Below are 52,255 nucleotides of genomic sequence, written 5' to 3'. Positions count from 1 at the left end.
GTCTTAATCGATAGCGATCCGCGACCAGAGCGGCTAATCTAGTAACCAGTCAGTCGGGTCAAACCGCTTGCTGGCATCGGCCACGTTAATCCCAGTTAAGCATGCTGGTTCAATTCCAGCCGTGGTCATTGACGGCTTTAGTGTAATGGAAGCATAGGGTGATCCCGGGATAACAACACGACACCCAGACGCCGGTTCAATTCCGGCACGCCGTCGTTGTGGTATATCCACATCTCATTGATACCAATCACAGAAGCAGGCAGCCAATCGGTTGTCTGTTTTTGTGTAAATAAAAAAGCCGGGCAATTAGCCCAGCTTTGCTTCGAGTGCTTCTGTTAATGTGGCAGAGAAGTTCAGTCCTGCATCTTCAGCACGCTTTGCTAGATCGGTTGGAACCGTGACATTCTTACGAACGAACTTCTGCATGGCACGTTTCTTCTCAGATAAGTTTGCTGTAACAATACCGATGAACTCATCATTAGACACCTTCAAGCTATTAAGTTCAGATGGCTTGGGTAAGTTCTTCTGGTCATAGTTCATTTCCGCCAACACATCACTGGCCATTAGGTAGGCATCTTCCAATCCATAGCCTTCAGTAAATGTATTTGGAAGGTCAGGAAATTTAATTAAGTAGGTGTCTTTGTCATCATGTAATGCACGGAACAGCGCAGGGTATGCAATTACTTTGTCGCTCATAAATGTTACCTCCTATTTTTATTTATAGATTCAGATGAGAGTACAACAAGAAGGGCTTATGTAAGCCCTAATTGCTGTTTGATATCCTTCGCCGTGTACTCGCTGATTTCAACATGGCGTGGGAGCGGCGCGGTGTGGTTGTTCAAAGGGTTAATCAGCTTGGCATGTCGGCCACCATGTTCATCAACTACAATGCCTTGCTTCTTAAGTTCTTTGAGTAAGTCTCTCCGCTTAACGGTTCCCATTCCCTCATCTCCTCTCTACATCTATTATAATACGCTCAATGCGTATTGAAGTCAATACATATAATGCGCATTGAGAAAGAAACTTGGGTGATTGTTTTGACAAATCATGATATTCAATTTGAGATTAATTCAGGCACAAATGTTCCTGAGATTATGATTGACGGTGAAATCGTTCCGGTTGTGACGTGCAACTATCAATACATTACTCGAGGGCACACAGAGCAAGGCACGTGCGTATTCACAGCCACGGTGGTAGTTAAAACTGATAGTGGCATTCATCATGTGGTAACACGCGACATGGTGACTGGTGAGGTGGGCTATCAATGATAGATACAACCAGCCATGCTACTCGAGCAGAGTTCTATGCATCCGCTGAATGGCGGCGACTTCGCGACGCAGTCATCGAACGTGATCATCACGAGTGTCAATGGTGCAAGGCAGAAGGCAAGGTCACAACTGACCGTGACACAGTGCTTGAGGTCGACCATATCAAGACGGTCGAAGAGCACCCAGAGTGCGCATACGACATGACCAACATGAGAACACTGTGTAAAGACTGCCACAACAAGCGTCACCATCGATTCAACTACAAACCGCGCGGGCCACGAAAGCAAAACAAGTGGGCGACTGATGAACGCTGGTGATTTTTATTTTTTTACAAAAGTTTTTTCCGAAAATTTTTTCCAGAGACCCCCGGGGCCAAATTCCAAACGTTTTTTTCGAAATTTGGGAACCGGTGGGTGGGCTCGATTTCCGGACTAAAGGCCTATTTTTTATCGCGAAGGGGGGTGGGGTAATGAGCTTATCTGGTATCAAAAACGAGTTGATGACGAAAATCAACCCAGAATCTGAGATTGAAGTCGAAAAAGTGAACCGGTATATCTCGCTTGTCCGGCTTTATCAGAAGCTGCAGCGGGAAGCCAACAAGAATCCAGTGATTGTGGTTAAGAATGGTGCTCAAGAGTACGTCAAAACGAACCCGGCACTGAATGACATGAACAAAATCAGCACATCGTTAATCGCGTTGGGCAAAGACATGGGTCTGGCTAGTGCTCCGCCGCTTCCTGACGACGATAATTCGGGCGGTGATCTAACTTGAAGATAAATAAGTACGTGACGGAGTACATTGACCAGTATGAATCGGGCAAAGTGCTCTTAAATCAAGAACGCATCGACCTGATTAAATACTTAAGAGAATACGTATTTACGGAGGACCTATATTTTGATAACGAACAGATTGAAAACTTCGTGAAGTTTGCGCAGAAGTGGTTTTTTCCACTCCGGCCATTCCAGAAGTTCTTAATCGCGTTCGTCTTTTTGTATAAGCAGAACGGGAAACGTTACTATCGTGATTTTTGTGGATGATGGGCCGCGGATCTGGGAAGAATGGTTTGATTTCTGCATTAGCGGCATTTCTCATTTCCCCCCTGAATGGGATTCGGGGCTACGACGGGTCAATCATCGCAAACTCTGAAGACCAGGCTAAAACATCAGTTAAAGAAATCGCTGATGCGGTCCACGACCCGAAAAATGCTGCGACTTTGGAACGCCAATTCTACGCGACCCAAACATTAGTCCGATCGAAGTCGACCAACTCAACACTTCGGTTCCGGACGTCAAATGGGAACACAAAAGACGGCTTGCGAGACGGCTTTGTCATATTCGATGAAATTCACGAGTACCAAGACGATTCAAACGTTAAAGTGCACATTTCTGGGCTTGGGAAAAAGCCCAACTCGCGCATTTTTTACATCGGAACTGACGGGTACGTTCGAGACGGTTTTATCGATAAGAAAAAGGCGCTCGCTGCCAATGTCTTATCAGGAAAGGCGAAACCGGATACTATCTTCCCCTGGATTGCGAAACTAGATAATCGTGATGAGATTGATGATCCACACATGTGGGAAAAATCGGTCCCTATGCTGTCCAAACCAATTACAGGATACGCTGAAGACTTGGTTGAAGAAATCGAAAAAGATTATGCCGACCTGGCTGACAACCCAAGCGGTCTTGAAGAGTTCCTAACTAAACGTATGGACATTCCGTCTCAATCGATGGAATCCTCGGTTGCGCCCTGGGATGAAATTGCAGCGACTAATCAGCCAATACCCGATGATTTAGACGGCCGTGAAGCAATCGCGGCTGTCGACTTTGCGACGGTACGAGACTTTGTGGCCGCCGCCGTGACAATCAAAGCAAACGGCAAGCTGGTCACGCTTGAACATCAATGGGCTTTGAAGTCGTTCGTCGACAAGTACTACGGATACTCGCGGAAAAACTACCACGACGCGACACCAAACAAACGGATTGAAATTCCAATTCGCGAGTGGGAAGATGCCGGCCACATTGATATTTTGTCTGAGTCGATGATTGATCCACAACACGCGGTTCAGTGGCTGCTATCAATGCGAGAAAGGTTCAATATCAAAAAAGTAGTTATGGATAACTATAGGGCGACTATTTATCGCAAGTTGCTTGAAGACGCAGGCTTTGAGGTCATGGTTATCAAGAACCCGACAGCAATTGACGGTCTGCTGGCAACGATTATTGACGACGGGTTCCCCCAACAACGATTCATCTGGGGAGATAACCCCCTACTGCGTTGGAACACCAACAATGTGCTGGTGAAGACGGATAAGCGCGGGAACAAACAGTACCTAAAGAAAGAGGAAATTCGCCGTAAGACTGACGGGTTCAAGGCTTTTGAATACACGCTTTATGCCATTGACTACATCTCAGATGTTGACGTCAGTGGATTTCTATCTGCTGTTGTGAACTTGGACTTCTAGAAAGGGGGTGAAATATTGGGATTTCTTGATATTTTTAAACGCCGCCAAGACGCCAGCACAGTATTTGATTTTGATTTATACGAAGACACGGCTAATGGGGCCTACATCAAAGAGATTGCACTCGAGACGGTCATTAACTTTGTGGCGCGCTCAATTGCACAATCTGATTTCCGCGTTTATAAAGGCGACCGGGTGATTCAAGATAATTTATCATATAAGCTCAACGTTCGGCCAAATGCCAACCAGTCCTCGACAACGTTTTGGCGAGATCTGATTTATCGGCTTATCCGAAACAACGAAGTGCTTGTGATTGAGTCGGACACACATGACTTATTGATTGCAGACACTTGGACAGCAAATTCAGTGGCACTTTATCCAACTACCTTCTCAAATGTGGTTGTATCAGGACATGATGGCATCGGCTATCCGTTTTATCGCACATTCTCAATGGATGATGTGTGGTATTTGACGTACACGAACGAAAACTAACCAAATACATTAATGAACTTGGCTCAGAGCTTGGCAATTTGTACGAGCGGATGCTTGAAGTCCAAATGCGCAACGGACAAATTCGTGGCACGGTGTCCATGGCGGCGACTACTGGTACGGACGATAATCGAATGGCAAATCTACAGGCGTTCATCAGCAAAGTCTACGAATCCTTCAAGACTAATTCAGTCGCGATTGTTCCACAGACGGCGGGCTTTGATTACTCGGAGCTTACTAACACTGAAGGTGTTCAGAAACAAACAACGAATGACCTGAAGTCAACGCAAGACCAAATGATTGATACTGTCGCGGCCTTAATTGGTGTGCCGCCCGCGTTGATTCATGGTCAAAACGAAAAGCTGGACTCAAACATTCGCAGCTACTTGGACTTCGCACTCAATCCACTGATCAAGATGATTCAAGACGAATTGAATGCCAAGCTGTTCACGCCGAATGAATTTAGTAATGGGCAGCGAGTCGAGATTGTCGGACTGAACAAGAAGGATATTTACTCAGCTGCTGAGTCAATCGATAAGTTGATCAGTGCCGGTGTCGCTAATCCGAATGAAGTCCGTAAAGACTTCGGGATGGAGCCGCGTTCGGGTGGCGATGATTATGTACTAACCAAAAATTACTTGAAAGGAGGTGATATGGATGAAACTACAAGTCAAGGGAACAATCGTATCGAACAGTGACGTCGATGTTTATCGCTGGTATGGCAAGGAAGCAACGGCACCAAAAGACCTGGTGCTTCCGGAAACAAACGAGCCAATTGATGTGGAAATTAACTCAGGTGGTGGTGATGTTTTTGCAGGCGCAGAAATTTACACCGCGCTACGTAAGTACCAAGGCCAAGTTAATATCAGCATTGTTGGCGTCGCGGCGTCTGCGGCCTCTGTAATCGCAATGGCAGGCGACAATGTCAAAATCAGCCCTATGGGGATGATGATGATTCACGACGCGTCAGACGCAAATGGTGGTAACGCAAAAGCACACAAGCACGCTGCTGAAGTGCTAGATGGTTTGTCAGGTCAAATCGCTGATTCATACGCTGCACGTACTGGGCGCTCTGCGGATGATTTCAAGGCACTGATGGATAAAGAGACCTGGTTTACAGCGAAGGCTGCTGTTGAAGCAGGACTGGCTGATGAAGTGATGTTTGCAGATGAAGATTCACTTTCTATGGTAGCAAGTATGAGTGATCAGCTCTCACCCGAAGCTCTGGCAAAGGGCCGCGTTGTGATGGCAATGGATGAAAACAAAACAGTAGCCGGTGATCATGAAAATACTGTTGGCAACATGGCAGTGACAATCGATGGTGCAGAAATCGCTCAACTGGTTGCTGAAGCTTTGCAGCCCTATCAGGAAGCATTAGACAACTTAAAATCTCAAGAACAGGAACCCGAAGCTAAAAAGCCAACCGGATTCCTTTTTTAATACAAACAAGGAGGGTCAAATATGACCATGAATTTAAACAATCTTGTCAACTTTAAGGACAAGAAAGCTTATTACGCCAAGCTCGTTAAGGACGGTGCCGGCGTGGACGAACAAGCCAATGCCTATGATGACATGATGAACGCGCTCCAAAATGATATGGTGGCCGAAATCAACACCCAAGTTGACACAAAGCTTTCCACGTTTGAGGCTAACCGTCGTGTGGATCCAAAGATTACAAACGAAGAAATCAAATTCTTCAACGACATCAGCACAGATGTCGGCTCAAAGAACGAAATTGTGCTGCCTGAAACAACGGTCAATGAAATTTTCGACGATTTAGTAACTCAACACCCATTGTTTGCTGCCTTGAACCTCAAGACAACCGGATTACGACTGAAGATTCTCAAGTCTGATACAAAGGGTGCAGTCGTCTGGGGTAAGATTTTTGATGAGATTAAGGGTCAATTAGACCAAGCATTCACCGAAGAAAAAGCAGACCAGAACAAGGTGACGGCATTTGTAGTCGTTCCAAATGATGCTCTGGAATACGGTGCAGCTTGGTTAAAGCAATTCGTCGTCACTCAAATCACAGAAGCTTTTGCAGTCGGGTTAGAGCAAGCTTTCTTAACCGGTGATGGCAATCAAAAGCCAATTGGCTTAAACCGTAACGTTGCCAAGGACGCACCGGTTACCGGCGGCGTTTACCAAGAAAAGAAAAGCGCGGGCACCATCACATTGGCTGACTCAAAAACCACCTCGTCTGAAATGGGCGGTATTGTGCGTGCCTTGTCTAAGAAAGAAAATGGGAAGCCTGTCGTTGCTCAAGGTAATACAGTGTTAGTTGTTACCCCAGGGGCAAGCATTGACTTCTCGGCTGCTTCAATGATTCAAAACGTCAACGGCCAGTGGGTATTTTCCTTACCGTTCGGTGTGCAAATTGTGGAATCTGAATTTGTACCTGAAGGCAAAGTCATTGCCTTTGTTAAGGGCCGCTATGATGCATACACCGCTGGTGGTGTATCTATTAAGCAATTCGACCAAACACTGGCAATGGAAGATATGCAACTCTTTACTGCCAAGCAATTTGCGTATGGTAAGGCAAAGGACAACAATGCTGCCCTTGTATTTGATTTCAAGCCAACTAGTCCAGCAAAGGATTTCAAGAACCCAGACGCAACGAGCGCAACTCCAGACCCAAAGCGTAGTGCCCGATAGCCAAGCGGGCTCCAGGCCTACTGATGCAGACACTGTGGCCACCATCAAGGCCTATTTGGATACGAGGGGCATTGAATATCCTTCAAATGCGACAAAGCCCGACTTACTCACGTTAGTGGGGTGATCAGTTGAGTAGTAGTCAAATTGAAAAATTCAAGGCACGTATGCACATTACTCACTCCGGCGAAGATGAATATTTGCAAGATTTACTTGATCAGGCACAAAAGGCCGTGGGCGAAATCACAGGCGACACGGTCGAGGGTGAGACACTCCCACCAGAGTTCCAAGAGTTGATTTTTGAACGCGCACGCTATGCCTACAATGACCAGCTCGAGTTTTTCAACGAAACTTCCGAGACGCCTTGTTAAGTCGAGCCCTGCAAAACTACAAGCCTGGTGGTGATACCGATGAGTAACCGACCAGAATTTGTCTACAAGAAGCCGAAGGTGACTTCAGGCGACCTGCGAATTCCAGTGCAGTTCCTAGAACAAACGCCCAATGACGATGGTGAACCTGGCGACATGCCGACGAAAGTTGTCTACAACTCGTGGGCTCAAGTTTATGCGCCAAGTCAAAAAGATTCACAGCTGCTGAATGTGGCCGATCGCAAAGATGGTGTCACAATTCGTATTCGAGATCCTCGAGGTGAGTTTATTCCAACGCCGGACAAGCATCAGGTTTTCATCGACGATTATCGCTATAAGAACCGAAACTGGGATGTGGTCAATGTCCGCATGGACTTCGAGAATGATGCCTTTTTGGTGATTGTTCTTGGCTATCCGAAGGGAGTTGATGCCGGTGCCAGTTAATATTACGGGCATGGACGAAGTACTAGCCAAGCTGGCTTCTAAACTAAGTCCAGCAAAGCTCAGTCGCGTTGAGGGCGAGGCTTTGAAGGTCGCCGGACGATTAACCGCAGTGCAGTTAAAACGCGCTGTGGCGTCATACAAGGACACTGGCGCGACAGTTCAAGAAATCACTGTTAGTAACCCCAGAACAGTCGGTGGCGTCAAAACCATCAAAATTGGGTGGTCCGGCAGCGGCTCTCGACAGCGTTGGCGCCTTGTCCACTTGAACGAATTTGGCTATACGCGCGGCGGGAAGACCTTTAGCCCAAGAGGGATGGGGAAGATTCAGGCGACTTATGACGCTGTGAAGCAACCCGCCAAGGCAATCGAGGCGAAGGAGTTGAAGAAGCTGCTGTGAAAGACATGATTGATATTGTTTATCAGGCAATCAAGGCCAATCAGCGTATTTCAGAGCTGGCCGGCAAGCGAATTGCCAAATACGAATACCCCGAATCGGCCGACCACACACAACTGTTCATCGTGATTTCGCCAGTTGGCCCGCAACAGGCCGATATCGGTGGCAGTGATCAGTTGTTGTCCTGGCAATACACCTTCCAAGTAAATGTGGAGGGGAAAATCAGAAAAGATGTAAAAGAAGCCCAGCACATTATTCGAGAAATAATGATGGGCTTTTCGTTTGCCCAAATGACGGATGGCATCGATGAGTTCTTCAGCGAGACGAATCGTTTTGCCGACGCCAGACGTTATCGTGGCAACACAAAACTTTATGACACGAACTATTAAAAAGGAGATTAACTATGACATTAGTAGGATTTAAGCGAATCAAGATTCAACCATTCGACGCTGACGATAAGCCAAGCGGCAACTTAATCGTTATTGAAGGTAAGCCAAACCAAGGTGCAACTTCCACGGCGGAAATTTCAGGATTATCAAAGGAAGCTACCAAGGTAGCGGGCTCCGATATTGATTACTGGATTTCTCGTAAGGGTGTCGGCGATGTAAAGGTAGAATTCGGTATTTTGGACTTTCCTGACGGCGCTAGTGATCGCGTGCTTGGCTACCAAGTTAACGAAAACAAGATTACCTATATGGGTAACACCACCGAAGCGCCTTATGTCGGTGTGACGATGGAACAAGAAGACGCTCAAGGCAACAAGGCCGTGCTTGGATTTTTCCGTGGCACAATGGCTCGTGACAAGATCAGCGCGAAGACATTAGACCCAGCTGAAACCTTTAAGCCTGAAGCAGAAACTTACACCCTGTCAGTTATTGCATCTACCGACGACGGCCCACAAAACGGTCAATATGTTGGTAAGTACGTGGGGACTGACGCGGCTGTGTTTGAAGAACTTGAAAAGGAAGTTCTCAAAACTGCGACTACTACAGCACCTGTTACAGACCCAAAAACCAGGGCTAATTAAAACTGCGGACAGAGACGAGAGATATGAGACGATACCGCGACTATGGAGGATTTTTAAATGGCAAAGAAGCTTGAATTGAAATTACGCCAGAAAAATGGACGTTTAAAGACATACACACAAGATTTTATCCCGATCCAAAAATTAATCGAGGCTGCTGATTTAAATGATCACATCCTGGACTATAAGAACCAGGTTGAGTGGATTAAGGCGAAGGTTACATTTGTGGCGAGTGTATTTGACGACCCTGAAGTAACACCGGAGGCTTTATTAGCAGGCGTTGAAGCTCGGGATGCTTTAGAAGTTATTGATGGCACAATTAATGAGGTTATGGGCCTGAATGACCCAAACTCGACACCGGCGGAGAAGGTACAAGCTTCGCCGGATACAAAAAGTCAATCTATCAACTAATCAACACAGTAGTGACTAATTGGCCCGGTTATAGCATTAATGACCTGCTTCAGACTGATCGCGATACATTGATGCAAGTGCTAGATGCAGGCGTCGATAGACAAAAAGAGACTCAACAAAACAAACCAGTAGACCTGGTGGACTTTGTTAAGTCCCTTTAATTTTGAGGAAAGGAGGAAAATAAATGGCAGAAGATGTTTTAGGCCGGATGGTCATCGAGCTTGGGCTAGATCACAGTGATTTTGGTCGGGGCTTACAAGGTGCTCAGCGTGAAGCAAAGTATGCGATGGCGGAGATGAAGTCTTCCTTGTCTGTCGTGGCAGCGAGTGGCCGTGAAGTTGATACTTTACGTGTCAAGCAGGCTGGACTGACTAAAGCAATCGAAGCTCAGGCACGAGTTGTGGCAGAACAGAAGCGGCAATATGAGGGCTCACGGACAGCGACAGGTGCTGCCACTGGCGCAACTGCTAAGTACGCAACCCAACTTCAAAACGCAAATGCAAAGCTGAACAGCCTGCAAAATCAGCTGCAAGCAACAGCCCGCGCGTATGCTGAAATTCAAACACGAACTGAAGGCTTTACAGGCGGCTTGAACCGAATCGGGACCGCAGCAACATCAGCCGGAGCCAAGATGTCTAGCGTCGGTAAAACGATGACGATGGGCGTGACTGTCCCACTTGCCGCAGGCTTTGTGGCGGCAACGAATAAGGCAATGGAATTTGACAACAAAATGTTGGAAACCAAAAACCTTATTCAAACTGGTGGTGAATCAGCGCAAGAAGCTATCTCTGGTGTTTCGACGATGTCCAAGGACGCTATAACTCTGTCTAACCACTATGGTGTGTCAGTCAACAAGATTGCGGACGGATATCAAGACCTGGTCAAGCGTGGTTACACCTCATCGCAAGCTATTGGTGCTATGAAAACCGAACTTCAAGGTGCTTTAGCATCTGGTGATGATTTTAGCGATGTCGTAACAGTTGCGTCTCAAACCCTCGAAGCGTTTGATATGCGGGCAAAACAACATCGGGCATGACCCGCAACACAAAGACAGTGGTTAATGAGCTGGCTTATGCAGCCGACTTAACGGCGACCAACTTTAGCGATTTAGGGCTTGGGATGTCTTACGTTGGCTCAACAGCTCACCAAGCAGGCTTTTCACTCTCCGAAACTGCGTCTGCGATGGGTATTTTATCCAACAATGGTTTGGAAGCCGACAAAGCTGGTACTGGGCTGCGTAAAGCAATTAATTCTCTGGTATCACCAACCAAGAATGGTAAGGAAGCTCTGGAAACTATGGGCCTTACAATGGCCGACTTCGTGGATAATGAGGGCAAGTTGAAATCAATGACCGACATCTTCGGGATTCTGAAGGACCACGTAAAGGGCTTCTCTAAGACTGATCAGTTGGATTTATTCCACGATATTTTCGGCACAACCGGGCAACAGGCAGCCATCATCTTGTCGAACAATGCTAAAGCGTTAGGCGATTTGAATAAGCAAGTTGCTCAGTCATCCAAAAAGGACTACGTTGGGCAATTGTCTGAGAAAAATCTCGCTTCAGCTCAGAATCAATTGAAGATTTTTAAGGAATCATTCTCTAACTTGGGTATGTCTCTTGCACGAGATGTTTTGCCCGAAGTCACGCCATTACTACGTGGCGCAAGTCAATTAGTTCAAAAATTTGGCGACCTGGACGAGGGTACAAAGCGGCTTATCACTAACTCCGTGTTAGCGGCCGCAGCAGCCGGTCCGGTGTTGTTAGGTGTTGGGAAACTGACATCAGGCTTTGGGCGAACGGCCACCGGTGTTGTTGACCTTGTTGCGAAATTCCGAGGCATGCGCGCTGCCAAAACAGCCCTCGATGATACTTCTTTAGCATCCAAGGCGCTAACTTCAGCAATTGGCGGCACAACGGGCATCACTGAAAAGGCTGCTGGTGGTTTCTCACTCTTTGGTAAAGCCTTGACCACCGGCGGAGAATCAGCTGGTATTCTGGGCACTGCCCTTACACCGGTCGGCGCAACAGTTTTAGGTGTTACCGCCGCAGTTGGTGCTGGGGTCGCTGTCTGGGAACTGTGGGGCAAAGGGGTTTATGAATCATCAGAACGAACCAAACGATGGGGCTCTGATATTGGTTCTGACGCTGATCAAGCGGCAAGCAAGTTTTCGTCATTTGAGACAAAAGCATCTGCCGCATTAGATAACACTGCCGAGGGTGCTAGTCAAAACGCAAAGAAAATTAGTGAAGCGTTTGATGATATGGCAAAATCGGCAGAAGATTCTGTCCAGAAGCAGCATGATGCAGCGGAAAAGATTGCTAAAGATGTTGGTGGTGATGCTGGCGCTGCTATCGAAAAACAAGCTAACAAAGAAAAATCAGCGAACGATAAGCGTATTAGTAACATGAAAGACTATGCCCAGCAGGTCGCTAGCATCACTAAGCAATCACGGGATAACAACGTTAAGCTGACAAACGAACAGCGAACTGTTATTGGTAATTTACAAACCAAAATGGCAGAGGAACAAGTCAAAACTCTTGGATTGACTGCAAAGCAACAACGACTAGTATTGGCTGCAGAACTTAATCAAACCAGCAAAATGAGCCAGGACCAGCTGGCAGAAATGGCAAAAGCTTCAGGTGAAGCTGCTTATAAAGAGCAGTCTGAATACGTAGATCGTATTGCTAAAATCAAGAATAATGACAAACTCTCCACAAAAGAACGTAATGCAGGGCTAGAGGCGCTTGAACGTGAACACTCTGCCACGATGACCAAGATTGGCGAAGGCTATATTAATGCTGCGAAAGCACAAGGCAAGTCTCGCTTTGAGATTGAAGCAGAATTGACCGAGCAATACGGCTATACAGCCGCGCAAGCGAAAAAGGCATTTGATGAGTACAACTCTGCTGCAAAGCGGACCCAAGGTATGGCAGCCCAGATCACTTCGACAATGAGTAGCGATACCCGAAAAGCCGGGGAAGCCTGGAACAAACTTGTACTTGACCCGAAGACTGGGAAAGTTAAGACGAACCTGCCTGAAGTGCTCAAAGACGCAGCGGGGGTAAAGGGCGGATGGAAAGCCCTAGATTTTGAGCTGAAGCACGCCAAAATTAGTACCAACGCCAAGCAAATGATTGCTGAAACCATGTCCATGTCAAACGAGTGGAAGTCACTCCCTGACATGGAAAAAACGGCAATTCTGCGTGAAGAAGGCGCGGATAAGATTGCTGGCATCATGGATCAATTTGTTGAGTGGAATTCGCTGTCATTAAAAGACCAGCAAGCAGTCGTTAAGGGTAACTATCAGCCATTAGTCGACGCACTGATCAAAACTAATCAGTGGAATCAGATGAGCCCGAAACAGCAAGAGGCTGTGGTCAAAGATAAGGCAACCTTACCTCTTGTCAATGCACTGATAAAAGCGGGTGAGTGGAATAATCTTAAGCCCGCTCAAAAGGAAGCAATTTTAAAAGCCAAAGGTCAAGCAGATCTGGCCGATTTGGTTGCTAAATACGGGCTTTGGGATAAATTGCCTGAGAAGGAAAAGAAGCTTCTAATTAGTGACAAAGATGCTAGGCAGAAGCTTTTAGATGCCGGTATCAATATTGGTCAATATAATGCAACTCCAATTCCACCGAAGAATTTAGAGGCAAACCACGCTAACTTAATGCAAAAGTTGAGTGAAGCGAAAGTTTCGGTGTCTGAATTAAGTAAAGCACCAGCAATCAAAAAATCATTGGTAACAATGAAGATTTAATCCAGAAATTAAACACTTCTGATGCCGCTATGCAACAATTCAATAGCCTTCCTAGCGCGGTTAAGAAACTGATCGCGGATGCTTATGGATTTAATCTAGGAATAGATCAAGCCACAGGGAAACTGGTTGCGTATAATTCACTGGACCCTAATACAAAAAACCAGGTGTTAACATTACGCCGGTTGTCAATGCTTTCGGTGCTGGGATTAACTCGATTCTTCAGTATAACGGGCAAAATCCGAATGAAAAGTATTTATTGGGCGATGCTTCAGGAATAAATGGGGCGGTGGCTTCTGGAAATAATGCTATTAGTGGATTCAATGCTTTTACACCTGTAAATAAGATACTTTCTGGGAATGCTTCTGGTGTAGTATCTGCGGTAGGTGTAGGTAGTGGGCAAATTGCATATTGGAACAGTAGCGTTAATCCAACAACTAAGTATCCAAGTGCCGCTTACTCGTCCACTGGACAGTATGATGTTCTTAGTGGATTGGCTAGTTTTAACCAATTTTTGAATCAAGGGAAGGACATTCAGCTTACACGAGGAGTTTCTTTTAGTAGTGCCATTTTAAGCAAAAACGCTAAAGGAACCAATGATTTCTCTGGCGGCTTAGCAATGGTTAATGACCAGCCAGGGCCTGTGTTCCGGGAATTGGTTGAAGAACCAGGTAGAGCACCCTACATTCCGATTGGTCGCAGGGTTGTTCTGCCGCTAAAAAGCATGCTAAGGTTGTTCCTGCAACCACGACAGCACGAATGTTTAAAAACCTACCACAGTTTGCAGACGGCTTAAACGTACCAGCAAACGTGGCGCCTGTACGTATGGCTAGAGAGTTAACAACGGAGATTAATGAGACCGCAACGTCTGATAATTCGGGCACTTTGCAGGTTATCATTGGTCTTTTAGCAACGATCGCAAAGCAAAACCCAGCTGATTTAATCACTGCGATGCTGGGTAAAATTGAACTTAGTACTGACGTTACTTTGGACAAACGATCTATGGCTAAATTTGTTAGCCAAGTTGCCAATCAAGATATCGCCAAAGCCATATCACGCGCGAAGGGAGGAAAAGCGATTTGATCAGAGATTACATTGAGTTTAATGGTCATCGAAACACAGATTTCGGGCTATTTTTAGATTATGGCAGCTTCGAGTGGCAGTCTGCTAAGCACACAAGATCATCTATTGCGGTTCCCGGTCTGTCTGGGGACCGTTTTTATTCGGACAATAAGTATGACAACGTGACTGAAACGTTTCCGTTCTTAATGGAAACACGTGACTTCTCTGCGCTTGAGATGCAGGCACAGATTAACTATTGGCTATCAGCAGCGGATAACTATATGCCCTTGTATTTCTCAAGCTTTCCGGACTACGAGCTGCAAGCCATCCTACTGGTGTCTCGTCTCTCAAATGGATGAATACTCGAGTCGCAGTATCTCAGCCGAGTTTTCTTGCAAACCATTCGCTTACCGAATTGGCTCAACGGAATTGCGACAAATCGATGAGTTGAATGGTGTTATTCTGCGGAATAATGAAAACCTCGAATCTTTGCCACTTATCAAGATTTATGGCAGTGGCCACATGGGGCTTACGGTCAACGATGACGTATATGAAATTGATGGTGCAGATGGCGTGACTTATATTGACGTGGAAAACCATATCACGTATTCGCCCACGCAAGGTATTGTTCCCGGACTGGCAAGATTTCCAAACCATCAATATCCCACATTGCCACCTGGTGATAATTATATTGGGATTGATGGCGCGGACGGATTGGAGGTGGCTCCTAAATGGCGCAAGCTGATTTAATGGATGCACCTGTTTTATTTGAGACTACCGGTGATGACCTAACTTCTGAAGGACTCGGGCAGCTTAATGATGCCATTTGGTCGGTTAAGCAGGAAGCATCGAAAGTCCCAACCTTAACCATGACCTACCCGGTTAGTGGCCCATACGCAGATGCAATTAAGCTCGATCGTATTATCTTGGCCGATGGCGGCAATGATTGGCAACGACAAATGTTTCGAATTGACACGCTTGAGCCAGACATCAACGGTAGTGATGAACCGATTCTCTCTATTGAAGCTACGCACGTGGCGGGCGACATCTTGTATGACACAATCACAAAAGACATTGTGATGCAGGGAGTCGGCCCGCAAACACTGTTCGCGACGATTTTAGACAATCTAGCCGAGCCAATGCCACAGGTGACTTTTTATACCAACATCGGGACGACAGCGAATGTTGACTACAAAATTGGCGGTAACGTACAAGACTATTTGTTCGGCCGCAGCAACGGCGGAACAACAATGGAGTCGCTTTATAACGGCGAATGGTCTTTTGATAACTACAACTTTGAGTTTAAAACAAATGCTGGTCGAGATACCGGTATCGAAGTCACTTTTGGTAGCAATCTCTTGTCATACAAAGAGAGCAATTCGTTGAGTGATACCTTTACAGCGGTCATGCCGTTTTCAAAGTACACACCGGGTAAAGACAAAGCACCAGGTGATGAGTCACTCATTCTTGATTATCCAGGTGTCGGCACTGTTCAGTGGGTCGGCAAGGGTGGTGCGCCAATTTATGATTCACCGTTTGATGATCAAAAGCTCACTGGTAAATCACTAAAGAACGGGACTTACTGGAAAGTCTATAAATATGTCGAAACTGGCGGCGCCAAGAGCCACGAATGGTTCAATCTGGGCGGCAATCAGTGGATAGATGGGAATTACATTACCTTCGATAAATCCGGTGGCTTTGTCTCCAACAAAGTCATTGGTATCGGGACCATCAAAAACGGTCAGTCGGATATGCGATCCATCACTAATTTTGACGGTGCCGGCACGATTCAGTACGTTGGGAAAGGCGGAGTTGCGGTTTGGAATTCACCTTTCAATCCGAAATCAAAGACTGGTCAATACCTGATAAATGGTAAGAGCTACAAAATGTTACGGAAAGCCACTACCGAAGATGGTCATGAATGGTATAACTTGGGCAAGAATCAATGGGTCGATTCACAATACATCACGACCGAGAAAAAGGGCGATTTTGTTAGTGATACCGCCTATGGTTACATCACAATCAAAGGCCATAAAGTAACGCAAACTTACTACACCAAGACTAAAAAGGGCAAGGTCAGTCAAAAGAAGAAACGTGTTCTCGTTGGGGCACCCGTTTATACAGCTCCTGGCGCATCAGGTAAAGAAACAAGCCGCGTCTTAAAGGTTGGCACTCGCTGGAAGGTTTTGGCGACTGCAAACGGTGGTGAAGATTACTACAAACTTGGCAACAATCAATGGGTTAAATCGAGCGACTGCTCGTACGAAGCAAAAAGATGTTAAGCCAAAAGCACCAGCTGATAGCAATAAAGAGCAACTTGTGGGCATTATTCCAATCTACAATGGCCCCGGCATTAACAAGAAACAGATTAAGACCGTAAAAACAGGTACTCAATGGCGTATCTACGGCTCAGCCGATACAGGTGACGGAACCTTTTACGACTTGGGTAACGGTCAGTGGGTCGACGGCAAGTATGTGTCATTTGAGGCAGCAACAGACGTGAAACCATATGGCCCAGAAGAAGATGTGTCAGAAGACCTGCCCGAAGTTACCGTCACGCTGCCTGAAGGAATTGTCATGGCCTATGGTGCCGAGCAGTATGAACGCCAACGAATTGTCGTGTTTGATGCGTCTCAATACAATGTCACGACAGAAGAGCAGCTGCGGGATGTCACCGACGCCTATATCAAGGACAATGCAGTTGGAAAGCCTAAGTACAGTATGACAATCGAATATAGTCAGATGACTGGCGACCTAGCTGACCTCACATATATGGGCATGTATGATCTATCCACAGTTTATGTAGAGCAGCTTGATGTGGATACCACAGGCGAGGTTGTGCAGCTAGAATGGGATGGAAATCTCAAGCGCAATGCCAGCGTGACAATAGGTAATCGGCAACCTGACGTGTATCACGAGTTGGATGCCTATGCTCTGGCGGCGGACGAGCAGTCTAAACTTGATGCCCGTAAGGTGGCAAATGATGCTCATCGCGAATTGCATACAATTAAGGACGGATTAGATGTCCGGATTGATGATAAAGTCACCTACGGGCCAAGCGAGCCAGGGGGAGAACACAAAGAAGGCGATACGTGGTTTAAGTCTGCCGGGAAACTTGGTACGGGTTATCCTACTGAATGGGAAATGATGGTCTATCACGACGGCAAGTGGGTACCGGCCTTTCCGGCCGGGTACGATCAAAAACTTCGTGACGATGTTGATAACTACAACAAAACCAACGATGAACTGATACAGATGGCAGGATTTGCAAACGCAAAATCTTTATATCAGTCAGTGTCAGATAATGGCAAGCAAGTCGTATCCATAAAAGCAAGCATGCAAGGTCTGCAAACGACTGTAACAAATAATGCAATCAATACCGCGAGTCAGATATCACAGTTGAGTAACTTAGTTGACATTAAGGTTAGCGGTGTGCAAACTGTGGCAGACAAAGCACTGAAGACGGCAAATGACATTAACACACAACTTGATGCTCGAATCAGCGCGAGCGTGCGCGATGGATTGGCTTCAGTACAGCTCACTGCAGGTAAATCAGGCAACAATGCCTACCTGCAACTGAAAGGCGATGGCGTCAATTCAGAAGTTGCGCTCGGTGGGGATTTAATCCACATCACGGGCCAAACTAGAATTGACAATGCCGTAATCAAGTCAGCCATGATTGAGTCGATTGACGCAGGAAAAATTGTTGGTGGGGACATCCGAGGTGTCAACACAATTTACCTTAATAACGGCGCTGGTAATTCGGTCATGAGCCCCGGTTATATCTCAACAACGGGCAATTTAACATCGTCAGTCAATGTCAACACGCCCTTGCTTACTTTTGGTAGCACGGGCGTAATTTACGCGCAGCAAACGGTTACAAAGGATGGGGATTGTACGTACACTTGGCGAATGGCGATTACCACGTCGTCTTGGATTGAGAATAGGAGCGAATGAAATGAGTATTGAGAACTATTTAGCGAATGATTTAGGTACGGACGTTGCAAATAAAGCTTTGTTGGTCGCGCAGCTTCGTGATGAAAATGAACAATTACGTTCTTCGGTCAAATTATTAACAGACGAGCTAGCAAAATTAAAAGGAGGTGACGGTGATGGCGACAATTCAACTGGACCTTCAGGAAAATCAAGCGCTCGCAAGTAACAATTTCGTCAAGCTAAATGTTGGTGAAGAAAACATCTCATGGCGGTTTCGCCTGTCGCGAGACAATGTTCCTTATGACCTGACTGGTTGCACTGTCAACTTTCGGGTTTCAGGCGTAAACCACAAGCCGATTACTGGTGGTCGATATTCTCCTGTGGATGCTCAAAACGGATTATTTGATTGGGTGTTTCCAATTGAAATGACTCAAATGTCATCTGGAATGTATGGTTTTTCAGATGCACAATTCATGATTCATAATGGGGGATGTGCTGGATAGCTCAGGCAACTTTGTTATTCGTGTAGCACCCACACCCGGTGTGGTCGAGAATTACAAAGGTACGATTGATGAGATTGATCAAATGATTCAGTCATCCTTAAGCACGATTGGCGACATTCAGAGTTCTTACCAGAAAGTTGAAGCTGATATATCCAAAAATTAGCTGATATCGGGCCGGTCATTGATGATTTCCAAAATAAACTTTCGACAATGACCACCGAGTTCAATGACGCGGTTGCAAAATCTACCCAAGCCACCGCCCAAGCAAATACTGCCGCGGCGAACGCTGATACAGCAACGACTGCTGCTAATACTGCGGCCGATAAGGCGACTGCTTCTGCGACTGCGGCCGATATGGCAACTGGTGCAGCTAATGCTGCAACAGACAAGGCAACAGCATCGGCAAAGTCAGCAGATGACGCAGCGGCCAGTGCTAGTACGGCTGCCGCGAATGCTCAGTCAATGGCCGATGACATCAAAGAAAACCCTGATAAATACCGTGGGCCTGAAGGACCAGCGGGACCAACGGGACCAACAGGGTCAAAAGGTGACAAAGGTGATCCGGGAACTATTGAAAACTTGGATGAAATTGTTGCAAAGGCGACCGCACCATTTGGTGATCGGGTGGCGGCCGTTGAAACAAAACAAAATGAGCAACAAGCAACACTTGATGGCATGTCGACAACTATCGCAAACGAGGTGAAGCCAGCAAAGGAGCTAGTAGCATCACTAGCTGGCCGGATGACTGCTGTGGTAGCGTCTGATGCCACCAAGGTAACGGAGACACAAGTCAAGGCGCTCATCGATGAGCAGCCATCTAAGAATGAACCGTGGCATGGAACGCTAAGTGAATATATTGCGCTTGGCACCTATGATGACAATCGAGATTATGAAATTCATGCAGATTTCGAGGTGTTAATATGAGTAATTTAATTGGCATCTATCGTGGCAAATATCCGGTGTTAGAGATTCGACGAGGGAAAATCCCAATTTGGAAGTCACCGGGATGGCAGACGCCTGTAACAAAGCTGGGTCTAGCTTTTACGGTCAATCTGCCAACGGCGGGAGATATTCGCAAATTACCTAACAATGGCGTACTGCAAAAAAGTTCTGCTACCGTGCCCACTCAGTATTCTATTTATGACGATAAATTCAACCCAACGACATTGACGGTAGCAGGTACCACTTATCAGAATTTCGCGATGACGACAATTGACGCGAGCGAAAAGCATGTCATCTTTAGTTCGAATGATGCTACTGATCCTAGAAATAATCCCTATGGAGCCACCGAACTATATAAATATGATGAAGATGGAAATTTGACACCTGATAGACTTAGCACCAGTGGCTACACCTTTTATAATCCTGATCAAATTTTAGTCACAAATGAGGGTAATATTTTCATCAGATCGAATTCGGCGGATATTGTAAACACTGGTCCTAATCGTGCTAACAGTTTATATATGCTCCTAGCAGGGAAAACAACCTTGACAACGGTTGGAGCACTGCAAACAATTTACGCTGTTGGAATTTACGACAACGAAATATATGCAGTTGTAAAAAATGCAAATGTTTGGTCACTATCTAAATATGACTCAACCGGTAACTTGTTAATAAATAGTCCATTAACCGGAGCGGTGTTGCCGACAACAATTAATCAATTTTCTGATTTCCGAATTGCCAATGCCGTGAGCGATGCTGCTGGCAATATGTTCTTCATGTACTACACGAGAGCTGGTAGCGTTAGTATCAGTTGGAACGTCGCAAAAGTTAGTACTGGAGGTTTTGCAACAACAGTAAATATCGGCGATTTTCTTAGCATTGACAGCTCATCACGGCTGGACTGGACTTTGGATATAGATAAATATGGTAATGTTTATGGATCTGGCAATACCGGAACCTCTAAAATTTCGGCATTCAAAATCAGTAACGATATGACGCTACAATGGAAAATGGGAACATATAGTACTAGCCAAATTCCTTCTGTTGACGGTGAACCGTTCAATCATTTTTTACTGATGATGGGTTGTTTTATGTTCAACGAAAATTAACTACAGGCAACTTTGTAATCGATGTCTATCAACAAACAAACATTTAGGAGGAATTGCAATGAAAACAGTTTATACAATTTATCAACAGCCACAGCCCAATGGGGCTTATTTTTATGTCGCGGATTACGCCGACGACTACCCAACAGACTACCCTCAAACCGAAGTAGCAATTCCGGACGAGATCAAGGATGGCTTACCAAAGTTTAGCTGGTCTGACAATGCCTGGCACGACGTGAGTGACGAAGGCCAAGCAAAGCTATTGTCTGACTTGCAGAAGGCCAACACACAGTTGCAAACGCAAAATGTGGCCTTGACTAAGCAACTCGCAGAAGTCACACAGTCCGCGTCAGAAGCGACCGAAAAGGCTGGGAAGTTACAGACTCAAATCGTGGCACTGACACAGCAGGTTGCACAATTAATGGCACCGAATGCACAAGAAACGGAGGGCAAATAAATGATGACATGGGTATTAGATTTATATGGCAAAGGCTTTAGCAAGGATGACTTGCATTTATATGTTGCAATCGGCTGGATCACACCGGAAGAATTTCAAACTACTACGGGCGAGGTTTACCAATAATAGGAGGACTTTATGCACACATTTTTAGGCTTCACGATTGGTGAGTGGGGCGGGATCATTGCAATTGGCACCGCTATTGTTGGGGCAATTTATCGTGTTGCTGTAAAGCCACTTAGTGATAAGCTCTCAGACTTGAGCGGAGCTATTAATAATCTCAGTATTTCCTCCAATCAAACGCACCTTGAGCTTGATCATCGTTTAGATAAACACGATGTCAAAATTGAGCGCCATGATGCCGAGATTCAATTTCTATACGATAAGAACAACTTGAAGCGGCGGGAGGAACATCATGAAGAATAGTCTGTCATTAGACGTGCACAGTAAGCTTTGGTGGACGTCTATTATTTCGCTCTCAATCGTTTTGGCGCAACAAGTTGGGCATTTATTTGGATGGGAAATTACCGGCGATACCGCCAACCAGATTATGGCAATCGTTAATACGATGTTGTCAATCGGCGGTGCATTGGGACTGATTTACGATACGGGAGGAAATAATGAAACTAAAGTTTAAGTTGGTTGTGGCCGCAGTGATTGCGGCTTTTTTGATGCCATTAACGGTCGTCAGTGCGGCGCGCACAGATATGGTTGACGTCTCTAATCACAACGGTCAAATGTACACTAGCGACTTATTGGGTATGCGTAACACATATGGCATTAAAGCCATGGTGACAAAGATCAGCGAAGGCGTTGGGTATGCCGACTGGACAGCGGCTGGTAACATCGCTGCGGCAAAAGCAGCGGGTATCTATGTCAATGGCTATCACTTCGCCCGCTATAATAGCGTGGCGGGTGCGATCAATGAAGCCAACTATGCAGCGACTGTTGCTAAGAACGCTGGTTTGCCTGTTGGCGCTGTATTAGTCGCCGATGTGGAAGCTGAACAGCAGACCTGGGTGTCTAAAGCCACGATTGATGCGGCTAACGCCGCTTGGCGTCGCACAGTTGAATCTTACGGTTACCGAACCGACATCTACACGATGGGGAGTTGGTTAGGCTACCGGATGACAGTGCCATACAGGCAAGGGTGGATTGCAAACTATCCATATAATGCGACTAACCTCAACTTATATAGTAGTAACCACGCATGGCAGTGGGGCTATCAATATAACTTCTCTGGCACAACCGCGAGCGGTGCCTTCGACGTATCACAGCTTTATGACACTTACTATACGGCCGACCAAACACCGGTTGGCGGGGTTGGTGTGAGTGTAAGTAATGTGGTGAAGGTTAAATACGTTGCAAGGTATGGAGTCAATGCTTTGGACAAGTATGGCCGTCAGATTAAGGATAGCAATCAACGGCTAAAGCATGGCACATCATGGAAAGCTAATGGCGTCTACACGCTTAACGGTGTGGAAGTGTATAGCATTGGCGGCGGGTGGTATCTACCACAGCAGTACTCGGATCAGGCAGGCAAAGTCACTATCAAATACGTGCCAAACTATGGTGTGTTAGCCAGCAACAGTAATGGCAAACAGATCGTCAAATCGAACACCAAATTCAAGCACGGTACATCATGGAAATACAGCAAGGCGGTTAAGATCAATAACCGTGTCTACTATAAAGTAAGTAACACCGAATATATTGATAGCCGCTACACTATCGGTGGTTAATAAATAAGCTCCCTGACTACTCTTGATTGAGCAGCTAGGGAGCTTATTTATTTGTGCTGATTATAGATATTATCTGACTGGTATACCCGATCAATCTCCTCCAGCTTCCGCAGTGCCGTAATTGATGACACCCCAGTGCATGCCGCGAGCGCCCGTACTTGCTTGACTGTCCAACGATCTAGCGGCCGTGAATTGACGTTAAACCATGTTGTTGAACTGATACCACTATTTTTGCTAGTTGATAGCGTGTGAGACCGTGTGCCTCAAGATACTTATCTAGAATTCCCGTCATGTTTTTCCTCCCACAAAAAGCACCCGCCGAAGCGGGTTACCTTTCTTAGTCTTCTAGTTCGACAGCTTCATCTGCAGTACCCCAATCGCTTACCCAATCGCTTGCATCATCTGACAGCAGGCTTGCGTCTTGCTCATCTAGGTGCCAAATAATTTCATACAGATTACCATTTTCGACTGATCGGCCAGTGCCAGTCACCGCTAAAATCGGAAAAGTTTGCAACATGTCATTCTGCCCGTAGACCGTCTCAATATCGGTTGTTGCGTCTTTGACAATTTCGTAAATCTTACCATCAACAATTACTTCACTCATAATTTATGCCCTCCTAGGCTACTTGTCTTTTGCTTTTATCTACACTTATATAGTACCATATCTGAAATTAATTGCAACCATTTTTGGAATTATTTTTGAATTATTTTTGCGAGCACAACTGGATGTAGTATCATTCTGTTTTAAATAATTTGTAAATAGAACAAAAAGTGTTACATATTAGAACACGTTAGTGTAATATAATAGTCAAGGAGGTGATGAGAGTGAGTAGCAAGAAAAAGAAAAAGCCTACCGGCGGTGATAAAGTAATCAAGGCAGCATGGAATGTGATTGGAAACACTGCACTAGCGCTAGCAGCTATTTACTTTATTTGGAGTACCGTGTCTCCCTTCTTGAGGAAATAAAATATGGTAAGCTTGTTAGATGCGTATCTTGAACAAAACGGCGCTACTCGATATAGTGTGGCAAAGGCAAATGGTACAACACCGTCTAAGTTACAAAGAGCGGCGGCTTATACAACCGCTGACGGAATAACTACACGTGTGATTATCTATGTGGCCAAGGCTCTCGGGAAAACGCCAGGCACCGTATTAGACGAATTAATTGCTTTGGAAAATGGATCTCTTAAATGAAGAGGTCTATTTTTATTGCCCAAAAATTGCCCAAATATAAAAAACGGTGCCGACAAATACCAGTTAGATAGGGTTTATAGCACACCCGACTACTCCGATAGGGTGCACTTGATTGACGGTTTAACCGGTAATATCAGTCTCTTGTGCTGATGGCCGGTTTTATTATTCTCTAAACAAAAAGGAGCAATGACAAACCCTAACAGGTTTCATCATTGCTCCTTTTTTGTTTAGTTTAAATGTTAGGCCCAATCACCGTTGCGGAAAATTGGGGTGACCGTACCATCTGCCTTGATGCCATCAATATTCATTTCAGCCGAGCCCATCATGAAGTCAACGTGGGTTTGACTGCGATTCATCCCAGCAGCGATCAGCTCTTCTTCAGTCATGTCGATCCCGTTTTCAACGGAGAATGGATAGGCCTGGCCGAGAGCCATGTGGTCGGACGCGTTCTCATCGAATAGGGTGTTGAAGAAGGTGATGCCGGACTGTGAAATCGGTGATGGGTCGGGGACTAAGGAAACTTCACCCAAGCTGCGGGCGCCAGGGATACTCAGCAGGTTCTGTAAGACCGCATCCCCCTTATCGGCATGTGCTTCAACCACTTGACCATCCTTAAAGGTGAAGTGCATGCCTTCGAGGATATTACCAGCGTACGCAAGCGGCTTAGTGGAAGCCACGGTGCCATCGATGCGACGGAAGTCTGGTGCCGTGAAGACCTCTTCAGTTGGCATGTTGGCCATAAATTCTTCACCACGGGGGTTGAATGAGCCAGCGCCTTCCCAGATATGATTCTTAGGTAAGCCAACCGTTAAGTCTGTCCCAGGAGCGGTGTAGTGGAGGTGGTCAAACTGTTCCTGGTTGAGCCATGCTGCCTTTTCGCGCAGGGTTTGGTCATGCTTTTGCCACGCCACAGCGGGGTCGTCCGCATAGATGCGTGTCGTCTTGAAAATTTGGTCCCATAGTTGATCGGTTGCAGCTTCTGGGTTGGCAGCATCAGGAAAGACTTTTTCAGCCCATTTGGCACTGGCAGCGGCAATGATGGTCCAACTGATTTTGTTGGAAGAAATCGCATTGAGTAGCTTGCCGTATGCTTTACCGTAAGCGTCTTGATAAGTGGCCACTCGGTCAGCATCGATTCCTTTGAGGTTATCGGGATCAGCTGAAATAACGGTGATCCGCTTGGCATTGTGATCTAGCCAGTAATCGAATTGATCGGTGATGAAATTAGGAATATTGAAGAGCCGATCATCATCCTTGTTTTGCATGTCTAATCGGGAAATCGTATCATCGTTCCACTGAACGAGCACCTCTGCTGCACCTGCCTTGTAGGCTGCGGCAGTGAGTAGGCGAGCCAGTGGCGCTTGATCAACAGCAATCTGGATATACACCGTGTCGCCATTCTTAACACCAATACCGGTGTTGACGGTGAGGTCCGCATACTTTTGAAGGTTCTCAGCAAAATTAGGTAAAGTCATCATCATTCCTCATTTCTTTCTCATAGTGCATTTATTCTAACACATTCAATGGAATAAAAGTGAAAGAGTCAATAAAACAATTGTGATTTTTGAACATCATATGAATTATTTGTGAAAAGTTGAATTTTGTTTTTTATTCTTTGCGCAGCGAATTCAATCTGTTAAAATGGTTACGTACCAAAGAAATATTACATAGTGAACAACTTAATCTTAAACGAAATGTTTTTTATCTCATGTACTAGGAGGACAACACATGGCACGTAAGAAAACAATAACACACGATCAGATTCTCAATGCAGCGTACAATTTAGTGGTTGAAGAAGGCTTCAAGAGCTTCACCGCACGCAACATCGCACACCGCATGGACTGCTCAACGCAACCCATCTATCTGGAATTCACCTGCATGGACGACTTGAAGCAAGCCGTTATGGCGCGCATCAAAGATTTCTTGGCGATTGAAATGACCAAGAGCTATACAGGCGATCGTGTCATCGATTTGGCACTCTCCTACATCCACTTTGCCATCGACAATCGGCCACTGTACACCGCTGTGTTTGTGGAAGACCATTTTGGTGTTGAAGAGATGCGTGAATACGCGCTGAGCACCGCAATGAGTGTCTTCAATGAATACAAGCCTGCCGAAGAGATGAGTGCAAAGCAACGTCAAAACACCATCACATCACTGTGGATTGTTGCCACCGGGATTGCCAACTTGATGGCATCCGGCTTTATCAGTATTAGCGACGAGAAAATGGTTGCTGTCTTAAAGTCTGTTACCGCAAGTTTTCTTGCGGAAGGCGAATTCGATGATATTAAAGATTTGAACTTCATGGAAACACTCGCTGGCTAAGTGAAGGGAAGAGGTTGTGACGTTTAGTCATGACCTCTTTTTATTATTCAGCTCAGGTACACCTGGATTTTCTGGTATACTGAAACTATTATACGAAGAAAGAGGCATCCCCATCCATGAAAAAATTAAAGTGATGACGGTCTTTGGGACCCGTCCTGAAGCAATCAAAATGGCGCCACTCGTCCTTGCATTGAAGCAGCGCTCCGACGAGTTTGAAGCGGTGACTGTGGTTTCTGCCCAGCATCGGCAAATGTTGGATCAAGTGCTTGAAATCTTCAAGATTACACCTGATTACGACTTGGATATCATGAAGGCTCGTCAGACCCTCGATGAAATCACCAGCAACGTGTTATTGCACTTGGGTGATGTGATTGAAAAAGAAAAGCCCGATATTGTATTGGTTCACGGTGATACCACAACCACTTTTGCAGCTAGTGTCTCTGCCTTTTATCACCAGACTGCAATTGGTCACGTCGAAGCGGGATTACGGACTTGGGACAAGTACAGTCCATTCCCAGAAGAGATGAACCGGCAGTTGACCGACGTCTTGAGTGACCTATACTTTGCCCCAACCACGCAAAGTGAAGCCAACTTGTTGCAAGAAAACCACAAGGCCGCAAATATTTTTGTGACCGGCAATACTGCAATCGACGCCCTCAAGCAAACCGTGCAAGACGACTATCACCATGATGTTTTGGACTTAGTGGATGCTGACAAGCGGATGATTCTGGTGACCATGCATCGCCGTGAAAATCAGGGCGAACCGATGCGGCGCGTCTTTGCCGTGATGCGCGATGTCGTTGAACACCACGATGATGTTGAAATCATTTATCCAGTGCACTTGAATCCAGTGGTGCAAGAAGCAGCGCATGATATCTTGGGTAACCATCCACGGATTCACTTGATTGACCCTCTCGATGTGGTCGACTTTCATAACTTGGCAGCTCGCAGCTACTTCATCATGACCGATTCAGGTGGTGTTCAAGAAGAAGCCCCATCCTTAGGCAAGCCAGTCTTAGTGCTGCGGGACACGACTGAACGGCCTGAAGGTGTTGTTGCCGGGACCTTGAAGTTAGTCGGCACCAATCCAGAACCTGTTCGTGAAGCGATGGAACAGTTGCTGACAGATGACGCGGAATACAAGCGGATGGCCACCGCCAAGAATCCATATGGTGATGGTGAAGCATCTCGCCGCATTCTGGATGCTATCAGCTACCACTTCGGTCAACGCACCGACAAGCCTGATACCTTCCAATAACCGCGTGTGACCAAGCGCAACGAATTCTTGTTTGCTAACTTTTGCAACGCGATTAATCTAGTTATTCGGAAGTTAAAGCAGTGGTTGTGACAAAACATAATTTTGTCACAACCACTGCTTTTTTGATGCGCTTTTCAAAATTTGGTTTTGCAACCCTTAAGTTTGTTATAATTGTAGGATAGATTTGAAAGGGGGCTGCCTTGTGGCAAGAAAACCAAAACGGTCTTGAGCAGGCACACAAAAAGCCTGTACCACTATCGACGGAGCAACAACAGGCGATTCATCAAGGCCACATACCACTCGCAACCTTAGATGTGCCAAACAAATATAAACGCCGAGCCTTATTAAAGCTCACGCTCAAACGGTTCAATGATTCAGAAGCGGGAACCTCAGCTGCATCGCTTGCCTATTACGCGTTGTTATCACTGTTTCCCATGCTACTTGTGGTTGGGAATTTACTGCCCTATTTGCATCTGGACTATCGAACGATATCGGATTATCTCGCGCAGATCATTCCCAGTAATATCATGTCGTGGTTAGAGCCCGTCATCCAGAACCTGCTCCAAAATGGGAGTGGGGGTGTCTTATCGATTGGGGCCGTGACAACTTTATGGGCCGCCAGTTTGGGAATCAATGGCCTCAAGCTCAGCTTCAATAAGGCGTATGGTGTCAGTCCATCACAGAATTTTATTGTGCAACGGTTATTATCCATGTTATTGACGTTCTTGATGATTCTGGCAGTCGCAACCGTCTTGGTGATGTTCGCGTTTGGTCAGCAATTCTTGGAATGGCTTAACACCCAATTCGGCTTGTCCGATCAATGGTTAAAAACATTCTTGGCTTGGCGATGGCCAGTCACGCTATTGGTCGTCCTGATTGCGGTTACTTTTCTCTTTTATTTCTTACCCAATGTGCGGATTCATTTCTGGACCGTGCTACCAGGCGCGGTCTTCACGACTTTGGGCTGGATTGTTCTCGCCCAGTCTTTCTCGCTGTATATGCGCTATTTTGGCACACGATACAGTTCATACGGGACATTAGGCACATTCATCATTCTGCTCTTGTGGTTGAATTTCTCGGCCTGGGTATTGATTGTGGGCGCGATACTGAACGCCCTGGTAGCGGAATACTTTACCGGGCATCTTCACAGCAGCCCGGGCAAGGTAGCTGATTTGATTCGTAATCAGCGCGCAAAAGACTGATCAGAAAAAATAGCGATGCTGTGTCAAAACCAATCAGGTTTGACGCAACACCGCTATTTATTTTGAATAGAATCGATTGATCGTTTACAAGCTCGCTTGCTTGTCCACCAGAGCTTTGGTGAAAGCCTCGAGGTGTTCGATATCCTCGCCATCGGCCGCTAAGTCGATTTTGACGTTATCAGCACCCTTGGTTGCACCCGTCTTAGCGAAGGCTTTATCGAAGTCGTCCACGGAGGTGGCAAAGTCGTCATAGAAGCGATCGCCACTACCAGCTGAACCGTAAACCTTACCAGTCAGGTCGAGTTCTTGTAATTCTTCATAGAAGTCGAGCGCTTCATCGGGCAGCTCGCCTTCACCGACATTCGAGTAGGTGTACATTACTGCCACACAGATATCGACATCTAAAAAGTCGCTCGCCATGGCCTGAGATACCTCAGTGGTCGTGACATCCACATTCAAATCTTCGAAGGCTTCCTCAATGATGCCTGCGATTTCTTCATTATTACCAGTCATACTGGCATAAACAATTCTGGCACTCGCATGAATCTTCGTCATCCTTCCTGTCATTGTGACACTTATCCTGACGATTATAGCAGACCCGCCAGGCAATGACTAGACGAGTTGGTGATTGTTCCCGCATCTGGCAAAGTAGTGTATGATAAAATCAACAAATCAATAATGGGGGCAACATCATGATTACGATTAAATCTGAACGAGAAATTGAGGGCATGCGCAAGTCCGGCGCTGTGTTGGCCGGGGTGCATCTGGGATTACGCGACTTAATCAAACCAGGCCTATCAAGCTGGGAAATCGAGAAATTTGCCAAGAAATATATCGAGAGTCACGGCGCGATTGCTTCACAAATCGGCTTCGATGGCTATAAGTATGCCACCTGTGTCAGCATCAATAACGAAGTTGCTCACGGGATTCCACGCAAGGGACTGATGCTCAAAGAAGGCGACATTGTCAGTGTCGATATGTGTGTCGAGTTGGATGGCTATCAGAGCGATTCATGCTGGACCTATGCGGTTGGTGACGTGTCAGATAAGCGCCAAAAGCTGATGGATGCGACGCGCAAAGCCCTTTATTTGGGAATTGATCAGGCTGTTGTAGGCAATCGAATCGGTGATATCGGTGCGGCCATTCAACAATACACCGAAGACGAATTGGGCTATGGTGATGTGCGCGAATTGATTGGGCACGGGATTCAGCCCACCATTCACGAGAGTCCATCCGTGCCAAACTACGGTGAAGCCGGCCAAGGATTACGGCTCAAGGAAGGCATGACCATTACCATTGAACCCATGATTACGACGGGGACATGGAAAATCGCGAGTGAACAAGTCCCCAATGATTCCTGGGTCTATTACGTGACCGCGGATGATTCAGATTGTGCACAGTATGAACACACAATTGCCATCACAGCGGATGGTCCCAAGATTTTGACCAGTCAAGATCCTGACATTGATCAGAAATACCTCTAATTGCTGATGCACGGTCATTAAATATCGAGTTCGCGGACAAAGATGCGGTTTGTCGCGAACTTTTTATTGTGGTGAGCCGCTAACGCTGGTTGACAAGTGCGCAAAACGATTGAGCAGCTTGTCTTTTTGAGTAGAGATGATAGAATGTTGAAGGTGTTTCTAAAAAAGTATAAGATTATTTGGATGTGCGACCTTTCATTTTTGTAAGGTCTATACTTTTGAGTGTATCTATTCTGTGTGAAGGGTTCTGGTGAATTGGTCACAGCGCAAGCGCCTGGCAAATTATATATCGCTGGGGAATACGCGGTCGTCGAAACAGGATTTCCAGCAATCATTGTTGCTCTGAATCAGTTCGTGACGGTCACGGTCGAAGCAAAACAACAATACGGTAGTATCGTATCAAATCAATATCAAGAAAATTCATTGGTCTGGAAGCGAGAAGGCGATCAAATGGTCTTCGATAATCGCGATAATCCATTCCATTATATTTTGTCTGCGATTCACTTGACTGAAGATTATGCGCGTGAATTGGGTAAACCGTTGGCATTGTATCAACTATCCGTCGATTCCGATTTGGATGCTGTCGATGGCCGCAAGTTTGGTCTGGGCAGTTCAGCGGCTGTGACAGTTGCAACGGTCAAGGCGCTCAATCTATTCTATGAGCTCAACATGAGTGCGGACCAGATTTATAAGCTCGCGGCGATTGCCCATTTGGATGTGCAGGGCAATGGTTCTTTAGGCGATATCGCTGCTTCTGTTTACGGCGGGTGGATTGCGTATCGTTCCTTTGATAAGGAATGGCTCGCCGCACAGCGCCACGAAGCAACGCTGTCTGAACTATTAAATATGGATTGGCCTGAGTTATCGATTAAGTTATTAACACCACCTGACAATATGCGGTTGCTAATCGGCTGGACCGGATCACCGGCTTCAACGTCGCAGTTGGTGGATAAGATTACGATTGCTAAGGCGCAGAAGAAGGCGGCTTACCAACAGTTTTTGGCCGATAGTAAGGCGGTCTTAGAAGACTTGATTGCAAGCTTTAATCGGCAGGATTTGGCTGGGATTCAAGCGGGCATTCGCGCTAATCGCCACGCCCTAGATCGTCTAGCTGACTTCTCAGGGGTAGCCATTGAGACGCCGGTCCTGAAAAAAATGCGGCAGCTCGCCGAGAATTTCGGTGGCTGTGCCAAGACTTCTGGTGCCGGTGGTGGTGACTGTGGCATTGTCCTGATCGATCAGGATGCGGAAATCACGCCGCTGCTCGATCAATGGCGGGCGAATCAGATTGAACCACTCAATTTTGAAGTCCATGAAATCAAATAAAAGAGTCTGTGACTGCCACCAAACGGGGCGATGTCACAGACTTTTTTTGCGTTAATGCACATATATTTTATCGATTGCTTTGACCATGAGCCGTGCGATCGCTAGGTTGCCCTGTGAACTCGGGTGATAGCCGTCACCAGTGCCCTGCCACGATTGGGTAGTCTTGCTCGAAATATTGGCTTGATTATGCCAAACGCTGCTGATATCGACCACAGAGCCGCTGTTGGCCGCTCCGACAGCTTGCACAACTTGGCGATAAGGAGCCGGCGTCGTCGATTGCCATGGTGTCAGCAGGACGATACGGGCTTTGGGTAGTGCTGAGCGTAATTGTGTCACGAGTTGGGTGAGGTTAGTTTTGAATTGCTCGGGAGTTGCGTAGTAAGGATTCGTTGTGTCTTGTTCATTGGTGCCGTATTCGATCGAAATCAGGTCAGGTTTCATTGCGATCACCTTTTGAACGTTAGGCAGTGCCAAGCTGGTGACAGTGGCGCCGGCTTTCCAGAAGCCATCGAGACTGACACTGAAGCCCAGATTGTTTTTGAGATAATCACGGATCCGATATTGATAGCTGTCCGTTTCTTTTGCGGTGTAAAAACCAGCGGCCAAGCTATCTCCGAGAGCGACATAGCGCAAAGATTTGCCTTGACCAATTTTTGCCAACTCGCTGGCGTGGCTGGTAAACCCGGTGTTTCAGCCGTTTCTGGTTCCGCCTGCGGCTGATGTGCTTGCTGCCATGTCTTACCCGCGTATATTAAACCAGCATGATTCCAAGCCCAGCAATAATTCCGATGAGGTACGTCCAGATGTGTTTCAACGCGACATCTCCTTTTGTGACAACATTGTTAATTTCAGTATAGACCAGTTTTGAGGTGAGGTAAAAATCATAAGTTTAAGAACAATTTAACTACAAAAACCGCTTCAATCTAGTATGCTTATGATAGTTAAAGAATCAAACTATGGTCGTGAAAGGATTAGATGAAATGAAAGTTCGTAAAGCAGTGATTCCTGCCGCAGGGCTTGGAACACGTTTCCTCCCAGCTACTAAAGCGCTCGCCAAAGAAATGTTACCGATTGTTGATAAGCCTACCATTCAGTTTATCGTGGAAGAAGCTAAGGCATCCGGGATTGAAGACATTCTGATCGTTGAAGGGAAGCAAAAGCGTTCGATTGAAGATCATTTCGATTCTGCCCCCGAATTGGAACAAAACCTGGCAAGTAAGAACAAAACTGAGCTTTTGGATTTGGTCCACTCGACGACTGATATCGGTGTGAACTTATTCTTCGTTCGCCAGCCTTATCCTAAGGGCTTAGGTGATGCCGTTCGGTTGGCAAAGTCCTTTATCGCGGATGAACCTTTCGTGGTCATGCTTGGCGATGATTTGATGTCCGACAAGATTCCACTGACGCAACAATTGATCAATGAATATGAACGTACCCATGCTTCTATCTTGGCCGTTAAGAAGGTGGCACATGAAGATGTTTCTGCATATGGCGTGATTGATCCTGAACGGGAAGTCCATCCTGGATTGTTCAACGTGCGCAAGTTTGTTGAGAAGCCTGCCGTTGAGGAAGCACCCAGTGATTTGGCCATTATCGGGCGTTACTTATTGACGCCAGAAATCTTTGATATCCTTGAAAATCAAAAGCCTGGTAAGGGCAATGAAATTCAGTTAACCGACGCTATCGATGAGTTGAACCGGACGCAAAGGGTTTTTGCGCATGAATTCAAGGGTGATCGCTATGACGTCGGGAACAAATTCGGCTATGTGAAGACCAACATCGAGTACGGCTTGACGCATCCTGAAGTGAAGGATGAATTGCGCCAATACGTCTTAGATTTGGCTGAACAGCTGAAAAAAGAAACACCTAAAAAGAAATCAAATTAGGGTTTAAAGAGACCCTGCTGTGAGAGTGAGGATTAACAAGGATTGATGATAAGGCCCGAAATTAGGCGTTTAAATCAATCCATTAACGTGTTTGAACTCGCAACAACTTGCGCCCAGCTTGGTTCGTTATTGGCATAAAACGCCAATAAAACGAACCTATGCTGTTGCTCAGTTGCTGGGCGCGAGTTCGCACACGTCTCTGTTAACCGGAATTCTCAACTTTTTGGAACGCGATTAGTCTAGTTTTTTCGGAAATTGAAATAGGGGTTGCGACAAATATAGTTTTGTCGCAACCCCTTATTTTTGGCTCATTGAGTACCAAGTGGTGGATAATTCCGTCGCATCTTCAATTACTTTTTTCACCAATACACTGATTAAGAGCAACACAATCAGGATTGCGCTCACGCAGATCACTGCGGCTTTCGCCCATCCGGGGACGGCAATACGACTGATAATCAGGGTCAACCCGAGCAACAAGATAATGAGTAACAAAACTTCAAACAAAGAATCACGCCTTTCAAATTTTTATTAAGCTAACGGCGATAACTAGCTAACAGAACTGATGTTTGGTAAGCTTGGGATAATTCAAATTAGTTAGGATGAGTCTCACATGCGCCGTTTGGGGAAACGATTATATCGACTTTTTGTATTTGGCTTTATCGCCGCTTTGGCCTACAGTCTGTGGCTCCGGCAATATGCGCCAGGATTATGGCGGCAAAAGCTTGACCCGATGAGTTTTGGGTTGATTGTGGCCTTTGTGCTCTTCAGTGCTGCACAACTCTATTTTCATCATTTTCGCTATCGAGATGTCAAATTGGAACAGATCGATAGCATGGACGGCGAGGCATTCGAGCATTTTGTGGTTACCTGCTCAAACGCAATGGCTACAAGCATATCGAGGTCACACAGTATTCAGGCGATCAAGGCATTGATATCATTGCGCAAAAGAAGGGTCAGAAGTTTGGTATTCAGTGCAAGCGATATTCTGGCTTTGTTGGCAATAAGGCTGTTCAGGAGGTCTGGGCAGGCAAAGAATTCTATAAGCTCGATCAAGCCATTGTTCTGACCAACAGCGAGTTTTCGGATTCGGCTCAGGAACTGGCTGAACAACTGGGTGTCACATTGATCGATCGCAATGGGTTGCGGCGATTGATGCGTCGGTTGCCGGGTTAATTCAAGAATAATTGCTGGTGCTTGCGCGTAAAGCCAAAGATGGGTTGAATGCCAGCAGGTGTTTCAATGTAGACATAACGCTGCCAGAGGTCCTTTTGCCGCAGCAGTAGTTGAAACTCCCAGAGGTGTAAGGGATTCTTCGCCGTTGTGCCAATAAAATCAATTGTTCCTGTTCCACCTCAGTGCGCAATTCAAATTGCGTAAGGTTATATTGTTGCGCCGCGTCCCGACAGTGGATCGTGGCGTTTTTGGTTGGTCCTGCAGTAGGGCGAGCAAGTCAATAACGCGCATCATAACCTCCTGAATAATGAAAATAGCCGTGCGATTCTGAAAATCTCGTTAAGATTACTATAAGTGAATTGTTTAACAGTTACCAGCTACAGTAAATGGTAGGCGACACAAAAAATTGTGTAGCTTTGAATAAACGTTCTTTTATAGTTTGATAACAATTCGGTCGCGTTGTTTGCGGTTTGCGATTGTGTTATTTTATAGATAATTATTAACTGGGGGTAACTCATGACAGAAGTTGTTATTGTAAGTGCCGTGCGCACGCCGATTGGTAAGCTGGGTGGCAGCCTCGCATCACTGAACGCGGTGGCGCTCGGGACGATTGCGAGTCAAGCAGCGATTGAACAGGCTGGCATTGATCCTGCTCGGATTCAACAGGCTATTTTTGGCAATGTCTTGCAGGCGAATTCAGGCCAGAATGTGGCGCGGCAAATTGGCCTAAAGAGTGGTTTGGCCCAAAGCAGTACAGCGATGACCATCAATGAGGTCTGTGGCTCAGGACTAAAGGCCGTGCGTTTGGGCCAGAGTGCCATTCTTTGGGTGAAGCGGATGCGGTATTGGTCGGCGGCACAGAGAGCATGAGCCAAACACCGTTCTACGCACCAAACATGCGCTTTGGTCACTTGTATGGCGATACGACATTCGTCGATGGCGTGGCTAAGGACGGTTTGACTGACAGCTTCAATCACCAACCGATGGGGATCACAGGCGAGAACGTGGCGGAGCGCTTCAATGTGACCCGCGAGCAACAGGATGACTTCGCGTTAGCGTCACACCAAAAGCGGCGGCAGCACAAGCAGCTCATGCGTTTGATGCAGAAATCGTGCCTGTCACCATTAAGACCAAGCGTGGTGAACAAGTGGTGGCCACTGATGAAGCGGTGCGTCCCGATACGAGTTTAGAAAAATTAGCCAAGTTGCGGCCTGCCTTTATGGCAGATGGCACAGTGACTGCCGGCAACGCGAGTGGTATTAATGATGGGGCTGCAGCGCTGGTCTTGATGAATAAGGCGGTGGCCGACCGTGAAGGTATCCACTACTTAGCAGTCATCGATGATTATTTGAAATTGGGATTGATCCCGACATCATGGGCTATGCACCCAAGTTAGCGGTCGAGGGCTTAGTGGCCAAAACGGGTACCGCGCTGGACCAAATCGATCAATTTGAAATTAACGAGGCCTTTGCTTCACAGAGTGTCGCAGTGCAACGCGATTTGAATATTCCAGCAGCCAAACTCAATCGGCAGGGTGGCGCGATTGCCTTAGGTCATCCGCTCGGTGCTTCCGGTGCTCGTTTGCTGACCACCTTGGTTCACCAATTGAACGGCGACCAACGGGGTATCGCAAGCCTCTGCGTGGGTGGTGGCATCGGTGTGGCGATGCAGGTGCACCATGCCTAAGTTTTATGAACTCACACCGCAGGAACGATTAGCAGTGCTGGTGGACGCCGGTCAGCTCGACCAAGCCGATGCCGACGCGTATGCCACTCAAGCGGCACTCCCCGAGGCAGTGGCAGAACATCTGATTGAGAATCAAATCGGGCAATTCAGTTTGCCACTGGGCGTGTTGCGCGATTTGCCAGTGAACGATGCACTGTATCAGGTTCCAATGGTCACGGAAGAGCCTTCCGTCATTGCCGCCGCCAACAATGCGCCCGCATCGCGCGGTTGAACGGGGGCATCACAGTGACCACGATGCCGCATCGAGTGACCGGTGAAGTCGTGTTCGATGGGTTGGCAGACCTAGCGGGTGCCAAGGCAATGATTTTGGCGCGTGAGCCGGAATTATTTGCGGTTGCCGAACAGGCGCATCCTTCCATTGTGCGCCGTGGTGGTGGCTTGAAAACAATTGAGGTGGTCATCATCGCCGATCGCTGGTTGAAATTACAATTGGCTGTCGATCCACAAGCGGCGATGGGGGCTAATATCGTCAACACCATCGCGAGGCAATCGGGCATCACGTTGGCCAGTGGCTCAACCAGATGCCCCTAGTCGCGATTTTGGCTAATCACAGTACCGCGTTGACAACCGCTACGGTTCAACTGGACCCAGCGACCTTGGCCACGGCGCATCAAAGTGGTGAGATGGTCGCGGAACGCATTGCGGCGATTAGTGCGTTAGCGGAAGTCGATATCGATCGCACCGTCACGCATAATAAGGGCATTATGAACGGTATGACGGCTGCTGTCCTCGCGAGCGGTAATGACACCCGCGCGGTCGAGGCAGCTGTTCACGCGCACGCCAGCCACACTGGTCGGTATCTGCCGCTCGCGACTTGGCAGTTACGTGATCATCAGTTGGTCGGCACAATCAGCTTGCCGCTGCCAGTCGGCATAGTGGGCGGCGCGATGAATGCCTTGCCACTGGTGCAGGTCAATCAGCGATTAGCGCACATCACCAGTGTTGAAACGCTGCAAGCACTGATTGCTAGCGTGGGGCTGGTTCAGAATCTGGCCGCCTTACGTGCATTAGTGGGCCCTGGGATTCAGGCCGGTCACATGGCACTACAAGCGTCAGCACTCGCCATGGCGGCGGGAGCAACCGGTGCAGAGATCAAATTGCTCACGGATGCGCTGCAATCGCAAGATAAAACATTAGCTAATGCCAAACAACTGTTAAACGAGCTTCGAGACCAACACAAAGGATGAGTAAAATGACAATCGGAATTGATCAATTGGGTTTTTACACCCCAAATTATTACGTGGATTTAGTGGATTTGGCACAGGCTCGAGGGGTTGATCCAGACAAGTTCACTATCGGGATTGGCCAAGACAAACAGGCCGTCCCACCTTCCAGTCAGGATGTTGTGACCATGGGCGCTAGTGCTGCCAATGAGTTCTTAACACCGGATATGAAACAGGATATTGGCTTGATTGTGCTAGGTACCGAGACGGGAATCGATGCCAGCAAGGCGGGAAGCCTGTACATCCAACAATTATTGAATCTGAATCCATGGAGTCGGGCCATTGAAATCAAGGAAGCCTGCTATGGCGCAACTGCTGGACTGATGTTGGCCAAGGATTACATCGCCACTCACCCGGGTAAAACAGCGCTCGTCATCGCCTCTGATATCGCACGCTACGGCCTCGAAACCGGTGGTGAAGTAACGCAGGGTGCCGGTGCTATCGCGATGCTTGTCACTGAAAATCCGCGGATTATGGCGCTGGGTGATGTCTCCAGTTATTATTCCGAACAAGTGATGGATTTTTGGCGGCCAGTGTATACCGATGAAGCCATCGCGTTGGGCAAGTACTCGACCGAACAATACATCCGTTTCTTTGAATTAACCTGGGCGGATTATCAAAAGCAAACGGGTAAGCAACTCGCTGACTTTGCGGCGATGACCTTCCATCTGCCATACACTAAGATGGGTTTGAAGGCTTTGCGCACCGCTCTGCCGGAAGCGGATGCCGTTAAACAGGCGGATCTGCTGGCCAAGTACGAAGAGAGTATTCAATACAGTCGCCAGGTCGGCAATATCTACACGGGTTCCTTATACTTGGGGCTGTTATCCTTGCTCGAAAAGAACACCAACCTTCAAGCGGGGGATGAGATTGGCCTGTTCTCGTATGGGTCCGGCGCGGTCGGTGAGTTCTTCACGGCAACATTAGTCGATGGCTTCCGCAGCCAATTGCACGCTGAACAGCATCAAGCAACGCTCGATGCGCGGACGCAACTGAGTGTGCCCGATTACGAGTTGGTGTTTAAGGACAAGGTGCCATACGCAGCTGATAACTATCAGGCGGATCCCGCACGCTTTGCTGGCGATTTTGTGCTCAGCGGGGTGACTGATCAACAACGGCAGTATCAAGTGAATGAGTAATAAAAAAGAATCGGCGCGAGCTGGTTCTTTTTTTCGTCTGTACAAACGGGTCGTAGCGCCAGATTAGTGTCCTGGCTTGTTATCTTATTGAGTTGGCGCGACGGATTGTTTGACATTACTTTCGTTAACCTTCTAATATGGTGGTGTCCGATAAAAATAATAGTGTGATGCGTGTGTATCCGCTTTATATTTTTACCAGAAACACTTGCATTTCGTTCTCATTGGGCTATACTAGCTCTTGTAGAAACTTATTAAAAGTAAGTAAATTATTGGAGGCTTGTTATCATGGTTGAAAAGATTAATGCTTCAGATGCAATGATCAAAGTTCTTGAAGATTGGGGCATTCACAATATTTACGGTTTACCTGGTGGTTCTTTTGATTCCACAATGAATGCACTTTACAATCGTCGGGGCACAATGAATTACGTTCAAGTGCGTCACGAAGAAGTCGGTGCTTTGGCCGCTGCTGGTGAAGCAAAAATCACAGGTAAGATTGCTGCAACATTCGGTTCTGCCGGCCCTGGTGCTGTGCACTTACTGAATGGTCTGTACGATGCCCAATATGATCATGTACCTGTTCTCGCCTTAGTTGGGCAAGTGCCAACTGCCGCAATGAACACAAACTACTTCCAAGAAATGAACGAAAATCCAATGTTTGCGGATGTTTCTGTTTATAACCGGACTGTCATGACCGCTGAACAAATGCCACACGTGGTCGATGAAGCGATTCGTGAAGCCTACAAGTATAGTGGTGTTGCCGTTGTAACAATTCCAAAGGACTTAGGTTGGACAGAAATTGACGACAACTATGTGTCTTCCGCAAAGCTTTATCAAGCACCAATCATGCCAGAACCAGATCTCGATCGGGTTGATGAAGCCATTGAAATTCTGAAGAATGCTAAGCACCCATTGATCTATGTTGGGCAAGGGGCTAAGGGTGCCGGCGAAGACATCATTGCCTTCTCTGAAAAGTTACACGTCCCTATTTTGACAACCGCTTTGGCTAAGGGCATTATTCCTGATGACTACAAGGCAAACATGGGCTCTGCAGGTCGTGTTGCCTCTAAGCCAGGTGTCGAAATTGCTCGTGCCGCTGATGCGATCTTGTTCTTGGGTTCTGACTTCCCATTCCAACCATACTTCATCACACCAGATGCTAAGTATATTCAAGTTGATATCGACTCCAGCAAGTTGGGTCGTCGTCATCATGTTGATGTTGCCATTTGGCCGATGCTAAGAAGACAATTGAAGCCATCACAGAACGTGCCGCTGCTATGCCTGAAACACCTTGGTATAAGGCAGCACTCGCAAACAAGCAAAACTGGGTTGACTGGATGACAAGCTTTGAAGACGATGCAGAAACTCCATTACGTGTGGAACCTGTCTTCAAGCAAATCAACGATATGGCCACCAACGATGCGATCTTCCAAGTCGATGTTGGTAATGTCACCATCAACGGGATGCGCTACTTGCAAACTAACCAGCAACAACGCTTCACGACCTCTGGCTGGTATGCAACCATGGGTTATGCGCTGCCAGCTGCCATTGGTGCACAAGCAGAATTCCCAGATCGCCAAGTTTGGTCCATTTCTGGTGACGGTGGTTTCGCCATGGTTATGCAAGATATCTTGACTCAAGTGAAGTACCACATGCCTATCATTAACGTGGTCTTAACCAACGAAAGCTTAGGTTTCATTGAAGCTGAACAAGACGATACTAAGCAACCACACTCAGGGGTTGACCTGATTGATGCCGATTATGGTGCTGCTGCAACTGCATTGGGTGCTGAAGGGTACACGGTTCATACACTCGATGAATTGAAGGATGCCTTCGCCAAGGCTGCTAACCGCAAGGGCCCAGTTGTGATTGACGTGAAGATTTCTGACTTACGTCCAATCCCAGTTGAACAACTCGTGCTTGATCCTAAGACACAAGACCCTGCAGCTGTTGCAGAATTTGTGAAGAAGTATCACGCAGAAAGCTTGATCCCATTGCGTCAATTACTTGAAGATGCTGGTGAATAAGCGTCATCAATAAACCAAAAAGTCGCTGACCTATCCAATAAGGGTGTCAGCGACTTTTTTGATGGTCACATTTCTTATTCATGAAATTATATGAATAAATGATAACGTTCATGAAAATTGCCTAAAGGTTACGGGAATCTCATTGCTTTTGCAATCCCCTGACCTTATAATGAGTTGAATTTGAAGGGGGACACATCGATGAAGAAATTTCCAATTGTTTTAGCCAGCGCAGCAATGCTTGGTGTTGGCTTCGCGCCATTCACCGCGCCAGCTAAGCCAGTTGCTGCGGCCACAATGCAAGTGAGCCAAGCGAGCGGCACAGTGACAATTAAGTATTTGAAGGGTTACGGGATTGCGGTTTGGGATAGCTATCAACCCACACGCAAAGTGATTGCAAATAAGAACTTGAAAACAGGGACGAGCTGGAAGTATTTCGGCAAGGCCGTTGTTGATGGCAAGACCTGGCTTGAAGTTGGCACCAGCCAATGGATTCAAGCTGATTACACCGATCTCAACTCAGACAAGGTTGTTAATACCCCGGGTAAGATCAAGATTAATTACGTGCCAAACTATAGTGTTGCGGTTTGGGATGGTTACCAAGCCGGTCGTAAGCCAATCAAGGGTTACACAATCGGTCATGGTTACACCATTAATTACTTTACCAAGGTAACCACCGCTGCCGGTGAAGTCTGGTACCGCATCGGACCTGATCAATGGATTCAGGGTAGCTATGCGCTTGATGTCACTAATGGCAATGCAGCCAAGCCAAGCACACCAACAACTAAACCTAACACCCCTGTGCTCAAGCCAAGTACGCCGAGCCAACCAACGCTTACCGAAACCAAGCTTGATGGTATCGTCACTATCAATTACGTGAAGGGTTATGGCGTGGCACTGTGGGATTCCTATGATGCCAGCACCCAAAAGCCCGTTGGTAATCGTAAGTTGATGCATGGCACCTCATGGCGTGTCGTCGGCCAAGTGACAACAGCGGATGGCCATGTTTGGTATCACTTGGGTGGTAAGCAATGGATTGATGGCAAATATGCGACATTGATGACGCCAACAACCAAATTAACGGAAAAGCAAATCGATGCATGGGTCTTGCAGCATGCCAAGATTGATTTCCCAGGCGTTCCTGTGTATGGTTTCCAAGTGACCACTGACGGCAAGGGGAACTCCGTTGTTCGCTTGAGCCAAGAAACAAGTGGTCGCTCAATCGGGCTAGGAACCTATCGCGTGACAGCCAATCAAACCCTGCAACGCTTAACGACAAGCAATACTTGGAAAACCGTAGCAACCGGTTATTTGAAGTAATTAAAGCGAATTGAAGACAAATAAAAAGGCGTTGTGCCAAAACCGTCATTGGTTTTGGCACAACGCCTTTTTTGATTACTTGATGACCCGAACAGAAATTGTCTGACGGCCAAATTGTAAAGCTTGTGAATTAGGCATTGCGATATCGAGTTGATTAGGGTTGGCATAAGCAAAGCCACCGGTATCACGAACGACATAAGTCTTTGTTGTCCCATTAGCAAATGTAATGGCAAGCTTTGTCCCACGAGGGAACACGCTCAAGTTAGCAGCAACTGTATCGTAACCAAAAGTATAGTTACCGAGAATACGAGGATCATAAGCAGTTGCCGTCATTGTCCGAGCAGGCGCTTGCGCAACGGGTACTGTGCTTGATAAGTAAGCCGCTTGAACCCATTGATTAGTGCCAATGTTTGCCCATTTCTTACCATTGGTGGTGACGTAACCGTTCACCTTCCAGCTTGTCCCATGTTTCAGGGTTTGGCCGGTTGTTGCCATGGTGTAAGGGGAGCGATAAACAGCGATACCATAATTTTCTTTGTAGTTAACGTACTTGACTTCAACGCCATTGCTGGTGAAGTCCTTCATGTAAGCCGCTTGGACCCATTGGTTCGTCCCAACACTGGCCCATTGAACACCGTTGACGGTCTTGTAAGAATAAATCTTCCAGTTGGTCCCATGCTTCAAGGTTTGGCTTGTTGCGGCGCCAGCAGGTTGCTTGTAGACCGCGATACCGTAGTTTGGTACATAGCTGACAGTTTTTGTCGCGATGGCTGTTGCGGCGTGAACAGTTTGATTAGCGGTTGTTGTCTGGCTCACTGTGAATCCCAAGCTTGCTGTAGCAACAAGGGTTAATAAGATTGATTTTAATTTCATCATGACACTCCTGTTTTTAAGTCATTGCGTTTTTAACTTCCGACAACCATCATAAGCCGAAACCGATGGTGAAAGCGCATTTACAGTAGAAGTGTCATTGTGATGTAACCAAATCGTTAATCTGTCATCAAACTGTAACAATAATCGTTCGCGACAATCATGTTACGCCTGGATATAATTGGCAATCGCTTCGAGCAAGTCTTCGGTGTTGTTGACAATGGTGCCGTTCAGCTTGATGAGTCCTGTGGTGTAGAGGTTGAGATAATGAAATTGATTCTCGGCAATTTCTTGCAGCGCGGCGAGTTTCTTCTCGTGAGTGGCGCCTTGTTGCCGACTGTCTGTGTACAGGCCAATGATCGGTAGGTGGTTGGCATAAGCGACCCCAATTTCACTGGCAACCCCACTATCGATTGTGACGCCGTCAAGAACAGCGAGCATCAAATCAGCACTGAGCAGTTCAGCGGTGTCGGCCTGTGCAATCATCTGTGAGTCCGCATACGCATTCTTATCATTGATGGCCGCATTTTCTTGAGGCAGATAAACGGTCACTTCTGGGAACATCTCCCGAATCTTGGCGGTTAATTGTTGATTGAACTGGTAATCGGCCTGGCTGAACAGTCCGTTAGCAAAATAAATCTTCATCGTGCACCTCCTGAATGTGTCTGGCTTCATCTTACTTTGAAGCAAAGCTGGCGTCACCTGAAAACGTTCAATGCGCATTGACAGCCACAAATGGAGCGGTTACATTTAATGCATTCCACTAAGCTTGAGTGTCAGGAGGCAAATAGATGACCAGAAAGATCGCGATCTGGTTCGGATTGGTGCCACGCAACAGATTTATTTTAAGGCAGATGAACTGATCCAAATGTGAATTAGTTTTCAGTCCTTTCTCGACTCAGGTATACTCAAAAGAGAACGATTGGAGGAGACGAAATGCTTGAAGTGAAAGATTTGACGAAGACATTCGGTGCCATGACCGCTGTCAGTCACGAGAATTTCACCGTCAAACCAGGTGAAATCATGGGCTTAATCGGTCAAAATGGGGCGGGCAAGACCACCACATTCCGAATGATCCTTAATTTTTAACTCCCGATTCGGGCGAAATTCTGTGGGATGGGAAGCCACTCACCCACCAAGACTATGACATCATTGGATATTTGCCTGAAGAACGCGGGCTGTATCCCAAGATGCGAGTTGAGGACCAAATTGTTTATTTTGCTCGCTTGCGGGGCATGAAGGCGGCCGATGTTCGGGCCCAGATTGATCCTTGGTTCGAGCGGTTCCAAGTGAAAGGTAAGCGTACGGATAAGGTGAAGGACTTGAGTAAGGGGAACCAGCAAAAGGTGCAATTGATTGCGACGCTGATTCATATGCCCAAGCTAGTGATTCTGGATGAACCCTTCTCAGGGCTTGATCCAGTGAATGCCAGCTTACTCCAAGATGGCATTCAAATGCTGCGTGATAATGGTGCCGCGATTATCTATTCCAGTCACGATATGGCCAATGTCGAGGCAATTTCCGATCATCTGGTGATGTTGCGGACTGGGGAAATGGTGCTCAATGGCACGGTGGATGCGATTCGGCAGTCTTTTGGCCGCACGAAGCTGTTCATCGAGTCACCGCTGACTGAAGCTGATTTCAAACAATTCGATGGGGTGCAGAAGGTTGTCCGTCATGGGCAAAGCTTTGAATTGACCTTGGCCGATGAGGCGGTGGGACATCGCATTTTTGATGCTGCAACACAGTCCGGCTATATTCCTGAATTCAGTCAGCAGCCACCAACGTTGGATGAGATTTTCAGAATGAAAGTGGGTGAAGTCCATGCGTAAATTCTGGGTTGTCTTCAGCCAAGTCTTCTTTAAGAACTTGAAAAGCGGGTCGTGGATTTTTCTTGTTCTGTCACCATTGATTGTGTTGTTAATTGGTGGCGGTATTTTCTACTACGTCGCTCAGACCACTGAACCCGCTAAGGTTGCGGTGGTCAGCGAGCAACCACTGGCACCACTCCTCGCTCAGCAAGACAAGGAGACCAAGTACAAAACGTATTCGGCGCAAGCGGCACAAAAGGCGCTAGCTGATGAGAAGGTCGATGGCGTGTTGACCGTGTCGTTAACACCGACATTCAAGGCGAGTTATAAGAATCGCGAGAATTCACAGACTGTTTCGGACACGACGCTCAATCAGAGCTTGTCGAGGCTGAAAACCCAGCAAGCCGCAGCGGCGTTGAAACTGACGCCGACACAGCTCAGCGCGCTGCTCACACCGGCTAAGGTGACGACCAAAACGGTGGCCTTCGTGGATGGCAAACAGGTAGCCAAGTCCAACTCGGCCGGTGACATCAATCGCGGCTTTGCCTTTGCGGTCACCTTCCTGATGATCATGGTGACCATGACCTATGGTTCCATGTTGGCCTCAGAGATTGCGACCGAGAAGGGTTCCCGGATTATGGAAATCCTGCTCTCATCTGTCAGTGCCACAACCCAATTTTTTGGCAAAATTGCGGGTGTCTTTGCCCTCTTATTGGTGCAAATCGCGGTCTATGCGGTCACCGGTGCCATCGCCTGGCAGTGGGCCAAAAACCAGAGCTTCATTCAGCAATATCTGCACGGGGTTGATCTGTCGTTCCTCTGGAATGCACCGGGCTTAATCACGGTTGCCTTCTTCCTGATTGGCACGCTGTTGTATGCGGTTTTGGCAGCGATGGCGGGGTCGTTAGTCTCCAATCTGGAACAGGTGCAACAGGCCGTCATGCCAATCTCGCTGTTTGGGATGCTCGGTTACTTCGGAGCATTGATTGCCCAACAAATGACGCGATCGTGGTCAAAGTGGCGAGCTATGTGCCATTTATCAGTGCGTCTGTGATGCCAGTCCGACTGACACTGGGTCGCGCTGGTGCGGCGGAGGCCTTGATCAGCTTAGCGGTTTCGATTATCTTCTTGATTGCCTTTACCTGGTTATCCGTTGCGATTTATCGCAGTAATGTCTTGGTTTATTCGGATGCGGGGGTCTTGAAATCAATGCGCAAATCATGGCAGATCTGGCGCTCAGAACAAGGCAAATAAACTGGATACACAAAAAAGTGCAGGTGACCCAATCCGGGACACCTGCACTTATTTTGTGTTGCATTAGATACGCGTAAATTTGACGACCGCTTCACAGCGTGCCGTTTGTGGGAACATATCAATCGATTGAATGTAATCGACGTGATAGACTTGGCTCAATTTGGTTAAATCACGCGCCAATGTTGATGGGTTACATGAAATATAAACAAACTTCTTAGGCTTGATCGTCAACAGCGTGTCGATAAACTTACTGTCGAGACCTGCACGCGGCGGATCAACAATCACAGCATCGGGTTTAAAGCCTTCTTTGACCCATTGCGGCATGATGACTTCGGCGGGACCGACTTCATAGTGTGTGTTGTTGACGCCATTTTGTTTGGCGTTTTGTTTGGCGTCTTCAATCGCTTCAGGAATGATATCCATCCCGCGCACTTCCTTAGCGGTGTGGGCGAGACTGATCCCAATTGTCCCGATCCCGGAGTAGGCATCGACTAGGGTTTCATCTTTACTCAAGTCCAGCGCATCGATGGCCAATTGATAGAGCTTCTCGGTCATTTGTGGATTCAACTGTAAGAAGGCTTGGGGTGACAGCCGGAAGTCGCGGCCCAATAAATTCTCGGTGATGTAAGGCTGACCAGCAAGGAGATGGCTTTCAAGACCCCAAATCAATGGTGTCTTACCGGGATTGATGTTTTGCATCACGGTGACAACCATTGGCAGTTCACTCGCAATCGCCATCAGTAACTCGGACCGATGTGGCAGATCCTTGGTGTTGGTAATCAAAGTGAGTTGCACTTCGCCGGTGCTAAATGATTCGCGCACCACCATGGTTTTGATACTGCCGGAATTGGTCTTTTCACTATAGATCGGCATGTGGAGCCGTTCGAGAATGGCACAGAGCTTATTGATGACCGACATGGTGAGTGGCCGTTGGGTCGCAAAGCTGCTGAGTGGAATCAGGTGATGGCTGTTTGGGGCATAGAGACCGGCCTTGACATGACCGTCAATCATCCGCACCTGGAATTGTGCCTTATTGCGGTAATGCATGGGATTGCTCATGCCGATTGTTGGCCGCAATTGATAGTGTTGCCAGCCCTCTGGTTTGAATTTGGCGAGTGATTGTGAGACCACATCGCGCTTGAAACTGAGTTGGGCGGGATAGGCGAGTGCGCCTAATTCAATGCCGCCGACTTTGCCGTATTCGGGATCGATTGGCTTGATCCGCGACTTGGATGCTACCTTAACACGGTGCACCTTGGCTTCTAAATAGCGTTCGTGAACAGCTGTGACTTCAGCGACCACGACTTCTTGTGGGAATGCCCCGGTGACAAAGGTGATTTTGCGCTTATAGTAGCCGATACCGGCGCCGTTAATATCTAATCGCTTGATGGTGAGTGGGAAGCGTTGCCCAATTTTTACTTCTGAGTCCAAAAAACTCTCCTTTTTGATTTCTTTCTGACGATGTCCCATTGTATAATGGAAAGCGGAGGAAATATACTGTGAAAATTATTTATGAGAATCCAACGAGTCAACGATTGAAGGCCAAAGTCTGGCACAACGGTACCGAACATGAGCTCAAGGTTGGTGACGTCTTAGAATTACCCGTCACAAAAGGTGATGCGGTGACCTATCAGGTTGGCAGATTCAGTGCTAAGCATACGTTATCTTATCAATCTCCGCAAGCAACCTTCGCGATTGCACCGAACAAACGTTGCAGACCATTTATTTTGCTGCAGTGTTCGTCCTGATCATGGCGCTATTTTTGTTAAGAAACCCGATGTGGTTGTTGTGACCGTCGGCGTGATTGTCGGCTTGACCGGCTATGAAGCCTTACTTTATTTGTCGGCTATCGCGCGCGGCCACGTCACTGAGGTGAGTCGCTTGATGAAATTAATTCAAACGAATTGGTTCATGTATTGGTTGCTGGCTATCCTGATTCTCGGCATCATTGCCTATGTCATGGATGCGGCCGTGCTGTTAATGATCTTGCTCGGCTTAGCAGTTATTTTGATTGTGTTAAAAATTGTGGCCAACGTGAAATCTGGTCGGATACATAAACCATAGAAACAGAAGTTGTGATAAAAGACGCTTTGAGTGGAAGGATAAACAAGGTTGATGCTAAAGCCCGAACTTAGGCTTTGAATCAATCCTTAACGTGTTTGAACTCACAACAACTTACGCCCAGCTTGGTTCGTTATTGGCACAAATCGCCAATTAAACGAACCTATGCTGGTGCTCAGTTGCTAAGCGCGAGTTCGCACACTTCTTTGTTAACCGGAAGTCTCAGTCTTTTGGAACACGATTAATCTATTTTGTTCAGGAATTGAAATAGGGGGGGTGTGACAAAACTACGTTTTGTCACACCCCCCTTGTTAGTTAATTGGTTTAGTTGTCTATCCCTTGGCGGTGGCATCTAACTCACGAGCATTGTGGATGCGCTTGAGTGCCATGTAGAGATTGAAGAAATCGTTGTCTGTGGATTCCGGGCTCCAGTAGATAACTTCGGTGTCATCGGGCAACGAAGTACCGGTGAGCTTGAGAAGGTCTGAGATATTGCCGAATGAACTCACAATCACATCGGGATTGTGCCCAGGCTCCGTGACAAAAGTGATAAAGCTGACATCGCGCAAGAAGATGAAAAGATCACGGGCCAAGAAGGTTTCCGTCTCCATCGCCACTTGAACCACTAATTTCTGGCTGGGATCGAGCTCAGCCAGGCTAGTCGATACAATCAGATAGAGTTCCGAAGCAAATTTGGGGAGGTACTCGCTGAAAGTCACATCATTATCCTGAAAGGTTTGAATGAAGTCGGCGATTAGCGCCTGAATCTCGGCACTGGTACGCTGAGAGGGCAAGGTGTCCACAAAATCGAGCCGATTGCTGACGGCACCCTCAAGGGCGTAGTAACTGAAGGCAGAGCGTAAAATATTGGTGTGCAGCACGCGATTGCGCACCAGATCTTCGGCTTTTTCCTGACGAAAGGCTAACAGCAATTGATTCATCAAGCCGTCCGCGAACCGCTTGATTGGGGTATCATGGGTATTGAACTGATCGAGAAAGTGATGATCTTCTTCGGTTAGTTCTTCGCCAGGATTAAACAGCCGGGAGCGGCTGAAGTAGTAGAAATTGCGCTCCGCCGTTAATGTGGTCGAAGATAACTGTGGAAAGTTATCGGCGGTAAAAATTAAATCAGGATCTCAGGATTGCCTTGAATCATGGGCGTCATCCGTGCCGATGGACTGAGCACTTTGTTCTGCCGAATCCGAAGCAACTGCACCCCGAGAATGAGCAGATCGATTTTTGGATGGCAACGCGTTTGCCGATTAAAAAGGGGCCGGTGCACGCGTTGATTTCTTTGAATGCTGCCGTAACAGTATCCACGTTTAGCGTGCGCAGCGGCCAGCCATTGCCACGATAAGCAATTTGGAAGAAGGTCAAAATGGCAAACCGGACGTGGCGCTCTTCACCATCGAGGAGCCATGTGGCCATATTAAAATCGACTTGCACAGTTTTTAAGTATTGGCGGTAAGGGTCGATACGTCGGCGTAAGGTGGACAGACTAATTTGATTGACATCACAAAAGGCGTCGACATCGATGCTGCCGGCCTGAAAGAGTTGATCAAAGAAGCGAAAGGCAATCGTTTGTTGAAGCAAATAGAACCGATACTGATTATCGGTGATGCCTTCAGCGAGTGGAAAGAAGTCCTTTTCAGTGAATTCATCGGACTTGATCTGGGCAATCACATCAAGATCACTCATAATGTCATTGAAGGCATTATAGGTTTGTTGATACGACATACCCATGTACTTGCTGAGCTTATTGATGGTGAAGTCCGCACCTTGCATTGCCTTTAATGATTTGTATAAGCGATAATTGATGGTGGCGCGTTTATCAAAAAAGTAAGCTTCAAACATACACGTTCCCTCCAATTTCAACAACAGTATACCATAGACACAAATGACATCGCAGGAGGATTTTATGCCAGTCATTACAAAAATTACGACACAAAAACGACAAGGTCGCTACAATGTTTTCTTGGATGGCCAATACGCCTTCCCAGTTAGTGAATCGACGCTGATAGAATTTCAGTTGATGAAGGGCCAAGAGCTCAGTGATGAAGAAGTTGCTGCCATCAAGGCAGGTGAGGTGACCGCCATGGCCAATACCACGGCGCTCAACTATCTGAGTTATCAACCGCGCAGTGTGCATGAGGTTGTGACGCATCTGCGGGAGGCCGATTTGCCCGAAGAGGCCATTCAAACGGCGATTCAGCGACTCAAGGATCTGAATTATCTGGACGATGCGCAATTTGCCCGTTTATACGTGAACGACCGGCGCCACATCGGTGATAAGGGGCCACGGGTCATCGCCCAGAAGTTACGCGAGAAGGGCGTATCGGCCAATACGATCGAAGATGCGCTGGCCGAGGTGCCCGACGCTGAGTGGCTCGAATTAGGGCATAGTGTGGCAATCAAGCTACAGCGACACAATCGCCAACGGTCGCATCAAGAAAGTCTTAACCGCATTCGTCAGGGACTCGCGCAAAAAGGCTTTAACGCGGATTATAGCAGTGCCATCATGGCCCAATTGGACTGGGATGACGAAGAAGATAACGAAATGGCACTGTTAAAACAGCAGGCAGAAAAGCAGTGGCGGCTCAAGCGCCGGTACACGGGTAATGAGCGCAAGCAAAAGGTGAAACAAGCACTCTATCGCAAGGGGTTTGCGCTCGATCAGATCGATGCCGTCTTGAATGAGCTGGAAGAATGATTTGGGCATCTGTACGGTCTCTGCTATAATCGGATGGGAAAAGATTATCTGAAAGCTGGTTAAATAATGCAGATTCCAAGAGAAGGCGATTACGTTGCCATCCAGAGTTATAAACACGATGGTAGTCTGCACCGCACTTGGCGAGACACCATGGTTTTAAAGACCAGTGAGGAAGCCGTGATTGGTTGTAACGACCACACACTGGTAACCGAATCTGACGGCAGGCGGTGGTTGACCCGCGAGCCTGCGATTGTCTATTTTCACCGGTACTATTGGTTCAACGTGATCGGCATGATTCGTGAGGGCGGCGTTTCTTATTATTGTAACTTGGCGTCACCATTCTCATTGGATCAAGAGGCCCTGAAATACATCGACTATGACCTGGATGTTAAGGTCTTTCCTGATGGCGAAAAGCGCTTATTGGATGTCGATGAATACGAGGCCCATCGTCGCAAGTGGCAATATCCGGCGACAACAGACAAAATTTTAAAGGCCAATGTGCGTGTCTTGGTTGATTGGATCAACCATGGCAAGGGGCCATTCTCACAGGCTTATATCGATTTGTGGTACAACCGCTATCAACAGTTATCACATCGGGTCTAGGCGTGAGCTGAGACTGTAAACGCGAGTACCGAGTTTACAGTCTCTTCTTTTTGACAGTGATGAATTTGAAAGAGGAGGTCAATGATGACTTTACTGACACAACCTAAACGCGTTTTGCGGGCCAGGTCTACATGATTGAAAATAGTGACGAGCAGGGCAGCTTTTACCAAGCTTGGCAAGAATTTACGGATGCGGGTTATTTTGATCAATTAGATGCACTGGCTGAGACGCCTAATCGGACCGCCATGTTGGTGTTCTCACCTTATGGCACCTTCCAATACTGGATCGGCAGTGTGCTCCCTGAAGACGCTGACGCCCCAGAAGGATTGCAACGCTTGATTCTGCCCGAAGGAACGGCCGGGATTGTGACGCAACCAACCAACGGCTTTGCACCCCAGATTCCCGTTGAAATGGCGTTTAACAAGGGGCTTGAAGTGATTGAAAAAGCCGGTTTCCCATTACCGAGTCATATCGGGCAAACCGACAATCCCTACTTCCTCGAAAGCTACCTGTTAACGGACGGCGAAATCAGTGATGTGCGTTACACGCTATACATCAATCCGGATCAAATGGATGGGTATGACGAGTTCGAATAGATACAAAAAGAGCGTCAGTGTTGGCACCCAATCGGGCGGGACT

General features: G+C 47.0%; 56 protein-coding genes, 1 tRNA gene and 7 pseudogenes. 52 read left to right on the top strand and 12 right to left on the bottom strand.

Annotated elements, in window-relative coordinates; all coding sequences use genetic code 11:
* The first annotated feature begins 130 nt into the window (after positions 1–130).
* Positions 131–216, top strand: a tRNA-OTHER gene (locus tag JCM17471_RS14205).
* Positions 217–306: 90 nt separating this feature from the next.
* Here the strand turns inward: JCM17471_RS14205 and JCM17471_RS10850 are convergent.
* Both JCM17471_RS10850 and JCM17471_RS10845 read right to left on the bottom strand, forming a co-directional pair.
* Positions 307–696: a type II toxin-antitoxin system HicB family antitoxin gene (locus tag JCM17471_RS10850; RefSeq protein ID WP_054777908.1), complete on the bottom strand. Its 390-nt coding sequence runs from the start codon at positions 694–696 to the stop codon at positions 307–309.
* Between the two features lie 56 nt (positions 697–752).
* Entirely contained in the window at positions 753–941 is a 189-nt protein-coding gene (locus JCM17471_RS10845; RefSeq protein WP_054777907.1) for a type II toxin-antitoxin system HicA family toxin, read from the bottom strand.
* A gap of 323 nt (positions 942–1,264) precedes the next feature.
* Between JCM17471_RS10845 and JCM17471_RS10835 the strand changes: the two genes are divergently transcribed.
* The 30 genes and pseudogenes from JCM17471_RS10835 to JCM17471_RS10700 all read left to right on the top strand — a co-directional run bounded on the left by JCM17471_RS10835 (position 1,265) and on the right by JCM17471_RS10700 (position 23,010).
* Positions 1,265–1,585, top strand: a complete 321-nt coding sequence (locus JCM17471_RS10835) for an HNH endonuclease (RefSeq protein WP_054777905.1) — start codon at positions 1,265–1,267, stop codon at positions 1,583–1,585.
* 152 nt (positions 1,586–1,737) lie between these two features.
* Positions 1,738–2,040: a P27 family phage terminase small subunit gene (locus tag JCM17471_RS10830; RefSeq protein WP_225354265.1), complete on the top strand. Its 303-nt coding sequence runs from the start codon at positions 1,738–1,740 to the stop codon at positions 2,038–2,040.
* Positions 2,037–3,730, top strand: a pseudogene (locus JCM17471_RS10825) (terminase TerL endonuclease subunit). The gene JCM17471_RS10830 and the pseudogene JCM17471_RS10825 overlap by 4 nt, the downstream one beginning before the upstream one ends.
* Positions 3,731–3,745: 15 nt before the next feature.
* Positions 3,746–4,219 (top strand): phage portal protein, encoded by a 474-nt coding sequence (locus JCM17471_RS16060; protein ID WP_054777904.1) that lies wholly within the window; start codon positions 3,746–3,748, stop codon positions 4,217–4,219.
* A 50-nt stretch (positions 4,220–4,269) separates the two neighbouring features.
* Entirely contained in the window at positions 4,270–4,914 is a 645-nt protein-coding gene (locus tag JCM17471_RS16055) for a phage portal protein (protein ID WP_054777903.1), read from the top strand.
* Positions 4,874–5,656: a head maturation protease, ClpP-related gene (locus JCM17471_RS10810; protein WP_054777902.1), complete on the top strand. Its 783-nt coding sequence runs from the start codon at positions 4,874–4,876 to the stop codon at positions 5,654–5,656. Before JCM17471_RS16055 ends, JCM17471_RS10810 begins: the two co-directional genes overlap by 41 nt.
* Before the next feature lie 21 nt (positions 5,657–5,677).
* Positions 5,678–6,871 (top strand): phage major capsid protein, encoded by a 1,194-nt coding sequence (locus JCM17471_RS10805; RefSeq protein ID WP_082395305.1) that lies wholly within the window; start codon positions 5,678–5,680, stop codon positions 6,869–6,871.
* Between the two features lie 128 nt (positions 6,872–6,999).
* Positions 7,000–7,239, top strand: coding sequence for a phage head-tail connector protein (locus tag JCM17471_RS10800; protein ID WP_082395304.1), 240 nt, complete (start codon positions 7,000–7,002; stop codon positions 7,237–7,239).
* Positions 7,240–7,278: 39 nt separating this feature from the next.
* Complete coding sequence (locus JCM17471_RS10795) at positions 7,279–7,680, top strand: hypothetical protein (protein WP_054777901.1); 402 nt, start codon at positions 7,279–7,281, stop codon at positions 7,678–7,680.
* Complete coding sequence (locus JCM17471_RS10790; RefSeq protein ID WP_054777900.1) at positions 7,664–8,077, top strand: hypothetical protein; 414 nt, start codon at positions 7,664–7,666, stop codon at positions 8,075–8,077. The genes JCM17471_RS10795 and JCM17471_RS10790 overlap by 17 nt, the downstream gene beginning before the upstream one ends.
* 5 nt (positions 8,078–8,082) lie before the next feature.
* Positions 8,083–8,463 carry a hypothetical protein gene (locus tag JCM17471_RS10785; protein WP_147660995.1) on the top strand — a complete coding sequence of 127 codons (381 nt, stop codon included), beginning with the start codon at positions 8,083–8,085 and terminating at the stop codon, positions 8,461–8,463.
* A gap of 14 nt (positions 8,464–8,477) precedes the next feature.
* Positions 8,478–9,101, top strand: coding sequence for a major tail protein (locus tag JCM17471_RS10780; RefSeq protein ID WP_054777898.1), 624 nt, complete (start codon positions 8,478–8,480; stop codon positions 9,099–9,101).
* A gap of 57 nt (positions 9,102–9,158) precedes the next feature.
* Positions 9,159–9,509 carry a phage tail assembly chaperone G gene (gpG, locus tag JCM17471_RS10775; RefSeq protein ID WP_054777897.1) on the top strand — a complete coding sequence of 117 codons (351 nt, stop codon included), beginning with the start codon at positions 9,159–9,161 and terminating at the stop codon, positions 9,507–9,509.
* Between the two features lie 184 nt (positions 9,510–9,693).
* Entirely contained in the window at positions 9,694–10,545 is an 852-nt protein-coding gene (locus JCM17471_RS16050) for a phage tail tape measure protein (RefSeq protein WP_054777896.1), read from the top strand.
* Positions 10,542–13,268 carry a phage tail tape measure protein gene (locus JCM17471_RS10765; protein ID WP_054777895.1) on the top strand — a complete coding sequence of 909 codons (2,727 nt, stop codon included), beginning with the start codon at positions 10,542–10,544 and terminating at the stop codon, positions 13,266–13,268. Before JCM17471_RS16050 ends, JCM17471_RS10765 begins: the two co-directional genes overlap by 4 nt.
* Positions 13,269–13,524: 256 nt before the next feature.
* Complete coding sequence (locus JCM17471_RS10760; RefSeq protein ID WP_054777894.1) at positions 13,525–14,061, top strand: hypothetical protein; 537 nt, start codon at positions 13,525–13,527, stop codon at positions 14,059–14,061.
* A 29-nt stretch (positions 14,062–14,090) separates the two neighbouring features.
* Positions 14,091–14,348, top strand: coding sequence for a hypothetical protein (locus JCM17471_RS10755; RefSeq protein WP_054777893.1), 258 nt, complete (start codon positions 14,091–14,093; stop codon positions 14,346–14,348).
* Positions 14,345–14,686, top strand: a complete 342-nt coding sequence (locus JCM17471_RS14495; RefSeq protein WP_054777892.1) for a hypothetical protein — start codon at positions 14,345–14,347, stop codon at positions 14,684–14,686. Before JCM17471_RS10755 ends, JCM17471_RS14495 begins: the two co-directional genes overlap by 4 nt.
* Positions 14,679–15,077, top strand: coding sequence for a hypothetical protein (locus JCM17471_RS10745; RefSeq protein WP_054777891.1), 399 nt, complete (start codon positions 14,679–14,681; stop codon positions 15,075–15,077). Before JCM17471_RS14495 ends, JCM17471_RS10745 begins: the two co-directional genes overlap by 8 nt.
* Entirely contained in the window at positions 15,059–16,609 is a 1,551-nt protein-coding gene (locus tag JCM17471_RS10740) for a phage tail spike protein (protein WP_054777890.1), read from the top strand. The genes JCM17471_RS10745 and JCM17471_RS10740 overlap by 19 nt, the downstream gene beginning before the upstream one ends.
* Positions 16,551–18,284 carry an SLAP domain-containing protein gene (locus JCM17471_RS10735; protein ID WP_156321688.1) on the top strand — a complete coding sequence of 578 codons (1,734 nt, stop codon included), beginning with the start codon at positions 16,551–16,553 and terminating at the stop codon, positions 18,282–18,284. Before JCM17471_RS10740 ends, JCM17471_RS10735 begins: the two co-directional genes overlap by 59 nt.
* A gap of 1 nt (position 18,285) precedes the next feature.
* Positions 18,286–18,489, top strand: a complete 204-nt coding sequence (locus JCM17471_RS14190) for a hypothetical protein (protein ID WP_147660998.1) — start codon at positions 18,286–18,288, stop codon at positions 18,487–18,489.
* Entirely contained in the window at positions 18,440–18,766 is a 327-nt protein-coding gene (locus tag JCM17471_RS10730) for a BppU family phage baseplate upper protein (RefSeq protein ID WP_054777888.1), read from the top strand. The genes JCM17471_RS14190 and JCM17471_RS10730 overlap by 50 nt, the downstream gene beginning before the upstream one ends.
* Before the next feature lie 210 nt (positions 18,767–18,976).
* Entirely contained in the window at positions 18,977–19,690 is a 714-nt protein-coding gene (locus JCM17471_RS10725; protein ID WP_054777887.1) for a collagen-like triple helix repeat-containing protein, read from the top strand.
* Positions 19,687–20,817, top strand: a complete 1,131-nt coding sequence (locus JCM17471_RS10720) for a hypothetical protein (protein WP_054777886.1) — start codon at positions 19,687–19,689, stop codon at positions 20,815–20,817. The genes JCM17471_RS10725 and JCM17471_RS10720 overlap by 4 nt, the downstream gene beginning before the upstream one ends.
* Positions 20,818–20,875: 58 nt before the next feature.
* Positions 20,876–21,271, top strand: a complete 396-nt coding sequence (locus JCM17471_RS10715) for a hypothetical protein (RefSeq protein ID WP_054777885.1) — start codon at positions 20,876–20,878, stop codon at positions 21,269–21,271.
* A complete protein-coding gene (locus JCM17471_RS13545) occupies positions 21,272–21,397 on the top strand; it encodes an XkdX family protein (protein WP_082395303.1) in 126 nt (41 codons plus the stop codon). It begins immediately after the preceding gene.
* A gap of 12 nt (positions 21,398–21,409) precedes the next feature.
* Complete coding sequence (locus JCM17471_RS10710; RefSeq protein WP_054777884.1) at positions 21,410–21,697, top strand: hypothetical protein; 288 nt, start codon at positions 21,410–21,412, stop codon at positions 21,695–21,697.
* Entirely contained in the window at positions 21,687–21,908 is a 222-nt protein-coding gene (locus JCM17471_RS10705; protein WP_054777883.1) for a phage holin, read from the top strand. Before JCM17471_RS10710 ends, JCM17471_RS10705 begins: the two co-directional genes overlap by 11 nt.
* Positions 21,892–23,010 (top strand): GH25 family lysozyme, encoded by a 1,119-nt coding sequence (locus tag JCM17471_RS10700; protein WP_054777882.1) that lies wholly within the window; start codon positions 21,892–21,894, stop codon positions 23,008–23,010. Before JCM17471_RS10705 ends, JCM17471_RS10700 begins: the two co-directional genes overlap by 17 nt.
* Positions 23,011–23,347: 337 nt before the next feature.
* Here JCM17471_RS10700 and JCM17471_RS10695 read toward each other — a convergent pair whose 3' ends face one another.
* Positions 23,348–23,614, bottom strand: a complete 267-nt coding sequence (locus JCM17471_RS10695) for a hypothetical protein (protein WP_054777881.1) — start codon at positions 23,612–23,614, stop codon at positions 23,348–23,350.
* A 221-nt stretch (positions 23,615–23,835) separates the two neighbouring features.
* On the opposite strand from JCM17471_RS10695, the gene JCM17471_RS14185 reads away from it, so the two are divergent.
* Together JCM17471_RS14185 and JCM17471_RS10690 are read left to right on the top strand one after the other, a co-directional pair.
* On the top strand, positions 23,836–23,976 hold the full coding sequence (locus tag JCM17471_RS14185; RefSeq protein WP_156321687.1) for a hypothetical protein: 141 nt from the start codon (positions 23,836–23,838) through the stop codon (positions 23,974–23,976).
* Between the two features lie 3 nt (positions 23,977–23,979).
* Positions 23,980–24,204, top strand: coding sequence for a hypothetical protein (locus tag JCM17471_RS10690; protein ID WP_054777880.1), 225 nt, complete (start codon positions 23,980–23,982; stop codon positions 24,202–24,204).
* A gap of 239 nt (positions 24,205–24,443) precedes the next feature.
* Here JCM17471_RS10690 and JCM17471_RS10685 read toward each other — a convergent pair whose 3' ends face one another.
* Entirely contained in the window at positions 24,444–25,679 is a 1,236-nt protein-coding gene (locus JCM17471_RS10685; RefSeq protein WP_054777879.1) for an aminopeptidase, read from the bottom strand.
* A 253-nt stretch (positions 25,680–25,932) separates the two neighbouring features.
* Between JCM17471_RS10685 and JCM17471_RS10680 the strand changes: the two genes are divergently transcribed.
* The 3 genes from JCM17471_RS10680 to JCM17471_RS10670 all read left to right on the top strand — a co-directional run bounded on the left by JCM17471_RS10680 (position 25,933) and on the right by JCM17471_RS10670 (position 28,989).
* Positions 25,933–26,529 (top strand): TetR/AcrR family transcriptional regulator, encoded by a 597-nt coding sequence (locus tag JCM17471_RS10680; protein ID WP_054777878.1) that lies wholly within the window; start codon positions 25,933–25,935, stop codon positions 26,527–26,529.
* A gap of 133 nt (positions 26,530–26,662) precedes the next feature.
* The gene (gene wecB / locus JCM17471_RS10675; protein WP_054777877.1) at positions 26,663–27,787 is read left to right on the top strand and encodes a non-hydrolyzing UDP-N-acetylglucosamine 2-epimerase; all 1,125 of its coding nucleotides are present in this window, start codon (positions 26,663–26,665) and stop codon (positions 27,785–27,787) included.
* 200 nt (positions 27,788–27,987) lie between these two features.
* Complete coding sequence (locus tag JCM17471_RS10670; protein WP_054777876.1) at positions 27,988–28,989, top strand: YihY/virulence factor BrkB family protein; 1,002 nt, start codon at positions 27,988–27,990, stop codon at positions 28,987–28,989.
* Positions 28,990–29,073: 84 nt separating this feature from the next.
* Here JCM17471_RS10670 and JCM17471_RS10665 read toward each other — a convergent pair whose 3' ends face one another.
* Entirely contained in the window at positions 29,074–29,544 is a 471-nt protein-coding gene (locus JCM17471_RS10665) for a flavodoxin (RefSeq protein WP_054777875.1), read from the bottom strand.
* A gap of 137 nt (positions 29,545–29,681) precedes the next feature.
* On the opposite strand from JCM17471_RS10665, the gene map reads away from it, so the two are divergent.
* Together map and JCM17471_RS10655 are read left to right on the top strand one after the other, a co-directional pair.
* Positions 29,682–30,473 carry a type I methionyl aminopeptidase gene (map, locus tag JCM17471_RS10660; RefSeq protein ID WP_054777874.1) on the top strand — a complete coding sequence of 264 codons (792 nt, stop codon included), beginning with the start codon at positions 29,682–29,684 and terminating at the stop codon, positions 30,471–30,473.
* 255 nt (positions 30,474–30,728) lie between these two features.
* Positions 30,729–31,799 carry a phosphomevalonate kinase gene (locus JCM17471_RS10655; RefSeq protein WP_054777910.1) on the top strand — a complete coding sequence of 357 codons (1,071 nt, stop codon included), beginning with the start codon at positions 30,729–30,731 and terminating at the stop codon, positions 31,797–31,799.
* Positions 31,800–31,850: 51 nt separating this feature from the next.
* Here JCM17471_RS10655 and JCM17471_RS10650 read toward each other — a convergent pair whose 3' ends face one another.
* Positions 31,851–32,432 (bottom strand): SGNH/GDSL hydrolase family protein, encoded by a 582-nt coding sequence (locus tag JCM17471_RS10650; RefSeq protein ID WP_225354263.1) that lies wholly within the window; start codon positions 32,430–32,432, stop codon positions 31,851–31,853.
* Positions 32,433–32,779: 347 nt separating this feature from the next.
* On the opposite strand from JCM17471_RS10650, the gene galU reads away from it, so the two are divergent.
* Positions 32,780–33,685 carry a UTP--glucose-1-phosphate uridylyltransferase GalU gene (galU, locus tag JCM17471_RS10645; RefSeq protein WP_054777909.1) on the top strand — a complete coding sequence of 302 codons (906 nt, stop codon included), beginning with the start codon at positions 32,780–32,782 and terminating at the stop codon, positions 33,683–33,685.
* A gap of 297 nt (positions 33,686–33,982) precedes the next feature.
* Here galU and JCM17471_RS10640 read toward each other — a convergent pair whose 3' ends face one another.
* Positions 33,983–34,189: a hypothetical protein gene (locus JCM17471_RS10640; RefSeq protein WP_054777872.1), complete on the bottom strand. Its 207-nt coding sequence runs from the start codon at positions 34,187–34,189 to the stop codon at positions 33,983–33,985.
* A 106-nt stretch (positions 34,190–34,295) separates the two neighbouring features.
* Between JCM17471_RS10640 and JCM17471_RS10635 the strand changes: the two are divergent.
* The 6 genes and pseudogenes from JCM17471_RS10635 to JCM17471_RS10610 all read left to right on the top strand — a co-directional run bounded on the left by JCM17471_RS10635 (position 34,296) and on the right by JCM17471_RS10610 (position 42,307).
* Positions 34,296–34,858 (top strand): annotated as a pseudogene (locus JCM17471_RS10635) (restriction endonuclease).
* A gap of 516 nt (positions 34,859–35,374) precedes the next feature.
* A pseudogene (locus JCM17471_RS10630) lies at positions 35,375–36,544 on the top strand (acetyl-CoA C-acyltransferase).
* Positions 36,537–37,791: pseudogene (locus JCM17471_RS16635) on the top strand (hydroxymethylglutaryl-CoA reductase, degradative). The pseudogenes JCM17471_RS10630 and JCM17471_RS16635 overlap by 8 nt, the downstream one beginning before the upstream one ends.
* A gap of 5 nt (positions 37,792–37,796) precedes the next feature.
* Complete coding sequence (locus tag JCM17471_RS10620) at positions 37,797–38,966, top strand: hydroxymethylglutaryl-CoA synthase (protein ID WP_054777871.1); 1,170 nt, start codon at positions 37,797–37,799, stop codon at positions 38,964–38,966.
* A gap of 285 nt (positions 38,967–39,251) precedes the next feature.
* Positions 39,252–40,990, top strand: a pseudogene (gene spxB, locus JCM17471_RS10615) (pyruvate oxidase).
* Between the two features lie 198 nt (positions 40,991–41,188).
* A complete protein-coding gene (locus JCM17471_RS10610) occupies positions 41,189–42,307 on the top strand; it encodes an SLAP domain-containing protein (RefSeq protein WP_054777870.1) in 1,119 nt (372 codons plus the stop codon).
* A gap of 75 nt (positions 42,308–42,382) precedes the next feature.
* Here JCM17471_RS10610 and JCM17471_RS10605 read toward each other — a convergent pair whose 3' ends face one another.
* On the bottom strand, positions 42,383–43,180 hold the full coding sequence (locus tag JCM17471_RS10605) for a 3D domain-containing protein (protein ID WP_054777869.1): 798 nt from the start codon (positions 43,178–43,180) through the stop codon (positions 42,383–42,385).
* A 162-nt stretch (positions 43,181–43,342) separates the two neighbouring features.
* The gene (locus JCM17471_RS10600) at positions 43,343–43,822 is read right to left on the bottom strand and encodes a nucleoside 2-deoxyribosyltransferase (RefSeq protein ID WP_054777868.1); all 480 of its coding nucleotides are present in this window, start codon (positions 43,820–43,822) and stop codon (positions 43,343–43,345) included.
* A gap of 291 nt (positions 43,823–44,113) precedes the next feature.
* Here JCM17471_RS10600 and JCM17471_RS10595 point away from each other — a divergent pair.
* Positions 44,114–45,009, top strand: a pseudogene (locus tag JCM17471_RS10595) (ABC transporter ATP-binding protein).
* Positions 45,002–46,242, top strand: a pseudogene (locus JCM17471_RS10590) (ABC transporter permease). The pseudogenes JCM17471_RS10595 and JCM17471_RS10590 overlap by 8 nt, the downstream one beginning before the upstream one ends.
* Before the next feature lie 63 nt (positions 46,243–46,305).
* Here JCM17471_RS10590 and rlmD read toward each other — a convergent pair.
* A complete protein-coding gene (rlmD, locus tag JCM17471_RS10585) occupies positions 46,306–47,712 on the bottom strand; it encodes a 23S rRNA (uracil(1939)-C(5))-methyltransferase RlmD (RefSeq protein ID WP_054777867.1) in 1,407 nt (468 codons plus the stop codon).
* A 29-nt stretch (positions 47,713–47,741) separates the two neighbouring features.
* Here rlmD and JCM17471_RS10580 point away from each other — a divergent pair, with 29 nt between their 5' ends.
* Positions 47,742–47,990, top strand: a complete 249-nt coding sequence (locus JCM17471_RS10580) for a hypothetical protein (RefSeq protein WP_054777866.1) — start codon at positions 47,742–47,744, stop codon at positions 47,988–47,990.
* 31 nt (positions 47,991–48,021) lie between these two features.
* The gene (locus tag JCM17471_RS10575; protein WP_054777865.1) at positions 48,022–48,306 is read left to right on the top strand and encodes a hypothetical protein; all 285 of its coding nucleotides are present in this window, start codon (positions 48,022–48,024) and stop codon (positions 48,304–48,306) included.
* 329 nt (positions 48,307–48,635) lie between these two features.
* On the opposite strand, the gene JCM17471_RS10570 is transcribed toward JCM17471_RS10575, so the two are convergent.
* Both JCM17471_RS10570 and JCM17471_RS10565 read right to left on the bottom strand, forming a co-directional pair.
* Positions 48,636–49,244, bottom strand: coding sequence for a hypothetical protein (locus JCM17471_RS10570; protein ID WP_054777864.1), 609 nt, complete (start codon positions 49,242–49,244; stop codon positions 48,636–48,638).
* Positions 49,245–49,464: 220 nt separating this feature from the next.
* Positions 49,465–50,157 carry a helix-turn-helix domain-containing protein gene (locus JCM17471_RS10565; RefSeq protein WP_054777863.1) on the bottom strand — a complete coding sequence of 231 codons (693 nt, stop codon included), beginning with the start codon at positions 50,155–50,157 and terminating at the stop codon, positions 49,465–49,467.
* Between the two features lie 64 nt (positions 50,158–50,221).
* On the opposite strand from JCM17471_RS10565, the gene recX reads away from it, so the two are divergent.
* The 3 genes from recX (at position 50,222) to JCM17471_RS10550 (ending at position 52,212) form a co-directional block, all read left to right on the top strand.
* Positions 50,222–51,013, top strand: a complete 792-nt coding sequence (gene recX, locus JCM17471_RS10560; RefSeq protein ID WP_054777862.1) for a recombination regulator RecX — start codon at positions 50,222–50,224, stop codon at positions 51,011–51,013.
* Between the two features lie 66 nt (positions 51,014–51,079).
* Positions 51,080–51,616, top strand: coding sequence for a nucleoside tri-diphosphate phosphatase (ntdP, locus tag JCM17471_RS10555; protein ID WP_054777861.1), 537 nt, complete (start codon positions 51,080–51,082; stop codon positions 51,614–51,616).
* 131 nt (positions 51,617–51,747) lie between these two features.
* Positions 51,748–52,212 (top strand): hypothetical protein, encoded by a 465-nt coding sequence (locus JCM17471_RS10550; RefSeq protein WP_054777860.1) that lies wholly within the window; start codon positions 51,748–51,750, stop codon positions 52,210–52,212.
* Positions 52,213–52,255: the final 43 nt, after the last annotated feature.

The organism is Lacticaseibacillus saniviri JCM 17471 = DSM 24301, assembly GCF_001311785.1.
Lineage (GTDB): Bacteria > Bacillota > Bacilli > Lactobacillales > Lactobacillaceae > Lacticaseibacillus > Lacticaseibacillus saniviri.
This window is presented reverse-complemented; position numbering and strand designations above follow the sequence as displayed.

Coding starts and splice junctions, on each gene's coding strand:
- JCM17471_RS10850 (WP_054777908.1), bottom strand. CDS start 696: ATGAGCGACAAAGTAATTGCATACCCTGCGCTGTTCCGTGCATTACAT.
- JCM17471_RS10845 (WP_054777907.1), bottom strand. CDS start 941: ATGGGAACCGTTAAGCGGAGAGACTTACTCAAAGAACTTAAGAAGCAA.
- JCM17471_RS10835 (WP_054777905.1), top strand. CDS start 1,265: ATGATAGATACAACCAGCCATGCTACTCGAGCAGAGTTCTATGCATCC.
- JCM17471_RS10830 (WP_225354265.1), top strand. CDS start 1,738: ATGAGCTTATCTGGTATCAAAAACGAGTTGATGACGAAAATCAACCCA.
- JCM17471_RS16055 (WP_054777903.1), top strand. CDS start 4,270: ATGCTTGAAGTCCAAATGCGCAACGGACAAATTCGTGGCACGGTGTCC.
- JCM17471_RS10810 (WP_054777902.1), top strand. CDS start 4,874: ATGAAACTACAAGTCAAGGGAACAATCGTATCGAACAGTGACGTCGAT.
- JCM17471_RS10805 (WP_082395305.1), top strand. CDS start 5,678: ATGACCATGAATTTAAACAATCTTGTCAACTTTAAGGACAAGAAAGCT.
- JCM17471_RS10795 (WP_054777901.1), top strand. CDS start 7,279: ATGAGTAACCGACCAGAATTTGTCTACAAGAAGCCGAAGGTGACTTCA.
- JCM17471_RS10790 (WP_054777900.1), top strand. CDS start 7,664: ATGCCGGTGCCAGTTAATATTACGGGCATGGACGAAGTACTAGCCAAG.
- JCM17471_RS10785 (WP_147660995.1), top strand. CDS start 8,083: ATGATTGATATTGTTTATCAGGCAATCAAGGCCAATCAGCGTATTTCA.
- JCM17471_RS10780 (WP_054777898.1), top strand. CDS start 8,478: ATGACATTAGTAGGATTTAAGCGAATCAAGATTCAACCATTCGACGCT.
- gpG (WP_054777897.1), top strand. CDS start 9,159: ATGGCAAAGAAGCTTGAATTGAAATTACGCCAGAAAAATGGACGTTTA.
- JCM17471_RS16050 (WP_054777896.1), top strand. CDS start 9,694: ATGGCAGAAGATGTTTTAGGCCGGATGGTCATCGAGCTTGGGCTAGAT.
- JCM17471_RS10765 (WP_054777895.1), top strand. CDS start 10,542: ATGACCCGCAACACAAAGACAGTGGTTAATGAGCTGGCTTATGCAGCC.
- JCM17471_RS10755 (WP_054777893.1), top strand. CDS start 14,091: ATGGCTAGAGAGTTAACAACGGAGATTAATGAGACCGCAACGTCTGAT.
- JCM17471_RS10745 (WP_054777891.1), top strand. CDS start 14,679: ATGGATGAATACTCGAGTCGCAGTATCTCAGCCGAGTTTTCTTGCAAA.
- JCM17471_RS10740 (WP_054777890.1), top strand. CDS start 15,059: ATGGCGCAAGCTGATTTAATGGATGCACCTGTTTTATTTGAGACTACC.
- JCM17471_RS14190 (WP_147660998.1), top strand. CDS start 18,286: ATGAGTATTGAGAACTATTTAGCGAATGATTTAGGTACGGACGTTGCA.
- JCM17471_RS10730 (WP_054777888.1), top strand. CDS start 18,440: ATGGCGACAATTCAACTGGACCTTCAGGAAAATCAAGCGCTCGCAAGT.
- JCM17471_RS10725 (WP_054777887.1), top strand. CDS start 18,977: ATGACCACCGAGTTCAATGACGCGGTTGCAAAATCTACCCAAGCCACC.
- JCM17471_RS10720 (WP_054777886.1), top strand. CDS start 19,687: ATGAGTAATTTAATTGGCATCTATCGTGGCAAATATCCGGTGTTAGAG.
- JCM17471_RS10715 (WP_054777885.1), top strand. CDS start 20,876: ATGAAAACAGTTTATACAATTTATCAACAGCCACAGCCCAATGGGGCT.
- JCM17471_RS13545 (WP_082395303.1), top strand. CDS start 21,272: ATGATGACATGGGTATTAGATTTATATGGCAAAGGCTTTAGCAAGGAT.
- JCM17471_RS10710 (WP_054777884.1), top strand. CDS start 21,410: ATGCACACATTTTTAGGCTTCACGATTGGTGAGTGGGGCGGGATCATT.
- JCM17471_RS10705 (WP_054777883.1), top strand. CDS start 21,687: ATGAAGAATAGTCTGTCATTAGACGTGCACAGTAAGCTTTGGTGGACG.
- JCM17471_RS10700 (WP_054777882.1), top strand. CDS start 21,892: ATGAAACTAAAGTTTAAGTTGGTTGTGGCCGCAGTGATTGCGGCTTTT.
- JCM17471_RS10695 (WP_054777881.1), bottom strand. CDS start 23,614: ATGAGTGAAGTAATTGTTGATGGTAAGATTTACGAAATTGTCAAAGAC.
- JCM17471_RS10690 (WP_054777880.1), top strand. CDS start 23,980: ATGGTAAGCTTGTTAGATGCGTATCTTGAACAAAACGGCGCTACTCGA.
- JCM17471_RS10685 (WP_054777879.1), bottom strand. CDS start 25,679: ATGACTTTACCTAATTTTGCTGAGAACCTTCAAAAGTATGCGGACCTC.
- JCM17471_RS10680 (WP_054777878.1), top strand. CDS start 25,933: ATGGCACGTAAGAAAACAATAACACACGATCAGATTCTCAATGCAGCG.
- wecB (WP_054777877.1), top strand. CDS start 26,663: ATGACGGTCTTTGGGACCCGTCCTGAAGCAATCAAAATGGCGCCACTC.
- JCM17471_RS10665 (WP_054777875.1), bottom strand. CDS start 29,544: ATGACGAAGATTCATGCGAGTGCCAGAATTGTTTATGCCAGTATGACT.
- map (WP_054777874.1), top strand. CDS start 29,682: ATGATTACGATTAAATCTGAACGAGAAATTGAGGGCATGCGCAAGTCC.
- galU (WP_054777909.1), top strand. CDS start 32,780: ATGAAAGTTCGTAAAGCAGTGATTCCTGCCGCAGGGCTTGGAACACGT.
- JCM17471_RS10620 (WP_054777871.1), top strand. CDS start 37,797: ATGACAATCGGAATTGATCAATTGGGTTTTTACACCCCAAATTATTAC.
- JCM17471_RS10610 (WP_054777870.1), top strand. CDS start 41,189: ATGAAGAAATTTCCAATTGTTTTAGCCAGCGCAGCAATGCTTGGTGTT.
- JCM17471_RS10605 (WP_054777869.1), bottom strand. CDS start 43,180: ATGAAATTAAAATCAATCTTATTAACCCTTGTTGCTACAGCAAGCTTG.
- JCM17471_RS10600 (WP_054777868.1), bottom strand. CDS start 43,822: ATGAAGATTTATTTTGCTAACGGACTGTTCAGCCAGGCCGATTACCAG.
- rlmD (WP_054777867.1), bottom strand. CDS start 47,712: ATGGGACATCGTCAGAAAGAAATCAAAAAGGAGAGTTTTTTGGACTCA.
- JCM17471_RS10570 (WP_054777864.1), bottom strand. CDS start 49,244: ATGAATCAATTGCTGTTAGCCTTTCGTCAGGAAAAAGCCGAAGATCTG.
- JCM17471_RS10565 (WP_054777863.1), bottom strand. CDS start 50,157: ATGTTTGAAGCTTACTTTTTTGATAAACGCGCCACCATCAATTATCGC.
- recX (WP_054777862.1), top strand. CDS start 50,222: ATGCCAGTCATTACAAAAATTACGACACAAAAACGACAAGGTCGCTAC.
- ntdP (WP_054777861.1), top strand. CDS start 51,080: ATGCAGATTCCAAGAGAAGGCGATTACGTTGCCATCCAGAGTTATAAA.
- JCM17471_RS10550 (WP_054777860.1), top strand. CDS start 51,748: ATGATTGAAAATAGTGACGAGCAGGGCAGCTTTTACCAAGCTTGGCAA.